Source organism: Trabulsiella odontotermitis, assembly GCF_030053895.1.
Classification (GTDB): domain Bacteria; phylum Pseudomonadota; class Gammaproteobacteria; order Enterobacterales; family Enterobacteriaceae; genus Trabulsiella; species Trabulsiella odontotermitis_C.
Genome location: NZ_CP125781.1, coordinates 1,601,899 through 1,659,569 on the forward strand (window position 1 = coordinate 1,601,899; position 57,671 = coordinate 1,659,569).

Annotated in this window: 51 protein-coding genes, 1 tRNA gene and 1 pseudogene (2 of these 53 only partly in view); 27 read left to right on the plus strand and 26 right to left on the minus strand. The window is 55.0% G+C overall.

The genetic code is table 11. The annotated features are described in order from the left end of the window. From menD to QMG90_RS07730, 7 genes are all read left to right on the plus strand, one after another. On the plus strand, nucleotides 1-361 hold the 3' portion of the coding sequence (gene menD, locus QMG90_RS07700; RefSeq protein ID WP_283283245.1) for a 2-succinyl-5-enolpyruvyl-6-hydroxy-3-cyclohexene-1-carboxylic-acid synthase. 1,310 nt of this gene lie to the left of the window's left edge; the window shows 361 of its 1,671 coding nt (coding positions 1,311-1,671); its start codon lies beyond the left edge, outside the window; it ends in the stop codon at nucleotides 359-361. Next, a complete protein-coding gene (menH, locus tag QMG90_RS07705; RefSeq protein WP_283283246.1) occupies nucleotides 358-1,119 on the plus strand; it encodes a 2-succinyl-6-hydroxy-2,4-cyclohexadiene-1-carboxylate synthase in 762 nt (253 codons plus the stop codon). The genes menD and menH overlap by 4 nt, the downstream gene beginning before the upstream one ends. Nucleotides 1,120-1,133: 14 nt before the next feature. Continuing rightward, the gene (gene menB, locus QMG90_RS07710; protein ID WP_283283247.1) at nucleotides 1,134-1,991 is read left to right on the plus strand and encodes a 1,4-dihydroxy-2-naphthoyl-CoA synthase; all 858 of its coding nucleotides are present in this window, start codon (nucleotides 1,134-1,136) and stop codon (nucleotides 1,989-1,991) included. Next, a complete protein-coding gene (gene menC / locus QMG90_RS07715; protein WP_283283248.1) occupies nucleotides 1,991-2,956 on the plus strand; it encodes an o-succinylbenzoate synthase in 966 nt (321 codons plus the stop codon). Before menB ends, menC begins: the two co-directional genes overlap by 1 nt. Beyond that, nucleotides 2,956-4,320, plus strand: coding sequence for an o-succinylbenzoate--CoA ligase (menE, locus tag QMG90_RS07720; RefSeq protein WP_430381687.1), 1,365 nt, complete (start codon nucleotides 2,956-2,958; stop codon nucleotides 4,318-4,320). The genes menC and menE overlap by 1 nt, the downstream gene beginning before the upstream one ends. A gap of 163 nt (nucleotides 4,321-4,483) precedes the next feature. Then, nucleotides 4,484-5,026 carry a YfaZ family outer membrane protein gene (locus tag QMG90_RS07725; protein ID WP_283283250.1) on the plus strand — a complete coding sequence of 181 codons (543 nt, stop codon included), beginning with the start codon at nucleotides 4,484-4,486 and terminating at the stop codon, nucleotides 5,024-5,026. Nucleotides 5,027-5,119: 93 nt separating this feature from the next. Beyond that, the gene (locus QMG90_RS07730) at nucleotides 5,120-6,316 is read left to right on the plus strand and encodes a nicotinamide mononucleotide deamidase-related protein YfaY (RefSeq protein ID WP_283283251.1); all 1,197 of its coding nucleotides are present in this window, start codon (nucleotides 5,120-5,122) and stop codon (nucleotides 6,314-6,316) included. 34 nt (nucleotides 6,317-6,350) lie between these two features. On the opposite strand, the gene glpC is transcribed toward QMG90_RS07730, so the two are convergent. Genes glpC through glpA form a run of 3 tightly spaced genes read right to left on the minus strand, consistent with a single transcriptional unit; the run spans nucleotide 6,351 to nucleotide 10,409 of the window. Beyond that, the gene (gene glpC / locus QMG90_RS07735) at nucleotides 6,351-7,541 is read right to left on the minus strand and encodes an anaerobic glycerol-3-phosphate dehydrogenase subunit GlpC (RefSeq protein WP_283283252.1); all 1,191 of its coding nucleotides are present in this window, start codon (nucleotides 7,539-7,541) and stop codon (nucleotides 6,351-6,353) included. Beyond that, the gene (gene glpB, locus QMG90_RS07740) at nucleotides 7,538-8,797 is read right to left on the minus strand and encodes a glycerol-3-phosphate dehydrogenase subunit GlpB (RefSeq protein WP_283283253.1); all 1,260 of its coding nucleotides are present in this window, start codon (nucleotides 8,795-8,797) and stop codon (nucleotides 7,538-7,540) included. Before glpB ends, glpC begins: the two co-directional genes overlap by 4 nt. Next, nucleotides 8,787-10,409: an anaerobic glycerol-3-phosphate dehydrogenase subunit A gene (glpA, locus tag QMG90_RS07745; protein ID WP_283283910.1), complete on the minus strand. Its 1,623-nt coding sequence runs from the start codon at nucleotides 10,407-10,409 to the stop codon at nucleotides 8,787-8,789. Before glpA ends, glpB begins: the two co-directional genes overlap by 11 nt. A gap of 279 nt (nucleotides 10,410-10,688) precedes the next feature. Between glpA and glpT the strand changes: the two are divergent. Both glpT and glpQ read left to right on the plus strand, forming a co-directional pair. Next, a pseudogene (gene glpT / locus QMG90_RS07750) lies at nucleotides 10,689-12,044 on the plus strand (glycerol-3-phosphate transporter). Between the two features lie 10 nt (nucleotides 12,045-12,054). After that, a complete protein-coding gene (glpQ, locus tag QMG90_RS07755; RefSeq protein WP_283283254.1) occupies nucleotides 12,055-13,125 on the plus strand; it encodes a glycerophosphodiester phosphodiesterase in 1,071 nt (356 codons plus the stop codon). Between the two features lie 75 nt (nucleotides 13,126-13,200). Here the strand turns inward: glpQ and yfaE are convergent, their stop codons facing one another. From yfaE to ubiG, 4 genes are all read right to left on the minus strand, one after another. Next, a complete protein-coding gene (yfaE, locus tag QMG90_RS07760) occupies nucleotides 13,201-13,455 on the minus strand; it encodes a class I ribonucleotide reductase maintenance protein YfaE (RefSeq protein ID WP_283283255.1) in 255 nt (84 codons plus the stop codon). Continuing rightward, a complete protein-coding gene (nrdB, locus tag QMG90_RS07765) occupies nucleotides 13,455-14,585 on the minus strand; it encodes a class Ia ribonucleoside-diphosphate reductase subunit beta (RefSeq protein WP_283283256.1) in 1,131 nt (376 codons plus the stop codon). Before nrdB ends, yfaE begins: the two co-directional genes overlap by 1 nt. A gap of 100 nt (nucleotides 14,586-14,685) precedes the next feature. Then, entirely contained in the window at nucleotides 14,686-16,971 is a 2,286-nt protein-coding gene (nrdA, locus tag QMG90_RS07770; protein ID WP_283283257.1) for a class 1a ribonucleoside-diphosphate reductase subunit alpha, read from the minus strand. A 344-nt stretch (nucleotides 16,972-17,315) separates the two neighbouring features. After that, nucleotides 17,316-18,044, minus strand: coding sequence for a bifunctional 2-polyprenyl-6-hydroxyphenol methylase/3-demethylubiquinol 3-O-methyltransferase UbiG (gene ubiG, locus QMG90_RS07775; protein WP_283283258.1), 729 nt, complete (start codon nucleotides 18,042-18,044; stop codon nucleotides 17,316-17,318). Between the two features lie 132 nt (nucleotides 18,045-18,176). Between ubiG and gyrA the strand changes: the two genes are divergently transcribed. Together gyrA and rcsC are read left to right on the plus strand one after the other, a co-directional pair. After that, a complete protein-coding gene (gyrA, locus tag QMG90_RS07780) occupies nucleotides 18,177-20,816 on the plus strand; it encodes a DNA topoisomerase (ATP-hydrolyzing) subunit A (protein ID WP_283283259.1) in 2,640 nt (879 codons plus the stop codon). A 118-nt stretch (nucleotides 20,817-20,934) separates the two neighbouring features. Further along, the gene (gene rcsC / locus QMG90_RS07785) at nucleotides 20,935-23,781 is read left to right on the plus strand and encodes a two-component system sensor histidine kinase RcsC (protein WP_283283260.1); all 2,847 of its coding nucleotides are present in this window, start codon (nucleotides 20,935-20,937) and stop codon (nucleotides 23,779-23,781) included. 46 nt (nucleotides 23,782-23,827) lie between these two features. On the opposite strand, the gene rcsB is transcribed toward rcsC, so the two are convergent. Both rcsB and rcsD read right to left on the minus strand, forming a co-directional pair. Beyond that, a complete protein-coding gene (gene rcsB / locus QMG90_RS07790; RefSeq protein ID WP_038156553.1) occupies nucleotides 23,828-24,478 on the minus strand; it encodes a response regulator transcription factor RcsB in 651 nt (216 codons plus the stop codon). A 16-nt stretch (nucleotides 24,479-24,494) separates the two neighbouring features. After that, nucleotides 24,495-27,170 carry a phosphotransferase RcsD gene (gene rcsD, locus QMG90_RS07795; protein ID WP_283283261.1) on the minus strand — a complete coding sequence of 892 codons (2,676 nt, stop codon included), beginning with the start codon at nucleotides 27,168-27,170 and terminating at the stop codon, nucleotides 24,495-24,497. Between the two features lie 794 nt (nucleotides 27,171-27,964). On the opposite strand from rcsD, the gene QMG90_RS07800 reads away from it, so the two are divergent. The 7 genes from QMG90_RS07800 (at nucleotide 27,965) to mqo (ending at nucleotide 37,077) form a co-directional block, all read left to right on the plus strand. Next, on the plus strand, nucleotides 27,965-29,065 hold the full coding sequence (locus QMG90_RS07800; protein WP_283283262.1) for a porin OmpC: 1,101 nt from the start codon (nucleotides 27,965-27,967) through the stop codon (nucleotides 29,063-29,065). Nucleotides 29,066-29,168: 103 nt separating this feature from the next. Beyond that, on the plus strand, nucleotides 29,169-30,221 hold the full coding sequence (apbE, locus tag QMG90_RS07805) for an FAD:protein FMN transferase ApbE (protein WP_283283263.1): 1,053 nt from the start codon (nucleotides 29,169-29,171) through the stop codon (nucleotides 30,219-30,221). A 74-nt stretch (nucleotides 30,222-30,295) separates the two neighbouring features. Further along, nucleotides 30,296-31,360 carry a bifunctional DNA-binding transcriptional regulator/O6-methylguanine-DNA methyltransferase Ada gene (gene ada / locus QMG90_RS07810; RefSeq protein ID WP_283283264.1) on the plus strand — a complete coding sequence of 355 codons (1,065 nt, stop codon included), beginning with the start codon at nucleotides 30,296-30,298 and terminating at the stop codon, nucleotides 31,358-31,360. Then, entirely contained in the window at nucleotides 31,360-32,010 is a 651-nt protein-coding gene (gene alkB / locus QMG90_RS07815) for a DNA oxidative demethylase AlkB (RefSeq protein ID WP_283283265.1), read from the plus strand. Before ada ends, alkB begins: the two co-directional genes overlap by 1 nt. 74 nt (nucleotides 32,011-32,084) lie before the next feature. After that, entirely contained in the window at nucleotides 32,085-33,728 is a 1,644-nt protein-coding gene (locus QMG90_RS07820) for a multidrug ABC transporter permease/ATP-binding protein (protein ID WP_283283266.1), read from the plus strand. A 20-nt stretch (nucleotides 33,729-33,748) separates the two neighbouring features. Then, a complete protein-coding gene (gene mgtE / locus QMG90_RS07825) occupies nucleotides 33,749-35,185 on the plus strand; it encodes a magnesium transporter (RefSeq protein ID WP_283283267.1) in 1,437 nt (478 codons plus the stop codon). Between the two features lie 239 nt (nucleotides 35,186-35,424). Continuing rightward, entirely contained in the window at nucleotides 35,425-37,077 is a 1,653-nt protein-coding gene (gene mqo / locus QMG90_RS07830) for a malate dehydrogenase (quinone) (RefSeq protein WP_283283268.1), read from the plus strand. 42 nt (nucleotides 37,078-37,119) lie between these two features. On the opposite strand, the gene eco is transcribed toward mqo, so the two are convergent. The 3 genes from eco to QMG90_RS07845 form a co-directional block, all read right to left on the minus strand. Then, complete coding sequence (gene eco / locus QMG90_RS07835) at nucleotides 37,120-37,611, minus strand: serine protease inhibitor ecotin (RefSeq protein WP_283283269.1); 492 nt, start codon at nucleotides 37,609-37,611, stop codon at nucleotides 37,120-37,122. A 183-nt stretch (nucleotides 37,612-37,794) separates the two neighbouring features. Next, complete coding sequence (gene ansB / locus QMG90_RS07840) at nucleotides 37,795-38,841, minus strand: L-asparaginase 2 (RefSeq protein ID WP_283283270.1); 1,047 nt, start codon at nucleotides 38,839-38,841, stop codon at nucleotides 37,795-37,797. A 170-nt stretch (nucleotides 38,842-39,011) separates the two neighbouring features. Beyond that, nucleotides 39,012-39,251, minus strand: coding sequence for a DinI family protein (locus tag QMG90_RS07845; RefSeq protein WP_283283271.1), 240 nt, complete (start codon nucleotides 39,249-39,251; stop codon nucleotides 39,012-39,014). Nucleotides 39,252-39,469: 218 nt separating this feature from the next. Between QMG90_RS07845 and QMG90_RS07850 the strand changes: the two genes are divergently transcribed. Further along, nucleotides 39,470-41,038, plus strand: a complete 1,569-nt coding sequence (locus tag QMG90_RS07850; protein ID WP_283283272.1) for a methyl-accepting chemotaxis protein — start codon at nucleotides 39,470-39,472, stop codon at nucleotides 41,036-41,038. A gap of 236 nt (nucleotides 41,039-41,274) precedes the next feature. Here QMG90_RS07850 and QMG90_RS07855 read toward each other — a convergent pair whose 3' ends face one another. From QMG90_RS07855 to QMG90_RS07915, 13 genes are all read right to left on the minus strand, one after another. Next, nucleotides 41,275-42,459: a phage integrase Arm DNA-binding domain-containing protein gene (locus tag QMG90_RS07855; protein ID WP_283283273.1), complete on the minus strand. Its 1,185-nt coding sequence runs from the start codon at nucleotides 42,457-42,459 to the stop codon at nucleotides 41,275-41,277. Nucleotide 42,460: 1 nt separating this feature from the next. Then, nucleotides 42,461-42,670, minus strand: coding sequence for a hypothetical protein (locus tag QMG90_RS07860; RefSeq protein ID WP_283283274.1), 210 nt, complete (start codon nucleotides 42,668-42,670; stop codon nucleotides 42,461-42,463). A gap of 95 nt (nucleotides 42,671-42,765) precedes the next feature. Beyond that, nucleotides 42,766-43,266: a hypothetical protein gene (locus tag QMG90_RS07865; protein WP_283283275.1), complete on the minus strand. Its 501-nt coding sequence runs from the start codon at nucleotides 43,264-43,266 to the stop codon at nucleotides 42,766-42,768. After that, nucleotides 43,263-43,625 (minus strand): hypothetical protein, encoded by a 363-nt coding sequence (locus QMG90_RS07870; RefSeq protein WP_283283276.1) that lies wholly within the window; start codon nucleotides 43,623-43,625, stop codon nucleotides 43,263-43,265. The genes QMG90_RS07865 and QMG90_RS07870 overlap by 4 nt, the downstream gene beginning before the upstream one ends. Continuing rightward, entirely contained in the window at nucleotides 43,622-43,948 is a 327-nt protein-coding gene (locus QMG90_RS07875) for a hypothetical protein (protein ID WP_283283277.1), read from the minus strand. Before QMG90_RS07875 ends, QMG90_RS07870 begins: the two co-directional genes overlap by 4 nt. A gap of 1 nt (nucleotide 43,949) precedes the next feature. Further along, nucleotides 43,950-44,687: a hypothetical protein gene (locus QMG90_RS07880; RefSeq protein WP_283283278.1), complete on the minus strand. Its 738-nt coding sequence runs from the start codon at nucleotides 44,685-44,687 to the stop codon at nucleotides 43,950-43,952. Continuing rightward, nucleotides 44,684-45,007, minus strand: a complete 324-nt coding sequence (locus QMG90_RS07885; protein ID WP_283283279.1) for a hypothetical protein — start codon at nucleotides 45,005-45,007, stop codon at nucleotides 44,684-44,686. Before QMG90_RS07885 ends, QMG90_RS07880 begins: the two co-directional genes overlap by 4 nt. Further along, nucleotides 45,004-45,207, minus strand: coding sequence for a hypothetical protein (locus QMG90_RS07890; protein ID WP_283283280.1), 204 nt, complete (start codon nucleotides 45,205-45,207; stop codon nucleotides 45,004-45,006). The genes QMG90_RS07885 and QMG90_RS07890 overlap by 4 nt, the downstream gene beginning before the upstream one ends. Nucleotides 45,208-45,319: 112 nt before the next feature. Further along, nucleotides 45,320-45,862 carry an HD family hydrolase gene (locus QMG90_RS07895; RefSeq protein WP_283283911.1) on the minus strand — a complete coding sequence of 181 codons (543 nt, stop codon included), beginning with the start codon at nucleotides 45,860-45,862 and terminating at the stop codon, nucleotides 45,320-45,322. Nucleotides 45,863-45,995: 133 nt separating this feature from the next. Then, the gene (locus QMG90_RS07900; RefSeq protein ID WP_283283281.1) at nucleotides 45,996-46,823 is read right to left on the minus strand and encodes a YfdQ family protein; all 828 of its coding nucleotides are present in this window, start codon (nucleotides 46,821-46,823) and stop codon (nucleotides 45,996-45,998) included. Nucleotides 46,824-46,878: 55 nt separating this feature from the next. Then, entirely contained in the window at nucleotides 46,879-47,250 is a 372-nt protein-coding gene (locus QMG90_RS07905; protein WP_283283282.1) for a hypothetical protein, read from the minus strand. Nucleotides 47,251-47,487: 237 nt separating this feature from the next. Continuing rightward, nucleotides 47,488-47,619 (minus strand) — tRNA-Met (locus tag QMG90_RS07910). Nucleotides 47,620-48,866: 1,247 nt separating this feature from the next. Further along, a complete protein-coding gene (locus tag QMG90_RS07915; RefSeq protein ID WP_283283283.1) occupies nucleotides 48,867-49,559 on the minus strand; it encodes an XRE family transcriptional regulator in 693 nt (230 codons plus the stop codon). A gap of 97 nt (nucleotides 49,560-49,656) precedes the next feature. On the opposite strand from QMG90_RS07915, the gene QMG90_RS07920 reads away from it, so the two are divergent. The 8 genes from QMG90_RS07920 to QMG90_RS07955 all read left to right on the plus strand — a co-directional run bounded on the left by QMG90_RS07920 (nucleotide 49,657) and on the right by QMG90_RS07955 (nucleotide 57,084). Then, entirely contained in the window at nucleotides 49,657-49,881 is a 225-nt protein-coding gene (locus QMG90_RS07920) for a helix-turn-helix domain-containing protein (protein WP_283283284.1), read from the plus strand. A 31-nt stretch (nucleotides 49,882-49,912) separates the two neighbouring features. After that, nucleotides 49,913-50,464 (plus strand): YmfL family putative regulatory protein, encoded by a 552-nt coding sequence (locus QMG90_RS07925; RefSeq protein ID WP_283283285.1) that lies wholly within the window; start codon nucleotides 49,913-49,915, stop codon nucleotides 50,462-50,464. Nucleotides 50,465-50,630: 166 nt separating this feature from the next. After that, nucleotides 50,631-51,344, plus strand: coding sequence for a phage antirepressor KilAC domain-containing protein (locus QMG90_RS07930; protein ID WP_283283286.1), 714 nt, complete (start codon nucleotides 50,631-50,633; stop codon nucleotides 51,342-51,344). A gap of 3 nt (nucleotides 51,345-51,347) precedes the next feature. After that, nucleotides 51,348-52,325: a conserved phage C-terminal domain-containing protein gene (locus tag QMG90_RS07935; protein ID WP_283283287.1), complete on the plus strand. Its 978-nt coding sequence runs from the start codon at nucleotides 51,348-51,350 to the stop codon at nucleotides 52,323-52,325. Nucleotides 52,326-52,348: 23 nt separating this feature from the next. Further along, nucleotides 52,349-53,254, plus strand: a complete 906-nt coding sequence (locus tag QMG90_RS07940) for a phage N-6-adenine-methyltransferase (RefSeq protein ID WP_283283912.1) — start codon at nucleotides 52,349-52,351, stop codon at nucleotides 53,252-53,254. Beyond that, the gene (locus QMG90_RS07945) at nucleotides 53,247-55,334 is read left to right on the plus strand and encodes a DNA cytosine methyltransferase (RefSeq protein WP_283283288.1); all 2,088 of its coding nucleotides are present in this window, start codon (nucleotides 53,247-53,249) and stop codon (nucleotides 55,332-55,334) included. The genes QMG90_RS07940 and QMG90_RS07945 overlap by 8 nt, the downstream gene beginning before the upstream one ends. Continuing rightward, nucleotides 55,331-56,371, plus strand: coding sequence for a DUF968 domain-containing protein (locus tag QMG90_RS07950; RefSeq protein ID WP_283283289.1), 1,041 nt, complete (start codon nucleotides 55,331-55,333; stop codon nucleotides 56,369-56,371). The genes QMG90_RS07945 and QMG90_RS07950 overlap by 4 nt, the downstream gene beginning before the upstream one ends. A 20-nt stretch (nucleotides 56,372-56,391) precedes the next feature. Next, complete coding sequence (locus tag QMG90_RS07955; protein WP_283283290.1) at nucleotides 56,392-57,084, plus strand: bacteriophage antitermination protein Q; 693 nt, start codon at nucleotides 56,392-56,394, stop codon at nucleotides 57,082-57,084. Between the two features lie 121 nt (nucleotides 57,085-57,205). On the opposite strand, the gene QMG90_RS07960 is transcribed toward QMG90_RS07955, so the two are convergent. Beyond that, a protein-coding gene (locus QMG90_RS07960) for a hypothetical protein (protein ID WP_283283291.1) crosses the window boundary here: on the minus strand, nucleotides 57,206-57,671 show its 3' portion. The gene runs 17 nt beyond the window's last position; only the last 466 of its 483 coding nucleotides appear in the window; the start codon falls outside the window, past its right edge — the gene reads right to left on this strand; its stop codon occupies nucleotides 57,206-57,208.

Genomic DNA, 57,671 nt, shown 5'->3' on the forward strand with positions numbered 1-57,671 from the left:
GGCCATCGTTGGTGATCTCTCCGCGCTCTACGATCTTAATGCGCTGTCGCTGCTGCGGCAGACTTCCGCGCCGCTGGTGCTGATTATCGTCAATAACAACGGCGGGCAGATTTTCTCTCTGCTGCCGACGCCGCCAGAGGCGCGCGAACGTTTCTACAGCATGCCGCAGAACGTCCGCTTTGAACATGCCGCCGCCATGTTTGGTTTGCGCTACCACTGCCCGCAAAACTGGCAGGCGCTGGAAGCCGCGCTCGACGGCGCGTGGTGTGCGCCGGTGACCACCATTATTGAACTGGTAGTCAACGAGACAGACGGCACGCAAACGCTGCAACAATTGCTGGCACAGGTCAGCACGTTATGACGCTGCATGCCGTTGCCCGGCGAGGTGATCCGGCGCGTCCGTGGCTGGTCTTCCTGCACGGCTTTTCCGGTGACTGCCGCGAATGGCAGGAAGTGGGCGAGCGGCTGAGCGACTATTCGCGCTTGTATGTCGATCTCCCCGGTCACGGCGGTTCTGCGGCGGTAACGGCACGGGATTTCGCTGACGTTCGCGAACAGCTTCATACCACATTAGTTAGTTACAACATACTAAGTTACTGGCTGGTGGGGTACTCGCTCGGTGGCCGCATTGCGATGGACTATGTCTGCCAGCCGGGTGTGACGGGGCTGGTGGGCATTATTGTTGAGGGTGGGCATCCTGGTCTTCAACAGCCTGAAGCGCGCGCGGAACGCCTGTGTTCCGACAACGCCTGGGCCGCACGTTTTTCCACTGAACCGTTGCGCCAGCTGTTTCACGACTGGTATCAGCAGCCGGTTTTCGCCACCCTGACGGCGGAACAACGCGCAGCGCTGGTGGCGCTTCGCGCACAAAATAATGGCGTTGCGCTGGCCGCCATGTTGCAGGCTACGTCGCTGGCGGTGCAGGACGATTTGCGTCCGGCATTGCGTCAGCGCGATTATCCTTTCTGGTACTTATGTGGTGAGCACGACAGCAAATTTCGGGCGATTGCCGAAGAACTGGCCGTGCCTTGCTTTCTGATCCATAACGCCGGACACAACGCGCATCGGGAAAACCCCGATGACGTGACAGAACGTCTGGCTCAGATTCTGCGTCTCTGACTAAAGGACACACTATGATCTACCCTGATGAAACAATGCTTTACGCGCCGGTTGAATGGCATGACTGTTCCGAAGGCTACACCGACATTCGTTATCAGAAGTCGGCGGACGGCATTGCCAAAATCACTATCAACCGCCCGCAGGTTCGTAACGCATTTCGTCCTCTGACCGTCAAAGAGATGATTCAGGCGCTGGCAGATGCACGTTACGACGACAATATTGGCGTCATCGTTCTGACCGGGGAGGGCGACAAAGCATTCTGCGCCGGTGGCGACCAGAAAGTGCGTGGCGACTACGGCGGCTATCAGGACGATTCCGGCGTTCATCACCTGAACGTCCTCGATTTTCAGCGCCAGATCCGCACCTGCCCGAAACCGGTGGTGGCGATGGTGGCAGGCTATTCCATCGGCGGCGGGCACGTGCTGCATATGATGTGTGACCTGACGATCGCTGCTGAGAACGCCATTTTCGGTCAGACCGGACCGAAAGTCGGTTCCTTTGATGGCGGCTGGGGCGCCTCCTACATGGCGCGCATTGTTGGTCAGAAGAAAGCGCGCGAAATCTGGTTCCTGTGCCGTCAGTACGATGCGAAACAGGCGCTGGATATGGGGCTGGTCAACACCGTGGTGCCGCTGGCGGATCTGGAGAAAGAAACCGTACGCTGGTGTCGCGAAATGCTGCAAAACAGCCCGATGGCGCTGCGTTGCCTGAAAGCGGCGCTGAATGCGGATTGCGACGGGCAGGCGGGCCTGCAGGAGCTGGCGGGTAACGCCACCATGCTGTTCTATATGACCGAAGAAGGGCAGGAAGGGCGCAACGCGTTCAACGAGAAGCGCCAGCCGGACTTCAGCAAATATAAACGGAATCCATAATGCGTTGCGTACAGCTTTATCGCTGGCAGATCCCCATGGACGCTGGCGTGGTGCTGCGGGAACGGCGACTGAAAACCCGTGATGGTCTGGTTGTTCGTTTAACCGATGACGAACGCGAAGGCTGGGGGGAAATTTCCCCGTTACCGGGGTTCAGCGTTGAAACGCTCGACGCAGCGCAGGAAGCCGCCATCGACTGGTTGCAGGCCTGGCGACAGGGTTCAACGTTGCCATTCCCGGCATTACCGTCGGTCGCGTTTGGCCTGAGCTGCGCGCTGGCCGAGCTGGCGGATGCACTGCCGCAGGCGGCGAATTACCGTGCGGCACCGCTGTGTACCGGCGATCCAGACGATCTGGTGCTCCAGCTTGCCGACATGCCGGGCGAGAAAGTCGCCAAAGTGAAAGTGGGGCTGTACGAAGCCGTGCGCGACGGAATGGTAGTAAATCTGTTGCTGGAAGCGATCCCTGATTTACATCTGCGCCTGGATGCCAATCGCGCCTGGACGCCGCTGAAAGCACAGCAGTTCGCCAGATACGTTAACCCGGACTACCGCGCGCGTATCGCGTTTCTTGAAGAGCCGTGCAAAACCCGCGACGATTCCCGTGCCTTTGCCCGTGAAACCGGCATCGCCATTGCCTGGGACGAAAGCCTGCGGGATGCGGATTTTGCGTTCGTGGCAGAGCCCGGCGTGAAGGCGGTGGTGATCAAACCAACGCTGACCGGCAGCCTGGAGAAAGTGAAAGCACAGGTCGCCGCCGCGCATCAGCTCGGGCTGACGGCGGTCATCAGTTCTTCCATAGAGTCCAGTCTGGGGCTGACGCAACTGGCGCGCATCGCCGCCTGGCTGACGCCGGACACCATCCCGGGGCTGGATACGTTAACTCTGATGCAGGCGCAGTTGCTGCGCCGCTGGCCGGGCAGTGAACTGCCTTGCCTTGACAGCACCATGCTGGAGCCGTTGCTGTGATGTTTGCCGACTGGCCATGGCGACACTGGCGCGCGGTGCAGGGCGATCGCCCTGCGCTGCGGCTGGATGACGTTACGCTGAACTGGACGGCGCTCTGCCAGCGGGTGGACAGCCTGGCGAGCGGTTTTCAGCAACAGGGCGTCGCGGAAGGCGATGGCGTGATGCTGCGGGCGCGCAACAGCGAGCAGACGCTGCTGGCCTGGCTCGCGCTGTTGCAGTGCGGCGCGCGCATCCTGCCGGTTAATCCCAAATTGCCAGTTGGGCTGCTGGAATCGCTGGCGCCCGGACTGACGCTGACATTTTTGCTGGATCTGGAAGACAGCGCGCAGACTTTCTCTCTCACCCCGTTGCGGCTCGTTGAACGTGCAGGCGATTTCGCGCTGCCATGGCAACCGCAGCGCCTTGCCTCCATGACGCTGACGTCTGGATCGACCGGTTTACCCAAAGCGGCGGTGCATACCTGCGCCGCGCATCTGGCGAGCGCGCAGGGCGTGCTGGCGCTGATCTCTTTTAAGCAACCGGATTGCTGGCTGCTTTCACTGCCGTTGTTTCATGTTTCCGGACAGGGGATTGTCTGGCGCTGGTTGCTTTCTGGCGCGCAACTGGCCGTCAGTGAGCGCCCGCTTGCGCAGGCGCTGGACGGATGCAGCCATGCGTCGCTGGTGCCGACTCAGCTCTGGCGGTTACTGAAAGACAACGTCTCCCTGACGTTGTGCGCGGTGCTGCTGGGCGGTGCCGCAATTCCGGTGGATCTCACTGAACAGGCCAGCCGTCAGGGGATCGCCACATTTTGCGGCTACGGGCTGACGGAGTTTGCCTCGACGGTCTGCGCCAAAGTGGCAGACGGCGGAGATGATGTTGGCGTACCGTTGCCCGGCAGAGCGGTCCGCCTCGTTGACGGCGAGGTCTGGCTGCAGGCGGACAGCATGGCGTCGGGCTACTGGCGCGACGGGCAACTGACGCCGCTGGTGAATGACGAAGGCTGGTTTGCGACGCGTGATCGCGGTGAATGGCGCGACGGGCGGCTGGTGATTGCCGGGCGACTGGATAATCTTTTTTTCAGCGGCGGCGAAGGCGTGCAGCCAGAAGCGGTGGAGCGGGTGATCGCCCGCCATCCGCAGGTGCGCCAGGTGTTTGTGGTGCCGCTGGACGACGCCGAATTCGGCCAGCGCCCGGTGGCGGTGGTCGAGTGTGAATCGCCAGACGTACTGCCTGCGCTGGCCGTCTGGACGAAAGATAAACTGGCGGGATTTCAACAACCCTGTCGCTGGCTGGCCTTGCCGGAAAGCATAAAAAATGGCGGGATTAAAATCTCCCGCCGGGCGTTACAGCGCTGGGTGGCAGAGCAGCGCGACGAAGAATAACGGGAGCTGCGGCTCCCGTTTCCTTTCGAAATGCAAAAAAAAGAGTAACTAATTACAATTGCGATGTTTTTCCGCTTTATTAGTCCATTGATTCTTCGCGTTTCAGTTGTACAATCCAGCGGTTTTGGGACGTTAACTTTCTTTCTTATCCGGAATACAAAAAATGAATAAAAAAGCATTAGTTGGATTAGCTGCGCTAATGAGTATTTCAGCCGCAGCCAATGCAGTCAGCATCAGCGGGCAAGCAGGCAAAGACTACACCAACATTGGCGTCGGGTTTGGTACCGACACGTCCGGGCTGGCGTTGAGCGGCAACTGGACGCACAACGATGACGACGGTGACGTTGCCGGTCTGGGTCTTGGCCTGAACGTACCGGTAGGACCGTTCCTGGCAACCGTCGGCGGCAAGGGGATTTACACCAACCCGAACGCCGGTGACGAAGGCTATGCGGCGGCAGTGGGTGGCGGTCTGCAGTGGAAAATCGGCAGCAGCTTCGGCCTGTTTGGTGAGTACTATTACTCGCCGGATTCGCTCTCCAGCGGTATCGACAGCTATCAGGAAGCTAACGCCGGTGCGCGCTGGAACATCATGCGCCCGATTACCGTTGAAGCCGGTTACCGTTACCTGAATCTGGCGGGTAAAGACGGTCACCGTGATAACGCTGTGGCCGATGGCCCGTACGTGGGCGTCAGCGCAGGGTTCTGATCCTCCGGCGCGGCGCGCTGCCGCGCCAGTTTTCTTTTTTTTCAGGCCACTGATTGCGCTATAGTACATCGTCCTCTTTTGCTGGAGAAAACGATGATCAACGTGGAGATGCTGTCCACTGGCGACGAAGTGCTGCACGGGCAAATCACAGATACCAATGCTGCCTGGCTTGCAGATGTCTTTTTTAATCAGGGATTACCGCTAACGCGCCGCAACACGGTGGGCGATAACCTTGATGATCTGGTTGCAATTTTGCGCGAGCGTAGCGAACACGCCGATGTGCTGATCGTCAACGGCGGACTTGGCCCGACCAGCGATGATTTAAGCGCGCTGGCCGCTGCACAGGCAAAAGGCGAATCGCTGGTACTGCACGAGGCCTGGCTTGCGCACATGGAAACGTTCTTTTCCGAGCGCGGACGAGTGATGGCACCGAGCAACCGCAAGCAGGCGGAAATTCCCGCCAGCGCGGAGCTGGTCGATAACCCTGTCGGTACCGCCTGTGGTTTTGCGGTGCAACTGAATCGCTGCCTGATGTTCTTCACCCCTGGCGTACCGTCCGAATTTAAAGTCATGGTGCAGCAGGAAATTCTGCCGCGCCTGCGTGCGCGTTTTGCGTTGCCGGAACCGCCGCTGTGCCTGCGCCTGACCACTTTTGGCCGTTCCGAGAGCGATCTCGCGCAGGCGCTCGACCCGCTTCCGCTGCCGCCGGGCGTCACCATGGGTTACCGCTCATCAATGCCGATCATTGAGCTGAAACTCACGGGGCCGGCGAGTGAGCGTGATGCGATGCTGGCACTGTGGCCCGAGGTCAAAAAAGTCGCTGGTGAGAGCCTGATTTTTGAAGGCACCGAAGGGCTGGCGGCACAGATTTCCCGCCGTCTGCAGGAAAAACAACTCAGCCTGACGCTCAGCGAGCAGTTTACTGGCGGGCTTATTGCTCTCCAGCTAAACCGGGAGGGTGCGCCGCTGCTGGCGAGTGAAGTGGTGCCGCCGCAGCCGGAAACGCTGGCGCAAACGGCACACTGGACGGCGGAACGTCGCGTGAATCATTTTGCCGGGGTCGCGCTGGCGGTGAGCGGGCTGGAAACGGACCATCTCAATTTTGCGTTGTCGACAGCGGAAGGCACCTGGGCGCTGCGCGTGAAATTCAGCACTAACCGCCACAACCTGCAAACCCGCCAGGAAGTGGGGGCGATGATGGCGCTGAATATGCTGCGCCGCTGGCTCAACGGTCAGGAAATTGCCAGTGAACATGGCTGGATCACCGTCGTTGAATCCCTCTCTTTTTAGTCGCACCTGCCGCCGGGACGCCCGTCCCGGCAACTCAGGCAAGCGCCTGAGCCAGCAGCGTAATCGGATGTTCACAGCGCTTGCTGGTGGACATCTCAATCTGCCATTTACAGGTTTCGCAATCGGTGATCACCAGGTCCGCGCCGCTCTGTTCAATCTGCTGAAACAACGGCGCGCCGATGGCCTGCGAGGTGGGATAGTTCTCAGATTTAAAGCCGTAGGTGCCGGCAATTCCGCAGCACTGCGAATCCAGTACCGTCAGCTCAAGGCCGGGGATCTGGCGCAGCAGTTCAAGGGTGTACAGCGACCAGCCCATTTTTTCCATATGACATGGCGTGTGATACACCACTTTCAGCGGCAATGGCTTCAGTGGCAGCGTTTGCCCGGCGTCCAGCTTGCGCCAGATCCAGCGCGTCGCCAGTTCAATGTGCTGACGCAACCCGCTGTTATCCACATCCAGCAGATGCGGGTATTCGTCGCGCAGGGTGAAGGTGCAGGTCGATGAGGTGGCAATTACCGGGATTTGCTTGTCGATAATCGCTTCACGCATTGAGGCCACATTGGTGAGCGCCTGCTTGCGCGCTTTATCGGTAAAACCGTTGGCAATCAGTGGCACACCACAGCATTTCTCTTTACTCAACAACTGCACGCCAGTCCCCATCGCGTTGAGCACGCGGATCATGTCTTTACCGAGTTGCGGATGGTTGTAATTGACGTAACAGCCGTGGAAAAACGCCACCTGATCGGCAAAGGCGGCCTGTTCGGCGGCCACGCTGCGATACCAGCGGCGGAAGGTGCCGAAGCCATATTTTGGCAGCGTCCGACGGTGATCGATTTTCAGCGCGATATCCAGCAACTGGCGCACCGGTTTGAGCCCGGTGGTGGCGTTGATGATTGGCGCAAAGGGGGTGGAGAGCGTCCCCATTAAATCGGTATGGCTGAGGATGGTGTCGCGCAGGGTCGGTTTTTGCGTACTGTACTGCGCCCGTGCACGCTGGATGATATCGCCAATTTTCACGTCAGACGGACAGGCGACTTCGCAGCGCTTACAGTTGATGCAATATTTCAGCGCGTCGTCATACAGCGCCCCGTCTTTAATGCGCAGACGCTCGCCGTCCGGGCCGGCCTGTTTTGGCCCCGGATAGCTCGGCTTGACCCGGCTTACCGGACAGGCCGTCGTGCAGACGGTACACTTAATGCAGCTTTCGAAGCGGGTATCGTTCATGACTGACCTCCTGCCAGGGCGAGGATTTGCCGGGCCGCATGCTGAGCGGTGATGGCGCTGACGCCACCGCCGCAACCGAGCTGGATGGCGTCGAAACCGCCAATCAGCGACCCCACCGCGAACAGATTGGTAAAGGAGGCGCCGTTCTGTGTCGGGTGCAGATTATCGTCCGTCGCCAGACCGAAACGTTGCCAGGGCTGAGAAGCAAAGAAATCCTGTTGATACCAGTCGCTGCGGGATGCGGCCTGTTGCACATCCAGACCCAGAATCGGTTCCCGAACGCCGGTGCGTGTGGCGACCAGACCATTACTGAAAAAGCTGCCGCTGGCCAGCACGGTGAAGCGTGCGCGTAGCGGAACATCGTCGTGATTACGCGTCCAGACGGCGCTGACGGTGCCGTCATGATGACTCACTTTCACCACTTCATCACCCGCAAGCCAGGTTCCGCCCGTCTGAATAAACTGATGCTGTAAGGCGCCATGCAGACGCATGCCCGGTACCGAAGGCGGCAGCGTCGGCAGCAGGCGAAGCGGGCAGGGAAGACGCTCGTTAAGCCATTGCCACAGGCGCGAATTCTGCAGGCCAAAACAGGCGGGCATCAGCAGCATGTCGTGCTCCTGCGCCAGTGGCGTCAGCGCCGCCAGCAGCACCGGCCAGGCAGGTTCGTCATCCAGCACGCGGGCAATGTTTGCGGCGCGAAATTCGGTGGGGCTGTCGCGCAACACGTCCAGCTCCGGCAGGTCTATCTCCAGTGTATCGGTCTGCAAACCGCGCTGATTCAATGAGGCGGCGGCGAGGTGCGGCTGAAAATCGAGAAAGCCGCTGATGCCGACGATGCCGATACGTTTGCCGGGCAACGGCATCACCGGGACTTCGGCGGGGCTGAGCCAGGCGCTGCGCAGTGTGCCGAGCGGCGTGATGCGCTGATGATGTTGCGCAGCGGTGCCCTGCATGGTCACGCCACACTGGCGCAGCAGCTGTTCAGTCGCCTGTGCGTAATCCATGACGTTTTCAATGCCGATCCGGGCGTAAGGGTGTTCTGGCATCATCGTAACCAGTTTTTCCAGCCCGCTCCGGGTGTCAGTGACCGCGTCGCCATCCGGCAGGGCAGAGAGCAGATCCAGCGAGCCGGACGAGAAGTGCAGCGCACTTTGTCCGCGGCTGACGATGGCGCAGCGTAGACCGTGCTGGTTCAGCGTCAATCCGCAGAGCAATCCGGCCAGGCCGCCGCCGATAATCACCGTATCAAACTTCATCCTGATGCTCCTTTTGCAGGCCGCACAAACCAAGGTAAACCCAGCGGGTGAATTCGCTTTCGCGCAGCGCATCGCCCCAGGCGACGGGTTGCACGCCTTTCCAGCGCTCGTTAAGGAACTGCGACAGCTGCGTCAGGGATTGTGCCGGCGTGCTGACATTGAAGCGCTGCAACAGCCCGGCGGCGCGACAGGCGCACAATTCGCCCTGGCAGGTGCCCATGCCGACGCGGGTGCGCCGACGCAGGTCGAGCAGATTTTTCACCGCCAGATTCTCCACCGCATACTGCACTTCACCGGCGGTCACTGCTTCGCATTCGCAGACCAGACTGCGGTGCTGGCGGGAGTCGCCCAGCCAGACCGGAGTGCGGTCGCCATGCCGGTAAACGGCAGAACCACGCAGCGGCGTCGGCAGAGAGACGATTTTGCGCAGCGTGGTTTCCGCAGGTTCCTGCGAGCCGGGCAGCGGGCGCTCGGCGGTGGTGCAGGTGGCGTTATTGCCGAGCTTGCGGCAAATCGCATCGGTGGCCCATTCCGCCATCAGGCGGTAAGTCATCAGCTTGCCGCCGGTAATAGTGATAAAGCCTTCCATGCCGTCGCGTTTCGCGTGATCGAGCAGCACGATGCCGCGGCTGACGTTGCGCCCAGACGGATCGTCATCGCTGGCAACCAGCGGACGAACACCGGAATAGGCGCGCAGCACGCGCGTTTGCGCCATCACCGGCGCCAGTTTTTCGCCTTCGCGCAGCAAAATGTCGACTTCCGCAGGGGTAACGCGGTTGTCGTCGATATCGTCGTAATCAATATGTACCGAGGTGGTGCCGATGAGCGAAATGGTATCGCCAGGCACCAGAATGTCGGCATCAGCCGGTTTACGGCAGCGGTTGATCACGTGCTGGTTAATGCGATGGTCGAGGATCAGCAGTGACCCTTTCGCCGGGAACATGCGGATTTTCAGGTCGGCATATTCCGCAATCCGTTGTCCCCAGATCCCCGCGGCGTTGATCACCACAGCGGCATACAGCGTCAGCGCTTCGTGGCTGTTGTGGTTCCACAGCGTCACGCCGCGCACGCGGTCGCCTTCGCGCACCAGCCCGGTGATTTCGCAACCGGTGAGAATGGTGGCGCCATGTTCGCGGGCATCCAGCATGTTCGCGGCGGTCAGACGGAAAGGGTCGACCGTGCCGTCCGGTACTCTGACGGCGCCGGTTAATGTCGGGTTGACTGACGGCTCAACCCGTCGCGCCTGTTCAGGGGTCAGCGCTTCTGCCTCAATGCCCGCCCGTAGGCAGGCGGCAATAAACGTGCTCTGAAAAGCCAGGTCGTCTTCCGGCAGAGTGATAAACAGGCCGTTGGTGGGTTCAATGCAGTGGCGCGCAATGCGCTTGAGGATCTGGTTTTCGGCGATGCATTCGCGTGCCGATTCGCTGTCAGTGACGGCATAGCGCGCACCGCTGTGCAGCAATCCATGGTTGCGTCCGGTGGCGCCAGTGGCGATATCAAAGCGTTCGACCAGCACCGCCCGCAGGCCGCGCAGGGCGCAGTCACGGGCAATGCCCGCGCCGGTAGCGCCGCCGCCGATAATGATGACATCGCTTTCACGAGTATCAGGCATCATTGTTGTTATCCCTTATCATTTTCCTGATTTTCATTTAGCCACAAAAAAAGTGCGTATTGTTTGATTTCGAGCACATTCGAGCAATAAACGAAAATGAAACGTGATTCCGTGCTCATATTGGAACTTTCTGTCATAAATCTGTAACAATATGTGCGATGTTTCACAGTAACGTTAAGTTAAATCTCATACCATCGCGGCTATAATTTTTAACCTTATGAATTTACTTGTTTTTAATAAGGTTATTATCACAAACAAAAAAGGGCCACGGAGGCTATCATGTTGAGTATTTTTAAACCCGCGCCGCATAAAGCGCGCGTGCCGGACGCGCAGGTCGATCCGCTCTATCGTCGCTTGCGCTGGCAAATTTTTCTGGGGATTTTCTTCGGTTATGCCGCGTACTATCTGGTCCGCAAGAACTTTGCTCTGGCAATGCCTTATCTCGTCGAACAGGGGTTTTCCCGCGGCGATCTCGGCTTTGCGCTGTCAGGGATCTCCATCGCCTACGGATTTTCGAAATTCATCATGGGGTCGGTTTCTGACCGTTCGAATCCGCGCATTTTCCTGCCGGCAGGTCTGATTCTGGCCGCGGCCGTGATGCTGGTGATGGGGTTTGTGCCCTGGGCCACCTCCAGCATCATGATCATGTTTGTTCTGCTGTTCCTGTGCGGATGGTTCCAGGGCATGGGCTGGCCGCCATGCGGTCGTACCATGGTGCACTAGTGGTCGCAGAAGGAGCGTGGCGGTATCGTGTCGGTGTGGAACTGCGCGCATAACGTCGGCGGCGGGATCCCACCGTTGCTGTTCCTGCTCGGGATGGCGTGGTTTAACGACTGGCATGCGGCACTGTATATGCCTGCCTTTGGCGCGATCATCGTGGCGATCTTCGCTTTCGTGATGATGCGCGATACCCCGCAATCCTGCGGTTTGCCGCCGATTGAAGAGTATAAGAACGACTATCCGGACGACTACAGCGAGAAGCACGAAGAAGAGCTGACCGCGAAGCAGATCTTCATGCAGTACATTCTGCCGAACAAACTGCTGTGGTACATCGCGTTTGCCAACGTATTCGTTTATCTGCTGCGTTACGGCATCCTCGACTGGTCGCCGACCTATCTGAAAGAGGTAAAACACTTTGCGCTGGATAAATCGTCCTGGGCTTATTTCCTCTACGAATATGCAGGGATCCCCGGGACGCTGATTTGCGGCTGGATGTCGGACAAAGTGTTTAAAGGTAACCGTGGCGCGACGGGTGTGTTCTTCATGACGCTGGTGACCATCGCGACTATCGTTTACTGGATGAACCCGGCGGGTAATCCGACCGTCGATATGGTGTGTATGATTGTCATCGGCTTCCTGATTTATGGTCCGGTTATGCTGATTGGTCTGCATGCGCTTGAACTGGCACCGAAAAAAGCCGCAGGGACGGCAGCCGGTTTCACCGGGCTGTTTGGCTACCTCGGCGGGTCGGTCGCGGCGAGTGCGATTGTCGGCTATACCGTTGATTTCTTCGGCTGGGATGCAGGCTTCTATGTCATGATCGGCGGTAGCATTCTGGCGGTACTGTTGTTAATCATCGTTATGTTTGGCGAAAAACGTCACCATCAGGAACTGTTGGCGAAACGCGGCGAATAAGGAGATTCAAATGAAATTCACTCGTAATTCACTGACTATCGGCCTGTTGTTGGCCGGTGCGGTCAGCAGCTTCACCGCAGTGGCGGCGGAGGCGATAGTCATCGCCCACCGTGGCGCCAGCGGGTATCTGCCAGAACATACGCTGCCTGCGAAAGCGATGGCTTACGCGCAGGGGGCGGATTATCTCGAGCAGGATCTGGTCATGACCAAAGATAACCGCCTGGTGGTGCTGCATGATCATTACCTCGATCGTGTGACCGATGTTGCCGAACGCTTTCCGAATCGCGCCCGTAAGGACGGGCGTTATTACGCGATCGACTTTACGCTGGACGAAATCAAATCGCTGAAGTTTACCGAAGGGTTTGATCTCGTGAACGGCAAGAAAGTGCAGGTCTTTCCGGGGCGTTTCCCGATGGGGAAATCCGATTTCCGTGTTCATACCTTTGAAGAAGAAATTGAGTTTGTTCAGGGGCTGAACCACTCGACCGGTAAAAACATCGGTATCTACCCGGAAATCAAGGCGCCGTGGTTCCATCATCAGGAAGGCAAGGACATCGCCGCGACGACGCTGGACGTCCTGAAAAAGTACGGTTACACCAGTAAAAACGACAAAGTCTATCTGCAGTCTTTTGATGCCGACGAACTGAAGCGCATCAAAAATGAGCTTGAGCCGAAGATGGGCATGAACCTGAATCTGGTGCAGCTCATCGCCTATACCGACTGGAATGAAACGCAGCAGAAACAGCCGGACGGCAAATGGATTAACTACAGCTACGACTGGATGTTCAAGCCAGGCGCGATGGCGCAGATTGCGACATATGCGGACGGCATTGGCCCGGACTACCACATGCTGGTGGCGGAAGGCTCAACGGTAGGGAATGTGAAACTGACGGAGATGGCGAAAGAGGCGCACGCCAGTAAGATGCAGGTGCATCCGTACACCGTGCGGGCTGACCAGTTGCCGGAATACACTGCCGACGTCAACCAGCTGTATGACGTACTGTACAACCAGGCGAAGGTCGATGGTGTCTTCACCGACTTCCCGGACAAAGCCGTGCAGTTTCTGAAAGATAAACACTAAACTGCCCGGCGGCGCTGCGCTTGCACGGGCCTACGAACGCTGTAGGCCGGGTAAGCGTAGCGCCACCCGGCAGAATTACATCTCGATTTCGATATCGCCTTTTGCCCGGCAACAGCAGGGCAAAATCTCCCCTTCGTTGATCAGCGCCAGCGGTTCGGTGAGCCAGTCGACCTGCCCGGCGACCAGACGACAGCGGCAGGAACCGCAGTAGCCTTCGCGGCACTGATACTCCACCTCAACCCGATGCGATTCCAGCGTCGCCAGCAGCGAAGGATGCTCGTCCTGGCACACCAGTTGGGTGCCAGACCGGCTCAGGGTGATGCGACTCATCAGAGCTGGAAGCTGCTCAGATCGTCAGTATCGACTTCAGAGTCAATCTGACCGACCAGATAAGAGCTGACTTCCACTTCCTGCGGCGCCACCTGTACGTTATCAGACACCAGCCAGGTGTTGATCCACGGAATCGGGTTTGAGCGCGTCTGGAACGGCAGATCCAGCCCTACAGCCTGCATACGAATGTTAGTGATGTACTCGACGTACTGGCAGAGAATGTCTTTGTTCAGGCCGATCATCGAGCCGTCACGGAACAGATAATCCGCCCACTCTTTTTCCTGCTGCGCCGCTTCCACAAACAGGTTATAGCTCTCCTGTTTGCACTCTTCGGCAATCTCCGCCATTTCCGGGTCATCCGCACCGGAACGCAGCAGATTGAGCATGTGCTGGGTGCCGGTCAGGTGCAGCGCTTCGTCGCGGGCGATGAGGCGGATAATCTTGGCGTTGCCTTCCATCAGTTCGCGCTCGGCAAACGCGAAAGAGCAGGCGAAGCTGACGTAGAAGCGAATCGCTTCCAGTGCGTTGACGCTCATCAGGCACAGGTAGAGCTTTTTCTTCAGTTCGCGCAGATTCACGGTCACGGTTTTGCCGTTGACGGTGTGAGTGCCTTCACCAAGCAGATGCCAGTAGCTGGTCAGTTCGATCAGGTCGTCGTAGTAGCAGGAGATGCCTTCGGCGCGTTTTTTGATCTGCTCGTTAGTGACGATATCGTCAAACACAATCGCCGGATCGTTGACGATATTGCGGATGATATGGGTGTAAGAGCGGGAGTGGATAGTTTCCGAAAACGCCCAGGTTTCCACCCAGGTTTCCAGCTCCGGTATGGAGATCAGCGGTAACAACGCCACGTTCGGACTGCGGCCCTGAATGGAGTCGAGCAGTGTCTGATATTTCAGGTTGCTGATGAAAATATGCTTTTCGTGTTCCGGCAACGCCTGATAGTCGATACGGTCACGCGAGACGTCAACCTCTTCCGGACGCCAGAAGAAGGAGAGCTGCTTTTCAATCAGCTTTTCGAAAATGTCATATTTTTGCTGATCGTAGCGAGCCACGTTAACCGGCTGACCAAAGAACATCGGCTCTTTAAGCTGATCATTTTTCGTCTGTGAAAAAGTGGTATATGCCATTGAAGTGAGTCCTGTTAAGGTTTTATTGCCCGGCGGCACTGTGTTTGCCGGGCCTAAAAAACCGTAGGCCGGGTAAGCAAAACGCCACCCGGCAAAATGCTTAAATCTTACATGCGCCGCTTTCGCAGCCATCGTCCTGAATGGATGGCGCCAGATCATCCTGCGCATCTTCCGCACCGTCGCGGGTGTTCTGATAGTACAGGGTTTTCACGCCAAATTTATAGGCGGTGAGCAGGTCTTTCAGCAACTGCTGCATTGGCACTTTACCTGACGGGAAACGCGTCGGGTCATAGTTGGTATTGGCAGAGATCGACTGGTCGATGAATTTCTGCATGATACCGACCAGTTGCAGGTAACCGTCGTTATTCGGCATTTCCCACAGCAACTCATAGTTGTTTTTCAGATGCTCATAATCCGGCACCACCTGGCGCAGAATACCGTCTTTCGACGCCTTGATACTGACGTGACCGCGCGGCGGCTCAATGCCGTTGGTGGCGTTAGAGATCTGCGACGAGGTTTCAGACGGCATCAGCGCAGAAAGCGTGGAGTTGCGCAGACCGTGTGTTTTGATGGACTCACGCAGGGCTTCCCAGTCGTAATGCAGCGGCTCGTTAGTGATCGCGTCCAGGTCTTTCTTGTAGGTGTCGATCGGCAGAATGCCCTGTGAATAAGTGGTTTCGTTGAACCACGGGCAGGCGCCTTGCTCGATCGCCAGTTCATTAGAGGCTTTCAGCAGGTAATACTGGATTGCTTCGAACGTTTTGTGCGTCAGGTTGTTGGCGCTGCCGTCGGAATAACGTTTGCCGTTTTTCGCCAGCCAGTAAGCAAAGTTGATCACGCCAATGCCCAGCGTACGGCGACCCATCGCGCCACGTTTTGCTGCCGGGATCGGGTAATCCTGATAGTCGAGCAGAGCATCCAGCGCGCGAACCGCCAGCACCGCCAGCTCTTCCAGCTCGTCCAGATTCTGAATGGCGCCGAGGTTAAAAGCGGAGAGCGTACAGAGCGCGATTTCGCCGCTTTCGTCGTTCACATCTTCCAGCGGTTTAGTCGGCAGGGCGATTTCCAGGCACAGGTTGGACTGGCGCACCGGCGCGACAACCGGATCGAACGGGCTGTGGGTGTTGCAGTGGTCAACGTTCTGAATATAGATACGGCCGGTAGAAGCGCGTTCCTGCATCATCAGTGAGAACAGATCAACCGCTTTCACACGCTGCTTGCGAATGCTGTCGTCTTTTTCATATTGGGTGTACAGACGCTCGAACTCGTCCTGATCGGCGAAGAACGCGTCGTACAGGCCCGGGACGTCAGACGGGCTGAACAGGGTGATCTCTTCCCCTTTCAGCAGACGGGTGTACATCAGCTTGTTGATCTGCACGCCGTAGTCCATGTGACGTACGCGGTTGCCTTCCACGCCACGGTTGTTTTTCAGCACCAGCAGGCTTTCGACTTCCAGATGCCACATCGGGTAGAAGAGGGTGGCCGCACCGCCGCGCACACCGCCCTGCGAGCAGGATTTCACCGCCGTCTGGAAGTGCTTATAGAACGGAATACAACCGGTGTGGAACGCTTCACCGCCACGGATCGGGCTACCCAGCGCACGGATGCGACCGGCGTTGATGCCGATACCGGCACGTTGAGAAACGTATTTCACAATCGCGCTGGAGGTGGCGTTGATGGAGTCCAGGCTGTCGCCGCACTCGATCAGCACGCAGGAGCTGAACTGACGGGTCGGGGTGCGCACGCCGGACATGATCGGCGTCGGCAGGGAAATTTTAAACGTGGAGACCGCGTCATAAAAGCGCTTCACGTAGTCCAGCCGCGTTTCGCGTGGGTAGTTGGAGAACAGGCAGGCGGCGACCAGAATATACAGGAACTGCGCGCTTTCGTAGATTTCGCCAGTGACGCGGTTCTGGACCAGGTACTTCCCTTCCAGTTGTTTAACCGCGGCGTAAGAGAAGTTCATATCGCGCCAGTGATCGATAAACTCGTCCATCTGCCGGAACTCATCGACGGTATAGTCTTCCAGCAGGTGATGATCGTATTTGCCGAGCTCAACCATCTTCACGATGTGGTCGTACAGCGCCGGCGGTTCAAACTGACCGTAGGCTTTCTTACGCAGATGGAAAATCGCCAGGCGCGCCGCCAGATACTGGTAATCCGGCGCGTCACGGGAGATCAGGTCCGCAGCAGCTTTGATGATGGTTTCATGAATGTCGGCAGTTTTAATGCCGTCATAAAACTGGATATGGGAACGCAGTTCAACCTGAGAAATCGAGACGTTATTCAGTCCCTCTGCTGCCCAATCCAGTACCCGATGGATTTTATCGAGATTGATGCGTTCAGTACTACCATCACGCTTTGTCACCAGCAGACTCTGATTCATGTGGTTCCTACCTGTCTGAAATGAATAGTATCCCCGGCTTATCCACAGAAGACCTTTGTGACTAACTCTGTGGATAAATACTACATATAGGGGTTCTTTGAATAATTAAACGCTATATGGTGAGTATTCTAGTAAGGATTCTTTTCAGTACAAGAGTTGATTTTGAGGTTAAATTGAGGTTGCGAAAGGGTAATAATCGCTAAGTCCTCGCCAGATAAGGGCTGGCGGTGATGTCAATATTTTGCAAAAAAAAATGAAAATTTGATCGAGTGCTGATTTCTTCAACGAGACGGGTGAGTTGCGCAGCCGGAACTGCGCAAGTTTGATAAGAAAATCTGATGTACTTAGTCGAATTTCGCCTTAGTATGCAACATATAATTAACATCCACGCCCGGCGCTAACTTAAAGGTGTTGGTGAACGGATTGTAATGCAGACCGGTGATGTGCTGTTCTTGCAGTGGCGTTTCATCCACCCAATGTAACAGCTCCGCGGGCTTAATAAATTTCTTCACGTCGTGCGTGCCCTTTGGCACCATGCGCATCACATATTCCGCGCCTACAACGGCCATCAGCCACGCTTTACCGTTACGGTTGATGGTTGAGAAAAAGACATGGCCGTCCGGTTTCACCAGTTGCGCGCAGGCGCGCACCACAGATTGCGGGTCAGGAACGTGTTCGAGCATTTCCATGCAGGTCACCACGTCATATTGCTGCGCGTGTTTTGCCGCATGCTCTTCGACGGTTTCCTGAACGTACTCGACATCAATACCGGTTTCCAGCGCGTGCAGGCGCGCAACCTGCAATGGTTCAAAACCCATATCCAGCCCGGTGACGGTCGCGCCTTCACGCGCCATGCTCTCCGCCAGGATCCCGCCGCCGCAGCCGACATCAAGAATTTTCTTGCCAAACAGGCCGCCGGAACGCTCTGCAATATAGCCCAGACGCAGCGGGTTGATACGGTGCAGAGGCTTAAACTCACCGTCGAGATCCCACCAGCGGGACGCCACCGCTTCGAATTTTGCAATCTCTTCGTGATCAACGTTGTGAGCCGCCTGAGGTTTTTCGGCATTCATGGGCGTTTTTACTCCGTAAATTAAAGACGATGAAGTATATCAGGTTAGTAAAGCAAATTGGTTTATAACCCTGCGGGTGTGTTATAATTTGCGACCTTTGAATCCGGGATACAGTAGAGGGAAAGCGGTTAGATGAGCGACCTTGCGAGAGAAATTACACCGGTCAACATCGAGGAAGAGCTGAAGAGCTCCTACCTGGATTATGCGATGTCGGTGATTGTTGGCCGTGCGCTGCCGGACGTCCGAGATGGCCTGAAGCCGGTACACCGTCGCGTGCTTTACGCTATGAATGTATTGGGCAATGACTGGAATAAAGCCTACAAAAAATCGGCCCGTGTCGTGGGTGACGTCATCGGTAAATACCATCCCCACGGTGATTCCGCGGTGTATGACACCATTGTTCGTATGGCGCAGCCGTTCTCGCTGCGTTACATGCTGGTGGATGGTCAGGGTAACTTCGGTTCCATCGACGGCGACTCTGCGGCGGCAATGCGTTACACGGAAATCCGTCTGGCGAAAATTGCCCACGAGCTGATGGCCGATCTGGATAAAGAAACGGTCGATTTTGTGGATAACTATGACGGCACGGAGCAAATTCCGGACGTCATGCCCACCAAAATCCCTAACCTGCTGGTAAACGGTTCTTCCGGTATCGCCGTAGGGATGGCCACCAACATTCCGCCACATAACCTGACGGAAGTGATCAGCGGCTGCCTGGCGTACATCGAAGATGAAAACATCAGCATTGAAGGGCTGATGGAACATATTCCGGGGCCGGACTTCCCGACTGCTGCCATTATCAATGGTCGTCGTGGTATTGAAGAGGCCTATCGCACCGGTCGCGGCAAAATCTACATTCGCGCCCGCGCGGAAGTCGAAACCGACGCCAAATCCGGCCGCGAAACCATCATTGTTCACGAAATTCCGTATCAGGTGAACAAAGCGCGCCTGATCGAAAAAATCGCCGAGCTGGTGAAAGACAAACGCGTGGAAGGCATCAGCGCGCTGCGCGACGAGTCTGATAAAGACGGTATGCGCATCGTCATCGAAGTCAAACGCGATGCAGTCGGCGAGGTGGTGCTGAATAATCTCTACTCCCAGACGCAGCTTCAGGTCTCCTTCGGTATCAACATGGTGGCATTGCACCATGGTCAGCCGAAGATCATGAACCTGAAAGAGATCCTCGAAGCGTTTGTCCGTCACCGTCGTGAAGTGGTGACCCGCCGTACTATTTTCGAACTGCGTAAAGCCCGCGATCGTGCACACATCCTCGAAGCACTGGCTGTGGCGCTGGCGAACATCGACCCGATCATCGAGCTTATCCGCCATGCACCGACGCCAGCGGAAGCGAAAGCTGGGCTGGTTGCGCGTCCGTGGGATCTGGGTAACGTCGCCGCCATGCTGGAACGTGCGGGCGACGACGCTGCGCGTCCGGAGTGGCTGGAGCCCGAGTTTGGCGTGCGTGACGGTCAGTACTACCTGACTGAACAGCAGGCCCAGGCGATTCTGGATCTGCGTCTGCAGAAACTGACCGGCCTTGAGCACGAAAAACTGCTCGACGAGTACAAAGAACTGCTGGAGCAGATCGCTGAACTGCTGCACATCCTCGGCAGCGCTGATCGTCTGATGGAAGTGATCCGCGAAGAGCTGGAGCTGGTCCGCGACCAGTTCGGCGATGAACGTCGCACCGAAATCACCGCCAACAGCGCCGATATCAACATCGAAGACCTGATTAACCAGGAAGACGTTGTCGTCACCCTGTCGCATCAGGGCTACGTGAAGTATCAACCGCTGACGGATTACGAAGCGCAGCGTCGTGGTGGTAAAGGGAAATCTGCTGCCCGTATTAAAGAAGAAGACTTTATCGACCGTCTGCTGGTGGCCAACACCCACGATACGATCCTCTGCTTCTCCAGCCGTGGTCGCCTCTACTGGATGAAAGTCTACCAGTTGCCGGAAGCGAGCCGTGGCGCCCGTGGCCGTCCGATCGTCAACCTGCTGCCGCTGGAAGCGAACGAGCGTATCACCGCTATCCTGCCGGTTCGCGAGTACGAAGAGGGCGTCAACGTCTTTATGGCGACCGCCAGCGGTACCGTGAAGAAAACCGCGCTGACCGAGTTCAGCCGTCCGCGTTCAGCGGGTATCATCGCCGTTAACCTTAACGAGGGCGATGAACTGATTGGCGTGGATCTGACCTCCGGTTCTGACAACGTGATGCTGTTCTCTGCGGCCGGTAAAGTGGTGCGCTTCAAAGAGAACGCGGTGCGTGCGATGGGCCGTACCGCCACCGGTGTTCGCGGCATCAAACTGGCCGGTGAAGACAAAGTTGTTTCCCTGATCGTACCGCGCGGCGAAGGCGCTATCCTGACCGTGACGCAAAACGGCTACGGTAAACGTACGGCTGAGACGGAATATCCGACCAAGTCTCGCGGGACGCAGGGCGTTATCTCCATCAAAGTGACCGAACGCAACGGCTCCGTGGTGGGCGCGGTACAGGTAGACGACTGCGACCAGATCATGATGATCACCGATGCCGGTACGCTGGTGCGTACTCGCGTGTCTGAGATCAGCATTGTCGGTCGTAACACCCAGGGCGTGATCCTCATCCGTACTGCGGACGACGAAAACGTGGTGGGTCTGCAGCGCGTGGCTGAACCGGTTGATGACGAAGAGCTGGATTCCATCGACGGCAGTGTGGCGGAAGGTGATGATGACATCGCGCCGGAAGCAGACACCGATGACGATGTGGCGGACGATGGCGATGATGAGTAATCGTCTGTAAAATGCTGCGAAAGGGCCGGTTGATACCGGCCCTTTTTGTTTCGACGTTGCGGGACACCCATTTTGCCGCTACCTTAAGCACATCTTTCTGCACGCACACGGCCAAACGTTGAAATACCTTGTCTCTTTTCGTACCACACTGAAAGTTTCCCGCTACCTTTTCCGGGCGCTGGCATTGCTGCTCTGGCTGCTTATTGCCTTTGTGTCGGTGTTCTACATTGTTAACGCGCTGCATAGCAAAGAATCCGAAATCAGACAGGAATTTAACCTCAGCTCCGATCAGGCGCAGCGCTATATCCAGCGTACCGCAGACGTGATGAAAGAGCTGAAATACATCGCCGAAAACCGCCTGACCGGCGACAATGCTGCGCTCCTGTCACGCGCCGGCGGGCAGGACGTCGATGTCCCCGAATTTGAGCCGCTGTTTTCCGATTCTGACTGCACCGCAACGGGCAACACCTGGCGCGGTTCGCTGGAATCGCTGGCGTGGTTTATGCGCTACTGGCGCGATAACTTCTCCTCTGCTTACGATCTCAACCGCGTGTTCCTCGTCGGCAGCGATAACCTCTGTATGGCGAATTTTGGTCTGCGCGATATCCCGATGGAACGTGACCGGGTGCTGAAAACGCTGCATGAGCGCATTGTGCAGTACCGCAACGCGCCGCAGGATGAGCGGGGCAACAACCTGTTCTGGGTGAGCCAGGGGCCACGTCCGGGCGTCGGTTATTTCTATGCGCTGACACCGGTCTATCTGGCCAACCGCCTGCAGGCGCTGCTCGGTACCGAGCAGAGTATTCGCATGGAAAACTTCTTCACGCCGGGCAGCCTGCCGATGGGCGTCACCGTGCTTGATGAAAACGGCGAGTCGTTGATCTCGCTCGCGGGCCCGGAAAATAAACTCAAAGTGGATCCGCACTGGATGCAGGAGCGGTCGTGGTTCGGCTATACGTCCGGTTTCCGCGAGCTGGTCTTGAAAAAGAGTCTGCCGCCGTCATCACTAAGCATTGTCTACTCTGTGCCGGTGGATCAGGTGCTGGAACGCATCCGGATGCTGATCCTCAACGCCGTTCTGCTGAATGTGCTGGTGGGGATTGGGCTGTTCACATTGGCGCGAATGTATGAACGCCGTATCTTTATTCCGGCGGAAAACGATGCCCAGCGGCTGGAAGAGCATGAGCAGTTCAACCGTAAAATCGTCGCCTCGGCGCCGGTGGGGATCTGTATCCTGCGCACTCAGGATGGCACCAATATTCTCAGTAACGAACTGGCGCATAATTACCTCAACATGCTCACCCATGAGGACCGGCAACGGCTGACGCAAATCATCTGCGGCCAGCAGGTTAACTTTGTCGATGTGCTCACCAGCAATAACACCAACCTGCAAATCAGCTTTGTGCACTCGCGCTATCGCAATGAGAACGTGGCGATCTGCGTGCTGGTGGACGTCAGTTCGCGCGTCAAAATGGAAGAGTCGTTGCAGGAGATGGCGCAGGCGGCAGAGCAGGCCAGCCAGTCGAAATCGATGTTCCTGGCGACGGTCAGCCACGAGCTGCGTACGCCGTTGTACGGCATCATCGGTAACCTTGACCTGTTGCAGACTAAAGAGCTGCCGAAAGGGGTGGGGCGGCTGGTGACGGCGATGAACAACTCCTCCAGTCTGCTGCTGAAGATCATCAGCGATATCCTCGATTTCTCGAAAATTGAATCTGAGCAGCTGAAAATCGAGCCACGGGAGTTTTCGCCACGTGAAGTGATGAACCACATCACCGCCAACTATCTGCCGCTGGTGGTACGTAAACAGCTCGGGCTGTACTGCTTTATTGAGCCGGATGTGCCGCAGCAGATGTCAGGCGACCCGATGCGCCTGCAACAGGTGATTTCCAACCTGCTGAGTAACGCCATTAAATTTACCGATGTGGGCTGCATCATTCTGCATGTGCGCTGCGTGGGTGATTACCTGAGCATCAGCGTGCGGGATACCGGCGTCGGGATCCCGGCGAAAGAAGTGGTGCGATTGTTCGATCCTTTCTTCCAGGTGGGGACCGGCGTGCAGCGCAACTTCCAGGGAACCGGGCTGGGGCTGGCTATCTGTGAGAAGCTGATCAGTATGATGGACGGCGACATCTCTGTGGATACTGAACCGGGCATGGGTAGTCAGTTTACGGTCCGCATTCCGCTGTATGGTGTGCAGAATCTGCCGGTGCTGGCACCTGACGGGCTGGAGCATAAACATTGCTGGCTGGCGGTGCGTAATGCGTCGCTGTACCAGTATCTGGCGTCACTGCTGACGCATCGTGGGTTGACGGTGAGCCGTTATGAAGGCCAGCAGCCGGACGCCGACGATACGCTGATCACCGACGACGAGCTTGAGCAGCCGTGGCCTGGCAGAGCGGCGGTGATTTTCTGCCGTCGCCATATCGGTATTCCGCTGGAACGTTCGCCTGGTGTGTGGCTGCAAAGCGTGGCGTCGCCGCACGAACTGATTGCGCTGCTTGGGCGTATTTACCGCATTGCAATGGAAAGCACGGATACAGCGACAACGCTGCCTGCCGCGGAAACCGCCACGGTCAACGATGACATGATGATCCTCGTGGTGGATGATCACCCGATTAACCGGCGTCTGCTGGCTGATCAACTGGGCTCACTCGGTTATCAATGTAAAACGGCGAACGACGGCGTTGATGCGCTGAATGTATTAAGCAAAAACCATATCGATATCGTTCTGAGCGACGTCAACATGCCGAACATGGACGGTTATCGCCTCACGCAGCGCATCCGTCAACTGGGGCTGACGCTGCCGGTAGTGGGCGTTACGGCGAACGCGCTGGCAGAAGAGAAGCAGCGTTGTATTGAATCGGGGATGGACAGTTGTCTGTCAAAACCGGTAGTTCTGGACGTACTGAAACAAACGCTGGCGGTGTACGCCGCGCGAGTCAGAAAGGCGAGAGAATCATAAGAGGCCTCCCGGCAACTGCTATCTGCCGGGGGGACCTGAGAGGTGCTTACTCTTTATCCGCAGGCGTCAGCGTGACGGAGGAAAGGTAGTTCAGCAGCGCAATATCGTTTTCCACACCCAGTTTCATCATCGCCGATTTTTTCTGGCTACTGATGGTTTTGATGCTGCGGTTTAGCTTCTTGGCAATTTCAGTCACCAGGAAACCTTCAGCAAACAGGCGCAGGACTTCGCTCTCTTTTGGAGACAGGCGCTTGTCACCGTAACCACCGGCGCTGATTTTTTCCAGCAGGCGGGAAACGCTTTCCGGGGTGAATTTTTTCCCTTTTTGCAGTGCCGCCAGTGCTTTCGGCAGATCAGTCGGCGCGCCCTGTTTCAGGACGATACCTTCGATATCCAGATCCAGCACGGCGCTAAGGATAGCCGGGTTGTTGTTCATAGTCAGAACAATAATGGACAGGCCAGGGAAGTGGCGTTTGATGTATTTGATCAACGTAATGCCATCACCGTACTTGTCTCCAGGCATGGAGAGGTCGGTGATCAGAACGTGCGCGTCCAGTTTAGGCAGGTTATTGATCAGTGCAGTGGAGTCTTCAAATTCGCCAACAACATTCACCCACTCGATCTGTTCAAGTGATTTGCGAATACCGAACAGTACAATCGGATGGTCATCGGCAATAATTACGTTCATATTGTTCATGTATTAGGCTACCTTGCTACAGCAAGCTTTTGACGTAAACGTCAATGTCGCTGATATATTTCTCTGTTCCTGGAGCATCCTTTTCACGGATAAGATGTTCCAGCGTTTCACATAACTGCTTGCCGGGTACCAGATTTAGCATGGCAAACACACCTTTAAGTCGGTGTGCGGTCTGCGCCAGCGCCGCAAAATCATGCGCTGCCGATTCAGTATACAACCTCTGCACATCATCCGGTACCGTATCAACAAACAGCGCGTAATAGCCGCTGGCGTGGAGTTCGGCGTTTTCGCTCGCGCCGCCTGGAGAGGCTTCCACGATCTCATCCTGAGCCAGTTGCTCTTCGATAAGTTGTAGTACGGCTTCCTGCATGGCATTACTCATATTGAAGTTTACACGCAACTGGCCAGGGCCGATTTTGCGAATGCCAGCCTCATCATCGCTTAAAAGCAAGCCTGAGGCAGTAAGATTAGACGGATTATCAGTTAAAAAGAGATCATAATCTTGACTTACGAGTCGCTCGTCGGGCGAAATGCAGGTCGCCCCCCAGTTTTCGAGCTGCCGTACGACAATCGTCCGGATTTCACTGGAAGTGATATCGGTCATCACCACCACGTCATCCAGCAGGCGCTCTTCTGATTCCACAACCTGAGCGCGTGGTGCCATTTTAACATGGACGGAATAACGGGTACCGAGAGTTTCTCTGGATTTTATGTTCAAATGCCCGCCCAGCTTGCGCGCCAGCTGATCGCACAACCAAAAAGTCAGGGCGTTCGCTTTTCCGTAACGGTCAGACTGCGTGTCGTTCAGGAACGGGAAGTGCAGATTATCAATTTCGCTGTTGCTGACTCCATCGCCGGTATCGAGGATACGAAAGGTCAACCGATCTTCTGCTGATTCGTCGGTGCTCACTTCAAGCGTAATCTTGCCGATCTGCGTAGTGGTCACGGCGTACTGAATTAACAACAGCAGGATCCGGCATAGTGCCTCACGATCGCCATGACGCTGCTCGTTGGCTGGCAGCGAGTTGTTGATCAACAACTGCAGACCTTTGCGTTTGATCACCGGTAAAACTTCCGGCACCACTTCATCAATCAGATCCTGAATGGCAAACAGCGTCGCGTTGCCTTTCCAGCTGTCGTTTTCCAGCATGTTGGCCAACTGGATTTCATCGACCAGGCGAACCAGCATGTCCGCGCGGTTTGCCAGCTTCAACGCCTCATCGCCGCCGATTGCCGCAGCCTGCTCTGCCAGTGATCGCGCAGGCTGTTTCAGCGCTTCGCCAATGTTCTGCATAAAGGTGGCGCGACCCTGCTGGTTTTTCTCGTACAGACGCTGCGCCTGCTTGAGCTTTTTATTCACCAGCACTTCACGGTCCTGATCACGAATAATGAAAATTTGCGTACGTGGCGCGACCTGGCTGCGGAACTGGCGGATCTCGTAGAGCTCGTTGTTAATCGTCGCCTGAATCACCCCCTGATGCTGATCGGCCATGCTGGTGATGTTCTGCAGATTCAGATGCGGTAACAGATGATCGGCGATCTTATTGCTAATGATGGTCCGGTTGGACTCCTGGTCGTGTACCAGCAGACCTAACGGCAGCAGGGAAACAATCTCTTCATTAATAGCTTTTAGTGCGCGCATTTCGCTGCTCGCCGCCACCGGTGAGGTCGCGTCACTCTGACGGCCCGGCTGGTTGCGGAAGGTGGTAAAGCCAAACAGCGCCAGCGCCAGTAAGCCAATGTTAAGCAACAGCGGCAAAAGGATGTTTTGCAGCGTGTCCAGCAGCAACGTGCCGAACGGCACCTGCCACACCAGACGCATGCCGGTGGTGTTCACCGAAGACGAGATCTCAATGCGCGAGCTGTTGAAATTAATGCTTACGCTGTCGGCGGCTTCTTTATCCTGATTACGAGCCGCGGCATTTTGCGTCAGATCCTGCTCCAGACGGAAGCTGTCCAGTGTCATGCCAGGCGGGATGAGATCGTTAATCGGCAAATCAAAGGCCACCACGGTGGCCAGATGACCCGGCTGGTTAAAGGTGGTGCGCAGCGTAAAGTAATGGCCGTTCTGCCACGCCAGACGGCGCAGCGACGAGAAGGTTTCACGTTCATCCAGCGTGTTGGCCTGCTGTAGCATCTCGGCGCGGCGGGAATCAACAATGTTGCCGATAGTGGATTCTTTAAAGCCGGACGAGAGATCTTTCAGCGGCAGCGTGGAAATGAGGATCAGGCTGTTGTCCTGACCGTTCAGATAGTACATCGACCATGGCACCGTCTCCGCGCCCCACAGCGTATCCAGATAGCTCGACATCTTTTGCGTGATGTCGAGTGTGGCGCTGTCGTGGGAGCCAAAAATCAGCGCTTCGGTTTTACGGCGCGGTTTTTCCAGATAATAGACGTCCTGCTTGAGGCGTGTTTCCTGAAGCCCGTCGCCAGACGAGGAAGGGGCGCTGGCGGCGATGTTGTCATAGATTTGCCAGGTGGCGTAGCGCCAGGTGTCGATACGCTTATGCAGCGCATGAGTGACGTCGACAATCTGATAGCTTCTGTCCTTCAGCCAGGCGTTGACCGCGCTCTGAATCATGACGCCCATCGTCACCAGCAGGACGATGATCATTAATAGAAAGAAACGCGTAATGCTGCCTGGTATCAAGGAGAATTTGTTCGGGATCATCGTGTCGGAGTGACTCATTATTGTGTGTAACCCATTATGGCAACGGCGCCATAAGCTGTCAGAGCCTGTGGCAAAAGCGTTCTCGCCGGGCAATGTCCTGCTGGCAGTATAAAGGCTGTTACGCCAATTTCCAGACTCGTACGCCAATCCAGCGCAATTTTTAACCCTCTTTCAGGTGCTTTTCTGGCGACTATGTTTAAGAAGCAATATTTGTACATTTTTACAATTTTTGTACAATAATTTGATAATGATCATTAAAAAATAGCACGAAATAACAAGCAATTAATTATCTTAGGATCCTAATGATAATTTTTCTTTGCAGATCGAATTAGTTAATAGTCGTTACTATTTCTGATCGGTAGCACAAAAAAATTAAAGTTGTGTAAAGAAGGGCAAAAAAAAACCGAATGCAGAGCATTCGGTGGAAATTGGGGTAAACAGACATTCAGAACTGAATGACGGTAATAAATAAAGTTAATGATGATAGCGAGGATATTCTAGATCCCATCTGAGAATTTGTTTTGGCATTCAGTGCTATAGAGTGTAACTCGTGTAACTTACTGATTTGTATGTTATTTTATATTTGTTTTGATTATTCGTGCTTATTTCTTTAGCTTTTCGTGTCATAAAAAGTTCCCCTAAATTTACATTTTGAAACATCTAGTGAGTGATCTGAAACACCTTAAAAGTTTTAGTATCATTTTCTTGTTGGATTATTCTGCATTTTGCAGCAAAATGAACTTGCCGACTGATTAGAGGGTTAATCAGTAAGCAGTGGCATATAAAAAGGCATATAACAGAGGGTTAATAACATGAAAGTTAAAGTACTGTCCCTCCTGGTACCGGCTCTGCTGGTAGCGGGCGCAGCAAATGCGGCTGAAATTTATAACAAAGACGGCAACAAATTAGATCTGTACGGTAAAGTTGATGGTCTGCACTATTTCTCTGATGACAAGAGTGCTGACGGCGACCAGACCTACCTTCGTTTCGGTTTCAAAGGTGAAACCCAGATCAACGATCAACTGACCGGTTACGGCCAGTGGGAATACAACGTTCAGGCGAATAACACTGAATCTTCAAGCGATCAGGCATGGACCCGTCTGGCGTTTGCTGGTCTGCGTTTTGGCGAAGCCGGTTCTTTCGACTACGGTCGTAACTACGGCGTCGTTTACGACGTAACTTCATGGACCGACGTTCTGCCGGAATTCGGCGGCGACACCTACGGTTCTGACAACTTCCTGCAGCAGCGTGCTAACGGCGTTGCAACCTACCGTAATACTGACTTCTTCGGTCTGGTTGATGGCCTGAACTTTGCGCTGCAGTACCAGGGCAAAAATAGCGGCAGCGGTGAAGGTGCAACCAACAACAGCCGTGGCTGGAACAAACAGAATGGTGACGGCTTCGGCGGATCTCTGACCTATGATCTGGGTGAAGGCTTCAGCGTTGGTACTGCTATTGCCAGCTCCAAACGTACTGACGAGCAGAATGCTCGCTTCTTCGGTGAAGGCGATAAAGCCACCACTTACAGCGGTGGTCTGAAATATGACGCGAACAACCTGTATCTGGCAACGCAGTACACCCAGACTTACAACGCGACCCGTTTCGGCAGCGACAGCTTCGGTGGCTTTGCTAACAAAGCACAGAACTTCGAAGTGGTTGCACAGTACCAGTTCGACTTCGGTCTGCGTCCGTCCGTGGCTTACCTGCAGTCTAAAGGTAAAGACCTCGAAGGCGGTTACGGCGACCAGGACCTGCTGAAATATGTTGACGTAGGTGCGACTTACTACTTCAACAAAAACATGTCCACCTATGTTGATTACAAAATCAACCTGCTGGATGAAAACGACTTCACCCGCAACGCTGGCATCAGCACTGATGACATCGTAGCGCTGGGTCTGGTTTACCAGTTCTAATCCAACTGAATACCACCATAAAGGGGCCCCGGGCCCCTTTTTTTGTGTCTGACTTTTCCAAAACTGGTGTACCCTTGCGCCTTCAGCAAGAGGATAACAACGAATGGACATGACAATTTTTCGCGCCGCATGGTTGGCGACGTTGGTACTGATAGCAGGCTGTGACACCGCAACGCCCCCCAAAGCAGCAAAACCCGCCGCGACCGTACTGGAAGGGAAGACAATGGGCACCTTCTGGCGGGTCAGCGCGATTGATATCGATGAAACCCGCGCCACCGCGCTGCGTCAGAAAGTGCAGACGCAACTGGATGCCGATGATCAACTGCTCTCCACCTGGAAGAATGATTCCGCGCTGATGCGCTTTAATCAGTCGCAAAGCACAACCCCGTGGCCGGTCAATGAAGCGATGGCGGATATCGTCACCCAATCGCTGCGCATTGGTGCAAAAACCAGTGGCGCGATGGATATCACCGTCGGGCCGCTGGTAAATTTATGGGGATTCGGACCGGACAAGCAGCCGGTAAAAACGCCAACTGAGGCGGAGATCGAGGCGGCGAAAGCGCGCAGCGGGCTGAAACATCTTTCGGTCATCAATCTGGCCGGACAACAGTTCCTGCAAAAAGATATTCCCGATCTGTTTGTTGATCTCTCCACCGTCGGAGAAGGCTACGCCGCCGATCATCTGGCGCGTCTGATGGAGCAGGAGGGGATCTCCCGCTATCTGGTGTCCGTCGGCGGCGCGCTGGTCAGCCGGGGGATGAACGCCGAAGGTCAACCGTGGCGTGTGGCGATCCAGAAACCGACTGATCGTGAAAACGCGGTACAGGCTATCGTTGATATCAACGGTCATGGTATCAGCACTTCAGGCAGCTACCGCAACTATTATGAGCTGGACGGTAAGCGTATCTCCCACGTTATCGATCCGCAAACTGGCCGACCGATCGATCATAAGCTGGTCTCGGTGACGGTGATTGCGCCCACAGCGCTGGAAGCTGATGGCTGGGATACCGGGCTGATGGTGCTCGGCCCGGAAAAGGCCAAAGAGGTGGTGCGCGAGCAGGGGCTGGCAGTGTACATGATCATCAAAGAAGGTGATGGCTTTCGTACCTGGATGTCGCCGCAGTTCAACGGATTTCTGGTGAACGGGAAAAATTAAAAAGCAAGATTGCGGGTTTTTTCTTACGGTCTGTCCGGCAAAGTAAGGCTAACCTTTACATGAAGGAGCCAACCATGAAACGTAATACGCTACGCACTGAAGCGTCCCGCTGGCAGGCGGTGCTTGATCGCGATCCGCAGGCGGACGGCGCGTTCGTTTTCGCCGTACAGACCACCGGCATTTTTTGCCGTCCTTCCTGCCGTGCGCGCCATGCGCTGCGCCAGAATGTGCAATTTTTCCCTGACGCGCAGGCGGCGCTGGCAGCGGGTTTCCGTCCGTGCAAGCGTTGCCAGCCTGACAAGCAAGAGCCTCAACAACAGCGGATAGAAAAAGTGGCGCAGGCCTGCCGGTTGCTGGAGCAGGAGATGCCGGTCACGCTGGATGAACTCGCCCGTCAGGTGGGCATCAGTCCGTTTCATCTGCATCGCCTGTTCAAAGCCACCACCGGCATGACGCCGAAAGCCTGGCAGCAGGCATGGCGTGCGCGCCGCTTGCGTGAATCGCTGGCAAGAGGCGAGACCGTGACCGAATCCGTGCTGGCGGCCGGGTTCCCTGACAGCAGCACTTACTATCGCGCAGCCGATGCGGCGCTGGGAATGACCGCCCGCCAGTATCGTCGCGGCGGCGAAGATGCATGCATTCACTTTGCCACCGGCAACAGCGAGATCGGCCGTTGCCTGGTCGCCGAAAGCGAGCGCGGCGTCTGTGCGGTGCTGCTGGGCGACAGCGAAAGCGAACTGCTCGCCGAGCTGCAGCAGGTTTTCCCGCGGGCGCAGTTACAGCCAGGAGACGCGGCATTTCAGGAGCGGGTTAATCTGGTAATTGCCAGCCTTAACAATCAGCATCAGCCGCTGATGCTGCCGCTTGATATCCGCGGCACCGCGTTCCAGCAGCAGGTCTGGCAGGCATTGCGCGCCATCCCGCCGGGTGAAACGCGCAGCTACCGCCAGGTGGCGGCAAGCATCGGTAAACCCAACGCGGTGCGTGCCGTGGCGGGGGCGTGCGCCGCCAACAAACTGGCGATTCTGATCCCCTGCCACCGGGTGGTGCGGGACGATGGTGCGCTGTCAGGCTACCGTTGGGGTGTCGCGCGAAAAGCGCTATTGTTGCGACGTGAATCGCCGCGCGAGGAGTCGTAATGCTTGATCTCTTTGCCGATGAACATCCCTGGCAAGAGCCGTTAGGGCCAGGCGCCGTGATCCTGCGGCGCTTCGCCTTCGCCCGTGCAGAAACACTACTGGCGGACATCGCCAGTGTGGCGGCTGTCTCGCCGTTTCGTCAGATGGTGACGCCCGGTGGCTACACCATGTCGGTGGCGATGACCAACTGCGGCGCGCTCGGCTGGACCACCGACCTGCACGGTTACCTCTATTCCCCGAACGATCCGCAAACCCACCAGCTCTGGCCGGCGATGCCGGACAGTTTCCGGCAGCTTGCCGACCACGCCGCACGGGAAGCGGGTTACCCCGATTTCCGGCCCGACGCCTGTCTTATCAACCGCTATGGCGTTGGCAGCAAACTCTCTTTGCATCAGGATAAAGACGAACACGAGCTGCGCGCGCCGATTGTCTCTGTTTCGCTGGGCTTACCGGCCATCTTTCAGTTTGGCGGCCTGAACCGCAACGATCCGCTGCATCGCGTGTTACTCGAACATGGTGATGTGGTGGTGTGGGGCGGGGCATCACGCCTGTTTTACCATGGTGTTCAGCCGCTTAAAGAGGGTTTCCACCCGGCGACCGGACGTTATCGCTTAAATCTGACCTTTCGCCAGGTGTGTAAGAGCGAATAAAAATAAGAATTATTATTGATGTAACCCGTAAGCAGTTTACACTGCGGGCTGCGTTTTCTTGTCCGGGTTGTCTTATGGAACTTCTCCTGCTTGTCTGGCGCCAGTACCGCTGGCCCTTTATCGCCGTAATGGTGCTGAGCCTGCTGAGTGCAGCGCTGGGCATCGGGCTGATTGCCTTTATTAATCTGCGACTCATCACCGTCGTGGATACCTCGCTGACCGTGCTGCCGGAATTTCTCGGGCTGTTGCTGCTGTTAATGGTCGTCACGCTGGGGTCACAACTGGCGCTCACCGCGCTGGGGCACCATTTCGTCTATCGTCTGCGTAGTGAATTCATCAAGCGCATTCTGGATACGCAAATCGAACGCATCGAAAAGCTGGGCAGCGCCGCGCTGCTGGCCGGGTTGACCAGCGATGTTCGCAATATCACTATCGCCTTTGTGCGTTTGCCGGAACTGGTGCAGGGGATCATTCTGACCTTTGGTTCTGCCGCTTATCTGGCGTGGCTGTCGGGCAAAATGCTGCTAATCACCTCGTTATGGATGGCATTGACCATCCTGGGCGGGTTTATCCTTGTGGCGCGGGTTTACAAACACATGGCGACGCTGCGGGAAACGGAAGACAAGCTGTATCACGACTACCAGACGGTGCTCGAAGGTCGCAAAGAGCTGACGCTCAACCGCGAGCGCGCCGAGTACATCTACCAGAACCTCTATATTCCTGATGCCCGCGAGTACCGCCACCATATCATTCGCGCCGACACGTTCCATCTCAGCGCCGTGAACTGGTCTAACATTATGATGCTGGGCGCGATTGGCCTGGTGTTCTGGATGGCGAACAGCCTGGGCTGGGCAAATACCAGCGTGGCGGCGACCTATTCATTGACCCTATTGTTTCTGCGCACGCCGCTGCTCTCTGCCGTGGGGGCGCTGCCGACGTTGCTCAGCGCGCAGGTGGCATTCAATAAACTGAATAAGTTCACGCTGGCACCGTATGCGCCTGAGTTTCCACGCCCGGAAGCGCACCCTGACTGGCAGACGCTGGAACTGCGCGATGTCGCGTTTCACTATCAGGACAACAGCTTTGCGATAGGGCCTGTCAACCTGACGCTGAAGCGCGGCGAGCTGGTGTTTCTGATTGGTGGCAACGGCAGCGGAAAATCGACACTGGCGATGCTGCTGACCGGGCTGTATCAGCCGGTATCAGGGGAGATCCTGCTGGACGGCAAACCGCTGTCCGCCGGGAAGCCGGAAGATTATCGTAAACACTTTTCGGCGGTCTTCACCGACGTCTGGCTGTTTGACCAGTTGCTGGGGCCGGAAGGCAAACAGGCCGATCCGGTACTGGTCGAAAAATGGCTCGAACAGCTGAAAATGCGCCACAAATTGCAGCTTGAGAACGGCAAAATCCTCGATCTTAAGCTGTCAAAAGGGCAGAAAAAACGCGTGGCGCTGTTGTTAGCACTGGCTGAAGAGCGAGACATCATTCTTCTGGATGAATGGGCAGCAGATCAGGATCCGCATTTCCGCCGTGAATTTTACCAGGTCCTGCTGCCGCTGATGCAGCAAATGGGCAAAACCATTTTTGCTATCAGCCACGATGACCACTATTTTACGCATGCCGATCGTCTGCTGGAGATGCGCAACGGTCAACTGACGGAGCTGACTGGCGAAGAGCGTGCCGCCGCGTCGCGGGATGCGGTCGCCCGTACGGCCTGAGGATGTAAGGAAACTAACAGATGCCCGTGTTAACCAAAAACAGCCCCAGGCTGCGCGACGAAGAGCGTGCGCGGCTGATCTGGCTGCTGACCACCGATAAAGCGGTCACCTCCACCCTGTTGGGAAAACTGACTTTCGCCGAGCAGTATGACGACGGGACGCTGGCGGACGATCTCGCCGAAGTGAGCGCGCTGGTGGCCCATCTTCCGGCGCCGGACCTGGCGGATACACTCGAAGCGTTGCCCTCGGAAGAGCGCCATGCGCTGTGGCGAATGGTGGAGGACGATAAACGCGGCAAGGTACTGCTGGAGGCCTCGGAAAACGTCTGGGACGATCTCATTGATGAGATGAGTGACAAAGCGCTGCTCGACGCGCTGACGACGCTGGACATCGACGAACAGATTTACCTGGTTCAGCATCTGCCGCGAAATTTGACCGGGCGGCTGCTGGCGTCATTGCCAGCGGATGAACGGGCGCGTGTTCACCAGGTGATGAACTACGCCCGCAACAGCGTCGGCGCCATTATGGAGTTCGGGGTGATCACCCTTCGCCCGGACGTGACGCTGGGCGCCGTGCAACGCTACTTGCGTCGACTGGGCAAAATGCCGGAGAACACCGATAAGCTGTTTGTGATCTCGCGTGATAACACCCTGCTGGGTGAGCTGGCGCTGCAAACCATTCTGCTGAACCCGGCGCAGCGGCGGGTGGAAGAGGTGATGGACGCTGAGCCCGTCGCTTTTCATCCGCAGGAAAGTGCAGAAAAAGTGGCGCGCACTTTTGAGCGTGACAACCTGTTGAGTGCGGCGGTGGTAGACGCGGAAGGCAAATTAATGGGGCGTCTGACCATCGATGAGATCGTCGATGTGGTGTACGAAGAAACCGACAACGACATCCGTCAGATGAGCGGTCTCAGCAACGAAGAAGATATTTTTGCGCCGGTGACCCGGGCGGTAAAGACGCGCTGGGCCTGGCTGGCGGTGAATCTCTGCACCGCGTTTATTGCCTCGCGCGTTATTGATGGTTTCGAGCACACCATTTCGCAACTGGTGGCACTGGCGTCGCTGATGCCGATTGTGGCAGGCATTGGCGGTAATACCGGCAACCAGACAATCACCATGATCGTCCGCGCGCTGGCGCTTCAGTACATCCAGCCGGGGAACTTTTCTTTTCTGATCCTGCGTGAAATGGGTGTGGCGCTGATCAACGGCGTGGTATGGGGCGGGATCATGGGGCTCGTCACCTGGTGGCTGTATGATGATCCGCATCTGGGTGGCGTGATGACACTGGCGATGGTGCTGAACCTGCTGGTTGCGTCGCTGATGGGCGTGCTTATCCCGATGGTCATGATTAAGTTCGGTCGCGATCCGGCTGTCGGCTCCAGCGTAATGATCACCGCAATCACCGATACCGGCGGGTTTTTTATCTTCCTGGGACTGGCGACGCTGTTCCTGCTCTAGCGGTATCTCTTCTGTGCGCTTCATCACAAAACGGAGGATATTACCGCTTCATGTCACATTTTTCCAGCCGGAACTCTCTTTTGTGTCCACATTTTTTCAACATTTCCATAACAGATCTCAAAACTAAATTTAAAGTTTAAACAATATTTAAATTTTTCATCGTCAGTGATAACGTTGATTCCCCGAATCGTTTCACCTGCGCTAATACCAAACGCGAGTTTATGTAAGGCTTTCATACAATGAAAAAAAAGATGGCCGTACTCCGCTCACAGGTGTCTGTTTCTGACGTTGCCCATGCTGACGCCCGAACCCACACTCGTACTGAGCAAGAGACGGATGTATTACTGATCGGCGGCGGGATCATGAGCGCCACGTTGGGCACTTTGCTTCAGGAACTGGAACCGGACTGGTCCATCACCATGGTCGAACAGATGGAGCGCGTGGCCGAAGAGAGTTCCAACGGCTGGAACAACGCCGGTACCGGCCATGCTGCGCTGATGGAGCTGAACTATACGCCGCAGAAAGCCGACGGTTCCATCAGCATTGAGAAAGCTATCAGTATTAACGAATCCTTCCAGATTTCGCGCCAGTTCTGGGCGCATCAGGTCACACGCGGCGTGCTGCGTCAGCCAAAAAGTTTCATCAACACCGTACCGCACATGAGCTTTGTCTGGGGCGAGGACAACGTCAATTTCCTGCGCGCGCGCTACCATGCGCTACAACAATCCGCCCTGTTTCGTGGCATGCATTATTCTGAAGACCATGCGCAAATCAGCGCCTGGGCACCGCTGGTGATGGAAGGGCGTGACCCGCAGCAAAAGGTTGCGGCGACGCGCACGGAAATTGGTACCGACGTCAACTACGGTGAAATCACCCGCCAGCTCATCCGTGCGCTGCAACGGCAGGAAAACTTTTCCCTGCAACTGAATACGACGGTGTGCCGCTTTAAACGCAATGCGGATAACAGCTGGACCGTGACGGTCTGCGAGGCGAATAACCCTCATGCCAGACGTACTATCAGGGCGAAATTCATTTTCATTGGCGCAGGTGGCGCGGCACTGAAGTTGCTGCAAAAAACCGGCATTCCGCAGGCCAACGACTACGCCGGTTTCCCGGTGGGCGGGCAATTCCTCGTCACCGAAAACCCGGAAGTGGTGAACCGCCATCTGGCGAAAGTATACGGGCAGGCGACCGTGGGGGCGCCGCCGATGTCGGTGCCACACATCGACACGCGCATCATTGATGGCAAGCGCGTCGTGTTGTTCGGGCCATTCGCCACGTTCTCTACGAAATTCCTCAAAAACGGATCGCTGTGGGATCTGCTGGCCTCGACCACCACGTCGAACTTTCTGCCGATGGTTCACGTCGGGCTGGATAATGTTGATCTGGTGAAATACCTGATTAGCCAGGTGATGCAAAAAGACAGCGATCGGCTGGCGGCGCTGCAGGCGTACTATCCACAGGCCAACAGCGCGGACTGGCGGTTGTGGCAGGCCGGGCAGCGAGTGCAGATCATCAAACGTGATCCGCTGAAGGGTGGCGTGTTGCGTCTCGGCACTGAGATAGTCAGCGATGACGAAGGCACCGTCGCTGCGCTGTTGGGGGCATCGCCGGGCGCGTCTACCGCTGCACCGATCATGCTGCAGTTGCTGGAAAAAGTGTTCAAAGATAAGGTACGTTCAGCAGCCTGGCAGGCGAAGATCAACGAAGTCGCGCCCACATGGGGCGTACGTTTGCAGGACAACCCGGCGCTGATTGAACAGGCGCTGGCATACACCAGTGACGTGCTGGAACTGCATTATGCACCGTCCGCCGGATTCGACCCGGTACCGGCAGCGCAACTGAAACCACAGACCACTGTCGCGAAAGAGATAGCGGATATCGCGCTGTAACTGTAGCTAAAAGAAACCCCGGTCAGCGCCGGGGTTTGTTGGTTAACGCACGGTGGCGTCGTTAATCGTCTCTTCCGCTTTCCAGAGGCGGTACTTCACCTCCACATTGGCGGGGGTATAGACCACGATCGGTAGCTTGCTGTTGTAGCGCAGCATGCCTTTATCACCCAGACCCGCGGTCACGAATTTCTTTTCTTTTTTGCCGTCCGGGCAGGCCATCATGGTCGAAACCGGTGAGGTCACTTTATCAAAGACATAGTAGTCATAACCCCAGCCTTCCAGCGTTTTGCTCTCCAGCTCGCCGCCCAGGCGGTGATGATTACAATCCACTTCCAGCGTCTGACCAATCAACAGTTCGACCTGGTAAGCCGCTTCATCCTTTTGTTCAGGTAACTGAATCACCTGACGCTTCATGCCTTTTTCTGCCTGTGGCCAGGGTGCGCTTTTTTCCAGAGGTTGATCGCTGGCAAAGGCGCTGGAAGAGACACTGGCCGCAGCCAGTAAAGAGGCGAGAAGTAAACGAGCGTTTTTCACAATGTATCCTTGATATCCGTTATTACCGGAGCAGCGTAACACTAATGCGAAATTTATTAAGCGTAATTTACTTATTTTTTCATAATGTGTAGTGATATGTACTGCTATTATCTTTTATGGTGGCGGCTATCACTAAAAAAACCAGCCGCACTGGGCTGGTTTTCTGTTTGCATACAGGCGGGATCAATACTCTTCAAAGAACGCCTGAATCTTCTGCGGATCTTTAGTCTGCGTCAGCGCCAGCTGGAGCAGTACGCGGGCTTTTTGCGGGTTCAGCGTCTCAGCAGCGATAAAACCGTATTTCGCATCATCGATTTCCGCATCGCGAGTCGCAGAGCCGGTCGGTACGCGGGAAGCACGTACCACGGCTACGCCCTGATGCGCTGCGGTGGCCAGCGTATCAAAAATGGTTTTGTACAGATTACCGTTACCCACACCGGCGCTCACAATGCCCTGATAGCCATCCTGAATCAGCGCTTTTGCCGGTAAATCCGAGGCGTTAGCGTAGTTGTAGATAATGCCTACTTTTGGCAGCGTCGTCAGGTTGCTGACATCGAACGGTGTTGCGGTGGTGTGTTTGCGCGCAGGCATGCGCTGATAATCAATTTTACCGTTATGGATGTAGCCCAACGGCCCGAAGTTCACAGACTGGAAGGTCTGCACGCCGGTGGTATTGGTTTTGGTCACGTCACGGCCGTCAAGCACGGTATCGTTCATCGCCACCAGTACGCCGCGCCCGGCAGACGCCGGATCGGCGGCAGTGACCACGGCATTATAGAGGTTAAACGGACCATCCGCGCTCATGGCGGTGGAAGGGCGCATTGCCCCAGTGAGCACCACCGGCTTATCGCATTTCACCGTTAAGTCGAGGAAGTATGCGGTCTCTTCCATGGTGTCTGTACCATGGGTGATGACAAATCCGTCGGTGTTTTTGCAACTGGCATTGATTTTTTTCGCCAGTGTCAGCCAGACTTCGTCGTTCATGTCCTGGGAGCCAATATTAACAACCTGTTCCCCTTTAATGACCGCAATGTCTTTCAGTTGCGGCACGGCATTCACCAGATTCTCAATACCGACCTTTCCGGCGGTATAGGCGGAGTTGGTCGCAGAATCACCGCCACCGGCGATGGTGCCGCCTGTTGCCAGAACCGTGATTTGCGGGAGTGCCATTGCCGTACTGCTGCAACCTAAAACCAGAAGGGCCAGAAGAGGGTGTTTAATACGCAACATTATCAATCTCCTTATTAAGTGTCCGCCTGGATTATCCTTATGTCACAATTGAATAAAGTGAGATATTCCATGTTTATTGGATAAATCGGAATAAAAAGTATGATTGCCGGATCTGGCGCACAAAACGGAGGGTAACCCATAGAAAAGGAAAGGGAATAATATCCGCAGGATCACTCAGCAACCAGCCACATATCCGCCTCTTCAAACATCTCTTCCAGCATGCGGTTCAGCTTTTCCCGGTCATTCTTGCTGGCATCGCTGTTCAGGCCATTGGCCTGCATCGGTTTCACTTTCACTTCGGCGTCGGGGAAGATCCGGTGCACACGGTGTGTTAGCTCATTAAGGATTATCTCTCTTGCGCCGGGTAAACCTGCCACGTTGCGTTTGTCATACACGAGTTCAACGAACATAACCGCCTCTTTTAACTGTATAAATAAACAGTATTTAAGTGGTTTTCAGGGAAAGAGTCAAGCGAGATTACCAGATAGCGGTATAACGTTATTTTTGTGAGCCTTCCGAAAAAATTCATAATAAACCAATAATTGCTCTTCACTGCCATGCCGATAACCCCTTAACACCCGGCAAGAACGGGATAACAACCACGATTCACATGTAAGGGTCAAAACCTATGGGCTTGTTGAAAAATTTTACTATTCGCAGCGTGATGCTCTGGGTGCTGGGGCTGTTTTGTCTGCTCTGGTCCGTGGTGGGGATATTTACCACGTATTCGCTGACGAAACTTAGCGATGGCAATACCGTCGATCGTGAACTGGTTGCACAACTGACCATGCTGAGTAAGGGGAACGATCAATATTTCCGCTTTGTTACCCGTCTTTCCCGCGTAATGGAGGCAAAAGCGGCGGGAGAGGCCACTGATTTCAAACCGGTACAGGAAGCGCTGGATAATATGAAAATCCAGTTAGAGCGGTTGAAAAGCGTGTCGCCTGGCCCGATGGACGCGGACGTTTCCGCCGATGTCGTAAAAAAATGGCAGAAGTTGCTGGATGACGGCGTGACGGTGCAGATGCAACTCGCACAGCAGGGCAGCGCCAGCGACTACCGCCAGCACGCCACTAAAGTCACCCCGGAACTGAGCCGCGGGTTCGGCGCCAGCAGCAACAAATTTACCGCAGTCGCCGAGAAGAAGCTGGACAGGACCCGGGTGGCGATGGATAGCCTGACGCAGATGATGAAAATCACAGTGGTGACGGCGATTGTCATCGGCCTGTTTATTCTGCTGTTTACCGATCGTTACCTGGTGAAGTTGATGGTGAAGCCGCTGGATCGCATTCGTCACCATTTTACCGTGATCGCACAAGGGGATTTAAGCCAGCCGGTTGAGTTTTTCGGCAACAACTGCGTCGGGCGGCTGTTCCCGTTGCTGGCTGAAATGCAGGGCAGCCTGCGCGAAGCGGTAAGCACCATTCGTAGCGGTACGGAAAATATTAATCGCGGGGCGGCGGAAATCTCATCCGGTAATAACGATTTGTCTTCCCGTACGGAAGAACAGGCTTCTGCGCTGGAAGAAACTGCTGCCAGTATGGAACAACTGACCGCGACGGTGAAATTCAACGCCGACAATGCGCGCCAGGCAAGCAGTCTGGCGGAAAAAGCCTCGGTCACCGCCAGCCGGGGCGGCAAGCTGGTGGAGGATGTGGTGGTCACCATGGAGGGCATTTCCGAAAGCTCGAAGAAAATTAGCGAGATAACCAGCGTGATCAACAGCATCGCGTTTCAGACGAATATTCTGGCGCTGAACGCCGCGGTGGAAGCTGCCCGTGCCGGCGAGCAGGGACGAGGTTTTGCCGTCGTGGCCGGTGAAGTTCGTAATCTTGCCAGCCGCAGCGCTGAGGCAGCGAAAGAGATTGAAACGCTGATTGCTGATTCGGTTCGCCGCGTGGATAGTGGGACGGCACTGGTCGGCGAGGCAGGCAGTACGATGAGTGAAGTGCTGAAAGCCGTGTCCGATACGACGGAAATTATGAAGCAAATTGCATCTGCCACTGACGAGCAAAGCAAAGGGATTTCGCAGGTCGGCGTGGCGGTCAGTGAGATGGACAGCGTAACCCAGCAGAACGCCGCGTTGGTGGAACAGATTTCCGCTGCGGCCATCGCGCTGGAAGGGCAAACCGAAACGCTGCAAAAAGCGGTGGCCCGGTTCCGTCTTGCTGACAATGACGTTATTGCGGCAGCGTGACAAAACGGCAGGCATAAAAAAACCAACCGTAACAGGTTGGTTTTCTTTGGGAATTTTGGTCGGCACGAGAGGATTTGAACCTCCGACCCCTGACACCCCATGATACAGATCTAACTATGTTAAAACCCGCGCCAGCACTGGCTTTGCACCCCGTACCACTGTACTTACAAACAGTGCATTTTGCGCCAAATTCGCTCCTTATACATCAATAATTTACCACACGTTTCACCTTCATATCAGGAAGCCGTTTTTATCTCGCCGTGAGGGACAAGCACCCATTCAATATGGTTTTCGATATAGATTTTCGTCGATTTCGCGTCGCTATGGGCCATCCTTCCCTGCGGATCAATCCCCTGTTTATCGAAAAGAAAGGCCGATAATGCCCTTATTTCGTGGAAAGTGGGGCGCTGCTCTTCCGGCAGCCCGGACCCGACTCCTACCGAATCGCGCAGCGCCGAAAAAGATCGGCTTAAATAGTCTGGTGCTACCTGTGTCGGGTGCCTTACTTCCTTGCTGGTGGGGTTACTGCGTTTTAATGGAAGTCGGTGGACGACATACGGGCTCGCAACGTTATCCCGGCTGCGCTCGATGATGTCTTTCAGCGCTATACCGATCGGTATAGCGACATGTGAGGCCTCTTTGTGCTGCACCTTCTGGCGGTGTATATACAGCGTGCCGTAAATGTCACCCTCCGGCACCTCGAACCAGACGCAGCCACAGACACCCTCGCCTGGTTTCTTAATTGAATACCGGATGCGGGAGACTTCGAGCCGGGCATGTGTCGTTTGCAGGGCAAGATCCATCGCTGTCTGCAACCATAGCGGGGCGGCCTGATAAATTCGACGGTAGTCATCGAGCGAAAGCCGGCGGCGCACTTTCGCACTGACGCGCCGCATCTTCTTGCGTACTGCCGGGTTATCTATCATTAGCGATTCATCGACCGCATAACTGAACAGTTTTTTAAGGAAACTCACTTTTCGGTTCTGGACGTTGGCAGATGTCCCGGCGTGGTATTTTCTGATATAGGCGTTGACGTGCTCAAGGTCGATATCGCAGGCATAGATATCGGCGAAAAACTCTTTGACCCTGACAATATCGTTTACCCATACTGAAAGGGTATCATGACCCGGATTTTCGTCGGCAATTGCTCTGTCAAGCAGCGCCTGTGCATGGTCGCTGAATGGGCGCGCCTCGCCGTTTATCCCGCCAGATTCCCTTATAAGACCCTCGATAGACGGGGTCATTTCTGGGCGCATGCGCAGGTTATATTCCCTCGCAATGGCGATCGCCGTGACGCGATCGGTGCCAAGGTGTTTTCGCTTGCCGGTAACGAGCGTGAACCGGTATTGGCCTGATGATTTTTCGAAAAGAAGGTAATCAGGTAGATTTCTGTTACTTCTTTTGCGTGGTCTGGCAGCCATATCAATTTTCCTGAATTAACCGTCTGACGGTCTCGCTGATCATCGAATCAACACCCCACTGCTCAGACGCGCAGACCCAAACAGCACCATCTACCACGCGACCGCGCAAAAGGCCGTTTTCGACCCAGCGTTTAATTGTCCTGTTATCGGGTATCGAGCCGGATTCAAACTCGCGTTTTCCCCACTGGCTCGCCTTCATCAGTTTGGCCATACGATTTCCCCATACACCGGCTGCACCCGGTTATTCTTTAAAACTGCAAGTGCCGCAACCGCCGCGGGCACCCTCTACGCATACTTCACACCTGTTTACTTTTTTACGGCTATTTCCCCCTCAAAATACACGGCTGAAAGCGTTGCTACCTCTCCACCGCTGAAGCAATCCAGTTCAATCGCAATAGCGACAGCTTCACGCGATGACTTGCCGCAGTACATAGCGGTTCGCGCAATCACGCCACCGGAACCAATAGCATAGGGTTCTGACTGAGAGAATATACGTGCGTGTGTCTCACCTCTGTCTTTACTGATGACATATGCTCGGTCTTTCCTCACGACTGCGATAGCGGCAAACTCGCTGGTGGAGTGAAATGTTGATGCATAGGTCAAGCCGTCAAGCAGCACGTCCCGCAACTCCATTTCAGTGCCGCAATCACCGGAACATCCGATCGCCTGGATTCGTTCGCCGAATATGAACCAGCCCTCCGACGGCGCGGCGTAGATTTTTTGTTCACGCACTGCACAGACAACACCATCTGCCAGTGCATGCGAATCTGCCGATAAGGATTTTCCGTCCCAGGCGATAGTGGTCATGACTGCACTCCTTCAATGAGTTTGAACTCTGACCAAACATCTGGATAAATTCCTATAACTCTCCGTTGTAATTTGCCGCCTTTTTCGAGGCGCTCACAGCGATAGATAGGGCGGTTAAAAGGGAGGTGTTCAGCTTTAAACCATCCACTCGGGACCTGCTTTAATGCCTCCATATCTGCGGTCGTCAACCTATCTCCACTGGTGCTGGTGGTGCGCCGCTCCTGCAATTCAATGATGATGGACAGCAGAGCTTGCCACCACTCTTCATCAGTAGCTGGACTACGCAAGGAAAGCATCCATTCGGCATCCTTGCGCATTTTTGTCAGTGCGGCATCGTTGATGCGTTGTTCAGTCATCATTTACTCTCCGGGATCCTTCCGTACCACCATCCATCTTCCCGCTTTTCGACGTAGACGCGGAAAGTGCCGCATGCCAGAACCAGCGCTTTAGACGCACTCATCACCCCCTGCTTTAAACACTGCGCGCCGCGTTCGCTTCCGGTTGCAGCGCGCAGCCTCACCAAATTTGCCGCGTGGTCTATTTCAATCAACACACGCTTACCGCGTAATTCGGTACGCGCGCTGACGTAGATAGTGGAACCACCAGCCCGGCTGGCAGTACAGCGAATAAATGGCCTGTGATAGCCCATGTTTTTAACGTTGTTCATGGATTCAAAAGCCATATCACTTATCCTCTTCGCCGATGGATTCAGCGGCGCGGTCAATACGTTCAATTTCAGCCAGCAGCAGAGCGTTGGCTTTCACAAGGTCGCGGCGCGGGTTTGACGGTTTCCACCAACTGTCATCCCACGGCCAGTCAAACGGAACGCGGTTATATTTTTGGATAGTATTGAGCACGTAGCAGCACGCGGCCCATAGCATTTCTGAATGCTGATACTTGTCATCATGCTCAGCCGTCCAGCCCTCGGCGGTAATCTGGCGGCGGCGCTCTGCAAGAACGTCAGTTGCCGCTAGTGATAAGGGGGCGCCCGCGCGGCGACGGCGCAACTCTATAAGCCATAGTGCCGTTTGGATATCACCTTCATCATCAAGAAAATTTGCCGCATTGCGCAGATCGAAATCATCCGGGTAATCTTCTGCTGGTTTTCCTGACATCACAAAACCATTCTTCTCAGCGACTTCCAGCTTCCTCTTCAACTCTTCGTTTTGTTCTACGAGAGAGGTTGCTGCTTCCCAGTTAACCAGCCCGTCATGTCTGGCTTCCTCGTACGCTGTGCGATAAACCTCCGCCAGTTTCTGAAGGTTAAGGAACGCTTGTACAAGGGACTCTGACTCTGGACGGTAATGCGTGGCGCACAACGTTATCTCGTGAACGTCTGAATATTCGCCACCACCATCGCTGAACTTAATAACGCAGCCGCACTTCGATACCCCATTCACAAAGACGATTTGGTTGTTCATGCTGCACCGCCTTGAGCTTTACGAAACCAGATGCAAACCGGGCCATCTTCAGAGTCGTGGATTGAACCAACAAACCAGCCTTCGCCCTCTGGTGGTTCTGGTTGCCAGGTAGAAAAGTCAGCGTCAGGCCACTCATCGCCGAGATCATCAAACGATTCATCCCGCAGGCAGTAGCCCCATTCAAGCCCATTGGCTTTAACCCAGGCATGGAATTCTGAATTGGGGATATGATCCCGCCCATCGCAGAACTTATCGTATGCCGGGTGAGTCCAGCAGCCATATTCGTTGCACTCTACTGGTAATGCTGTAATGGCGCTCATTTCGCACGCTCCTGTTTCTGTTTGGTGAAGACTGCCCAGCCAATTGCACTAAGCTTGTCTCGGCCTGCTTTGTCGACCAGATGAATACCGTCCCTGCAGGCGTGTTCTTCTTTCACCTGTTCCTCAAGTTCTGCGAGCTGCTCATACGTCAGGGTTGCCAGCTTCATGCGGTTCCAGCCAAAGTTTTTTATACGGCTCATAGACCAGCCTCCGTGAGAAGCCAGTAAGCAATTGACAGAACGGTCGCGACGCAGGCCATCAGAACAATCACCACAACCAGCTGCGCCGCCAGGGTGTATCGTTTCGGGGAATTCACGCCGCGCATTTCCGTATCTCCATGAGCTCGATAAAGCGGTTCATGAACAGTCCGAAGGCCTGACCGGGGCGCAGCGGCACGATCTGAATTAAGTCGCTGGCAATAATGCCTTCGAGGATTCCCCACGGTTCACTATCATTGAGTTCAAGGTCACGGCGTTCGGTCGCCAGCATCACCCGGTCGGCATACTTAACGACAGGAGAGGGAAGTTGGGGGATATCGAATTTGGTTCGGATCAGCCCGTCGACACGGGACTCGATGCGCCGGTAATCAGGCAGCAGCACTTTCAGCGGCGTCGGGATGTCCTGGCAGTAGGCTTCAGGAGCGTCGTGCATCAGCGCTTCGAATGCGAACTCAGCCGGTACAATTTGGCTGCAAAGCACAGAGTGCTGCGCCACGCTGTAGAACTCCGGCAGGTGGCCGCTAAACCGGCAGATGTTCGAAAGGGCGGTGCCAATATCCTCGATCTCGATATCGTCTGCGGTGGCGTTGATGTAATCGAACTTCTTACCTGAAAGGGTCTGTATGTAGTTCGTCACTTTGTTTTCTCCATTTATCCGCAACTGCACATGCGGCGTTTTTGGGATGAGCGAAGCCCTCGCCAGATGGCGATAATTCAGGGGATTGCGCTTCACTAATTACCCCGTCGCCGGGGTAATTAAGGCTGAGCAATTACGCTTTAAAGTTACCGATGAAGGTTTCCACGGTTGCGCCGTCGAACTTCGACTCGAGCAGCGTACGGAACTCGAGCGCCATGTCCTCTTGCTGTGCTTCAAGTTGAACGATGCGCAGAACGAAGACCGGAGAATCACCCTTCAGCAGGCTATTGCGCAGACTGAAGCGACGCTCATTCAGACCTTCATAAGGGTTGAACTTGAACTCGAACGCCACCGGCATGACGTCACGGCTACTGGCTTCGACTGATTGCATCAGCGACTGCTTGCCAGCGAAGTTTTCATCTTCGTGCGATGACTCCTGAATCTGCTTGATGTTGACGCGGCGGACGGCCTGAGCTGCCTGTGAGATCGGCATGACATTACCTTCGGCATCGAACGCGGTCAGAAATTCTGACCAGTCTTCTAGCCACTCGGCGATCTCCTTCTGGCCCATGCGTCTGCCGTCAACGTCCAGCACGGCAACATAAGGCGAGGTTTTCTTCAGGGTGAGTGCGGCAACGTTGTCAGCGTGCCCCGGGCTGGTCAAATCTCCTATATTGAAGACAGAACGCGCGGTCATGTTGTCAGCGTCGATAAAGCAGCGCGATGGCATGATCTCGGTGGAATAACCCACTGAATAACGCACAAAGTCATCAATATGGCTGGTGGTCATGGCGCCGCGGAAGCGAAAGCGCACAAGATTAAAGCGCTCAAGGCTTTCAACTGTGACACCTTCAGGGAGGGTGGCAGTCGGGCACGGCAATTTCTTGATCGGGTCGAGGTTGTAGCCGGAAAGAACCAGATCTTTAACTTGGCGGAAAGTTTCGCCGTCAATCTGAGACATAATTAGTCCTTAATAAATGGTGATCAGGGTGGTGGCAGTGAATTGGTTCAGCGGTTCACTGAGCCGCTTTAAGCTTTCCGTCGACTGCTCCGGTGATACCGAACAGTTGCCCCTGGTCTTCCTGCAGGATCGTCAACTTACCGCCTTTATTAACCCACATCGGGGTTTCGGTGGTGTCTTCTTCTGTCGCTTTCCCGCGTGGGGTTGGGGTGCTGTAGTTCAGCTTGTGCTTGATCTTGACGCGTTTCTCCTCGACGGAGTTGCCCATACGCTCGATGTCAAAGGTGAGGACAACTTTGCCTTTGTTCCCGTTGTTCAGAACGCCAAGCGCGGTGGTATTCAACGCCGCCGCGATTTTGTTCATGAACACACCGGCGTCCAGTTCGCCCAGGAAATCGGGCACTACGGTCATGCGGTCGTTACTCATGGTCTTACCCTCTGAAAGGCGGCTGCAACCGCCGGTTCGTTTCTCCATACACAACAGAGAAGGGCACCCGCTGGTGGACCAGCCCGGGCGGATTGGGTTATGAACCCGTCACCTGGTGATGCCCTTTTCTGTTGTGTAAAAAGGGCGGTACCATCGACTTCAAGGGAATGGACTGGTACCGCCAAGACTACACACAGCAATGTCGTACTACCTGGTATCACGGTCCTAAGGCGTGATTGGGTTGTGGCGCTGGGACTTGAACCCAGATAACGTCTGGCCAGCCGCATGAGATACCCTAGGTTATGATCCTTGGGTAGTGCTCAACTCCCCACACAAGGGGCGCTCTATCCAATTGAGCTACATCCACAACGGGGAGGGCACTCATGCTTGTGACCTTATGCGCACTTAGTTCTTCAACCATAAATGCCCTATCCGTTGTGTGCTGACCTTCCAGCCAGCGCGGTTCGGATTTACGTTCTTACACATGCAAACGTATGACGAACTGGGATGAATCTATGACGGTTGTCTGCATCCCCAGTGGCAACCGAAAACTTCCGCTCTCACATGGTGTGACGTTGTGACACCGGGTCGCTAACCCGCTTACTTCCTGCCGCTCTGTTTTGGTATTGGCCGCCAGTAACTACGGCCCAGCCGATTTACAGGTCTTTGCGTCGGCCGGCGTTGCAGCTCGCTCGAGCACATCACAACGGAAAGAGCATTCCGATCTTCAACCAACGCCCCGAGTTCTGCGTTTCGGCGCATCAAGTCGCGGCAGCTATCTCCGGGCACACGGGCTGACCCATTGATTCACCGTCATCCGCCAAGCGCTTGGGTTTCAGCAGTCATGTGGCGGGAATGCTCTTACCTGTTATGCCCTTAAAAGCTGGCGGTTGCCGCTAACGGAGTAGAACGGGCCGCCAGAAAGGGTCGCTGTCAAACAATGCAGGTGGCTTCGGGCGGGGCACCGATGACTAATCGGCCCCCTACGGTATTAACTCTCAGCGCCGCGGGCTTAAGCGGCTCCGTTATTGCTGCTGAGTTTGAGCTGCTGGTAGTCACGCCAGCACCGCCACCCCTCCCGAAGACATCTGTAATCTGCCAGCCTTGCACCAAACAGGCTGTACCTGTAACGCTGGTCAGCGGAACGTTAAAACAGACTTCTGCGCTTAATCTCATGCGGTGGATAGCCGCATTGTTTTTTCCAATCAGCAGGCTATTGCTGTAATCCAAAGGTGCGGCAGATAACAGAACGAAAGAGCCTGCAATCCTTCAGAGTCCACTCACACTGCTCAACAGAGATTGTTTTCTCTGCAGGTATTGATGGATCCCGATCCTGATTTATTGCTATGCCGCGTTTAGCAGCTTTTTCCATCCGTTCTACAGCCTCAAGAAGCTGCTGCGCTTTTACTTGCAAGGAAACCTCCAACCACTGTTAGCGAATCATCCGTTCATTCGTATGCCACCGGCGGCTACTTCGTGGGCGTCCTGCCTGTTCGCTGTTGATGGAGTTACGATAATGTAGAATTGCGAATAACGCAAGTGTAATTTGCGAATAACGCAATATGACGAGTAAAAAAAACCGCCAGTTAAGGCGGTTCTGGTTTGTGGGGGTTCTGTTAGCCGTGTCGTTTGAAAGCTTGAGATTGGCTGATCATAACCTTTCCGAAAATGCAGAATCGTTCCTCGTTATTCTGCTCGATTGCCCATTCCCTATACTTCGGATTGTCAGAAATAACGAGCAGTTTGTCCGGTATCATTTGTAGTCTTTTGACGTAAATTTTATCGTCAAAACCAAAAACATATATTCCATCACCATCAAAATTAGTGATTGAAATATCTACAAAAATCAAATCGCCAGGCTCAATGGTGTCAGCCATGCTATCACCACGGACATTGATCACTTTCACGGCATCAGATGTTCTACCGCCAAACATAGAAACTGCGCGTTCGCTGTTGTACTCAATGGACCGGATTACATCAATAACATCACTGCTCTTAATGAATCCATTACCAGCACTCGCACTGATGTCGAGCATTTCTACTCTATACACCGAGTCCCCCTTTCCATGCTCTGAATTAATACTGTTTTTATATACAGTAGTTCCGTTTTCAAGAGGTGTAAAGAGTTCTGATACATCTATGCCTAACGCTTTTGCATAAGAAGCAAGTGATTGTTCAGTAAATGACTTTTGTTTGCCGGTTTCGAGGCGTGAGACATTAGCAGCATCAATGCCAATAGCATCAGCCAGCTCGGAAATTGTCATACCTTTTACAAGGCGAAGTTGTCTGATTCGGTTTCCTATATTCATGCATCTATTACAAAGTGAATTTGCGTGTTATGCAAAGGAACTTGCGCAAATTGTATATCCCCATTATCATGCGTAATACGCAATTATTGGAGGTAATATGCAATCACCGTTACGAACATTGCGCAAAACGCAAGGATTTACTCTTTCACAAGTTGCCTCAGCAGTAGCTATCGATCCTGCCAATTTAAGCAGGATTGAAAGAGGGCAACAGATCGCCTCACTCGATGTAACTGAGAGATTAGTTACGTTTTTTGCGGGACAAATCGATGAGCTCCAAATCCTCTACCCGCATAGATACGTGAAGCATACCGACGGGAAATAACAGACTAAACCACAGAAAGGAGGAGTAGGCCGTGGGTAATGAACCAGATTGGAAAGTTGAAAGGCAACCGGCTTGGCTGGTGGTGGCGATCAAGAAGACGATATCAAGTCTCCCTGGTGGCTATGACGAGGCAGCGGAATGGCTTGGTGTCTCGAAAGATGCCGTGTTTAACCGCCTGCGTACTGGTGGCGATCAGATCTTCCCGCTCGGGTGGGCAATTGTTCTTCAGCAGGCGAGCGGCACCAAGCATATCGCTGACGCCGTATCGCGCCAGTCCAACAGCGTAAACGTCCCGCTGGTGGATCTGGAAGACATCGAGAACGGTGACATTAATCAGCGTCTGATGGAGGCAATCGAGTGGATCGGTGAGCACTCCAAATACCTGCGAATGGCGACCGCAGATGGCGTGATTAACGACACCGAGCGGGAGCAGATAGAAGCCAACAGCTACCAGGTGATGGCGAAATGGCAGGAGCATATTTCGTTGCTTTTCCGCATCTTCTGTGCGCCTGAAAAAGGTGACGCCCGCGAGTGTGCAGCTCCGGGCGTCCTGGCGAACAACTCTTCGTGTATGGAGAAATAATTCGCATGAGCAATTTAATCTCAATTTCTCATCTACCGCAACTGCGGGTGATCCCGGTGCCAGGTCTGCCGTTGCAGTATGAGCGCATGGTACTCGGTCGGTGGGTTCCATGTAACCACAGTCGCGCTACCCGAATTGTGGGGGTGTTCAACCGGAGGGTCGCCTCATGGTTCAGCAAATAAACGGGATTGATGTGCCAGCGCCGGTACCCGCTTTGGTTCGCAGTCGCGTGACAATGAGCAGCCGCGAAATTGCCGAACTGACGGAAAAACAGCATGGACATGTCTGTCGGGATATCGAAGTCATGCTGGAGCAGTTAGGTGAGCGTCCGGAGGGGTATATCCATATCTGGACACACCCCCAGAATAGTCGGCAATACCGGGAGTTTTGCCTCGACCGCGAGCACACAGAATGTCTGATTACTGGATACAGCGCAGTGCTACGCATGAAGGTTATCCGCCGACTTCACGAACTGGAAGAGCAGGGCAATGCCGTTCCTCAGACATTGCCGGAAGCGCTTCGCCTGGCAGCTGATATGGCAGAGCAGAATGTGGCTCTGGCCAATAAGGTGCAGCAGGACGCGACGAAAGTGGCGTTCGTCGAGCACTACGTGGAATCCGGCGGCGCCAAAAGCCTCCGGGAGACCGCGAAGATCCTCAACATGCCAGAAAAGGCCATGATCGAAGCGCTATTGCGCGACAAGGTTCTATTCCGTATGTCTGGCAATTTGCTGCCGCATGCACTGCGTCAGAGGGAAGGGCTGTTTTCAGTCAAAACCGGCACATCAGACTTCGGTCACGCCTATACGCAAACGCGAGTTACCCCTCGTGGTGTCCAGTGGATTGCTGATCGTTACGCCTCTGAGCTGATGGGGGGCTGACAAGTGAGCGCACTGATTCGTTTACTCGATCGACCTATCGCCTACAACCCGGCATTCGCGAAACTCAAAGCCGGAAAGGTGAAAGCAGGGCCAGTCGCTGCCGTGTTCCTGTCACAGCTAGTCTACTGGCACAACCGAATGGACGGCGGCTGGATGTATAAGACCCAGGCCGACATTACCAGCGAGACGGCCTTGACCCGCGATGAGCAGGAGACCGCTCGAAAACGCCTGATAGTGCTTGGTGTGCTGGAAGAAGATCGCCGCGGCGTTCCGGCAACAATGCACTACCGCATTAACACTGAAAGACTCGAAGCGCTGCTGGTGGAAGCGGCAGGACCGGAGAAGAAAGCGGGCAAGGATAAAACCGTAACCAGATTGCGGAGTCTCCAGAATGTGGAAACGCCGCAATCTGGATTGGTGCAATCCCGCAAACTAGATTGCGGTGATGCCGCAAACAAGAATGTGGAAACACCGCAATCAAGAACGGGGGAAACCCACGAACAAGCCTGCGGAGATCCCGCAAACTTTCATACAGGAGATTACACAGAGAATACTCAGGAGATTACACAGGATATAAAACCCCTTTGTCCGGTTACGTCAGAACCAGATCCGGAAGTGGTCATTACCGATCAGGCCATTGATGTGTTGACGCACCTGAACCGGGTGAGCGGCTCACGCTATCAGAAATCAAAAACGTCCCTCGAAAATATCCGTGCACGGATCCGGGAAGGTTACAGCGTTCATGAGCTGAAACTGGTTATCGACCTGAAGCATGAGCACTGGCATGAGAACGACGAGCAATACCAGTACATGCGCCCCGAGACGCTGTTCGGCCCGAAAAAGTTTGAGTCGTACCTCCAAAGTGCCACCCGATGGGATGCGAAGGGCAGACCGCCACGCTCCAGATGGGGTGACAGGAAGCCAGATGTCATGACGTTTGGCCCGGTTGACAAGACAATTCCGAAGGGGTTCAGGGGATGAGAGACTCAGAAGATTTTGACGAAATGGACGACGTAGCACTCGATCCGGAAGAACCGGAATCGCAGAAAAGCCCATACGTTCAGGCGCTTGATGCACTGCGAGCGCAGTCGGTTCACTACCTGAAAGAGGTCGGCGATCAGTGGTGTTCGCCAGATTCGCTGTTTTGGGGTATTAACGCGATGTTCGGTCCGTTCGTGCTGGACCTGTTCGCTGCCGACGATAACGCTAAGTGCCCGGCGTGGTACACGGCAGAGATTAACGCGCTCACGCAGGACTGGTCAGCTGATCTGGCAGCACTAGGTGGTGCAGCATTCGCTAACCCGCCTTACAGCCGGTCACAGTACGACGGAAAGCAGGCGATAACAGGCATGCGAAATATCATGAACTACACCCGGGCGATGAGAGAGAAAGGTGGTCGTTACATCTTTTTCATCAAATCGGCGACGAGTGAAACGTGGTGGCCGGAAGATGCCGATCATGTAGCTTTTATCCGCGGTCGCATCAGCTTCGATCTGCCGACGTGGTTCAATCCTGCTGATGAAAAACAAATACCGAGTGGCGCACGTTTTGCTGGTGCTATTGCTGTTTTCGATAAGACCTGGCGCGGCGCGGCATTCAGCTACGTCGACGCGGATGAACTGGAGGAGAAAGGCCGGGCGTTTATGGCGCTGGCACAATTTGCTATTGGAAAGGTTCAAAAACCAGCGCCGATCACCGCCAGCCTGCCGGAAACAGAATCGCGCATCTGGCCTCTGGAGGTTGGGCTTTTATTCACGCAGGTGAATGGCACAGCAGATCTCAACGCCCAGCAGCAGAACAAGCTGAAAGCGAACATTAACCAGTTATGGCTCGAGCGCATGCCAGGCAGCGAGATCATTACCATTGCTGGTGGTCTGGTCAGCAGCATGCAGGGGGCGACCAATGCGTGAGATTATCGTTGATAACTTCGCTGGCGGCGGCGGTGCCTCAACTGGTATTGAACTGGCGATCGGGCGTAGCGTTGATATCGCAATCAATCACGACGAAAACGCGATCGCCATGCATAAGACAAATCACCCTGACACGCTTCACTACTGCGAATCGGTGTTTGATGTTGACCCGGTAGCGGCGACTGGCGATCTCCCGGTCGGTCTGGCATGGTTCAGCCCGGACTGCCGACACTTCTCCAAAGCCAAAGGCGCGAAGCCAGTGAAAAAAGAGATTCGTGGGCTGGCATGGATAGTTGTTCGCTGGGCGCTGGCGAAGCGTCCACGCGTTATGATGCTGGAGAACGTCGAAGAGTTTAAAACGTGGGGGCCGCTGCTGGCAGGTGAAATGCGCCCTGATCCTGAACGCACTGGCGAAACCTTCCAGGCTTTTATCGGCATGCTGTCAACCGGCATACCGGGTGATCACCCGGCGCTGGCGGAAGCATGTGAGTTTCTTTCGATTGCGGCTGGGAGTGAGCAGGCACTGGCGCTGGTGAATGGCCTGGGATACAACATTGACTATCGCGAGCTGCGGGCCTGCGACTTCGGCGCGCCGACAATCCGCAAACGCTTCTTCATGGTGATGCGCTGTGACGGCAAGAAAATCCACTGGCCGGAACCAACGCACGGGGATCCGAAATCACTCGAAGTGCAGAGCGGCAGGCTGGCGCCGTGGCGAACGGCAGCTGAGTGCATTGACTGGTCTCTTCCATGTCAGAGCATTTTTGACCGTAAAAAGCCTCTGGCAGAAAATACCCTGAAGCGGATCGCGCGTGGCATTCAACGCTTCGTGCTGGATAACCCGACACCGTTCATTGTGAAGTGCAACCACACCAGCACCAAAACGGAATACGACTGTTTCCGTGGTCAGTCGCTTGAAGAGCCCCTGCAGACGATAACCAAAACCCACGGTTACGCGATCGCAGTACCTCATCTGACGAAATTCCGCACTGGTGCGACCGGGCTGGAAGTTACCGATCCGGTACCGACGATCACTGCCGGCACGTCAGAACGCCCGGGCGGGAACGGGCATGCTCTCGGCATGGTGGAAGTGGCGCTGACGCCATTCATCGCCGGTAATGGCGGCAGCGAGTATCAGGCCAGGCCACGCGCAATCTTTAAGCCTGCCCACACTATTCTCAAAGAGTCCCGCGCCTGCGTTGTTGCGCCGGTAATCGCCCGGCAATTTGGTGCCAGCGTCGGCCATCGTGCAGACGAACCAAGCGCGACGATTACCGCTGGTGGTGGTGGTAAATCGCAACTGGTGACATCAACGTTGATTCAGATGGGCTATGGGGAGCGCCCCGGGCAGGATCCCCGCGTATTGCAGATCAATAAGCCGCTGGGGACGGTTACAGCTGGTGGTAACAAATTCGCGGCAGTAAGCGCGTTTCTCGCAAAGCACTACGGTGGGAATTATACCGGGTCCGGCGCGGCACTTGAATCACCCTCACATACGGTGACCACTACCGATCATCACGCGCTGGTTACTGCACAGCTGGTTGGCTGCGGCGGGCGAGCCGGTCAGAGTCGCCCACGAGATGTGTCCGAACCGCTTCAGACACTCACAACGAAAGCTGACAGCAGTGTTGTCACATCACACTTGATCAAGCTGCGCGGAACATGCAAAGACGGCCAGCGCGTCGATAGCCCGATGCCGACCATCACTGCTGGAGGAATGCATGTCGGGGAAGTGCGTGCCTTCCTGATGAAGTATTACGGAAATGAGAAAAGCGGCGTATCGCTGGATGAACCGCTTGGCACCGTCACCACCAATGACCGTTTCGGCCTGATCATGGTTGAGGGAGTGGAATACCAGATCGTTGATATCGGCATGCGTATGCTGCAACCCCACGAGCTTTACCGGGCGCAGGGTTTCCCGGCTGGCTATGTTATCGATCAGGATTACCGCGGCAATCGTTACGCGAAAGACAAACAAGTTGCGAGATGTGGTAATGCCGTGCCGCCGCCTTTCGCCCGGGCACTGGTGGAGGCCAATCTGCCGGAAATGTGCGCCGCCGCGCAGCGGGAGGTGGCGTGAGGATCCTGCTGAAACCCGACGTCGCCCGCAGTATGGGCGTCGTCCTGCTCAAACCCGGGAGTGAGTTGTTGAGCATGTTCCGGCACGGGCGGGTGCTGATCGAACCTGAGCCAGGCAGCATGGCGCACCTGCCGTCGGGGAGGGTGCCTGATGCGCGCCAGCCGCTTTCTCAGGACAAATCCCTCGAGGCTTTTTTCACTGATGAAAGGGTAATCGCTGCCGCGGGTGGGCTGCCCGGCCTGGAATTCTGGCTCGAACACAATGTCCATGCCTGCCAGTACCAGCACTCGGAATATCACCACAAAGAGCTGGTGACCATGCGTCACCCGCCGGGCTCTATGTTGTTGTGCTGGCACTGTGAGAACCAGCTGCGTGAACAAACCACCCGGCAATTGTCGGAGCTGGCGCGCAGGAATGTTATTGACTGGGTGATCGACACCGTCCGTATCAGGCTCCGATACAGCAAAGAGCGTGAGCTGGCGCTGGCAGAATTGTGCTGGTGGGCCGTATGTGCCGGAATCGGCGATGCGATTACCGAGGAGATGGCGGCACGCTCTCTGCTGCTGCCGGTTGAACCGTTCCTGTCAGTTTATAAGGAAAGTGACATCGTTCCCTCAGTTCCGGCCACCAGCATTCTGCAGCGTGAGATGGCGCTGGTTAAGCCGATCGATATGCCACCGGCGGAGGAGCCGCCGAAGGTGCTGACACTGGCGGCAGACCCCGAATCCCCTGAATCCTTCATGCTGCGACCGAAACGCCGCCGCTGGGTGTGCAAACCCTATACCGACTGGGTGAAGACTCAGCCCTGTTCAGGGTGCCAGCGGCCAGCTGATGATCCCCACCATATCATCGGGCATGGTATGGGAGGTACAGCAACCAAAGCCCATGACCTCTTCGTGATCCCTCTGTGCAGAGAGTGCCACGACGAGTTACATGCCGACGTCTCAGTGTTCGAGCAGAAGCACGGTACGCAGCTTGAGCTGTTGTTCCGGTTTCTGGATAAGGCGCTGGGCATCGGCGTAATAGTGAAAGCGTAAGTGTATGGAGCGCTGAGCGAATGAATTCACAAGAACTCGAATATGTCCGGATCGAAGTGAGACATGCCCTTAAAAACCTGTCAGGTGGTACCAAAGGACAACTGGAGGCATTCAGTGAGCACCCTCCTGCAGATAAGAATAAACATCCACGGCGCCATCTTCATAAAGTCGTGCTGGATGGTGGAGAGGGTAGTAAGCCATCAGTAGTAAATGCACTGACAACACCAGTATACGTTCTGGAAACTCGAAGCAGGCGCAGACCATTCCCGCCGATGCACGATGTTGAATTCTACTATGCGCCGTGGCGGCGAGCCGTTAATGCGCTGGAAGAGCACCAGCAGGCGTGGGTACGCTATTGCTACGGTTTCGATCTTAACTTTCGGTACCAGACGCTAATGTGTCAGTACGTATGGGATGAATTCCAGAAATGTCTGGTTGAGAGAAAGCTGCAATCGCGAGTCGTTAAGAAACTGATTGGCCTGGTCTGGCTGGCTGCGCAGGAAGTGGCGGCAAGTCGGAATAATGGCACATATCAGGAATACGCCGGGGCGGCACTGGCGCGGATGATGAGTGTTGATCGTTCCACCTGGTTGAGAGTGTACGCGCCGCACTGGGCAAAATTTAAAGGTGCGTTCAACACACTTGATTATGCTGCTCTGCATAACATCATCCGCCACGAGCAAATAGAAGGATCAAAGGTTCTGGAAATGTGAATTAAATATCACAAACTCCTGAGATTGGGCTTGCAAAATGCAACAAAACGAGCCATATTTTATGTTAATTTGATACGTTGTTATAGTTATGAAAACCCGCCACGAAGGCGGGTTTTGTGTTTTATAGTAAACCACCAATGGCTCCGCCAGCCAGCGAGGTTACTAGAGGATGTTCAGCAAATTTACGCAATAAACCTTTTGCTTCCTCTTTTTGCTCTGCGGTTCCATTAGAGTTGCTTATTATATTAAAAATGGTTTCAAGACTATTGGTGATTTCTTGGCGGTTGTGATTTCCAATTTGTACATTACCGCCATGGATATTGATGTGTTGAGATGAAGATTCTTGTTTCAGTTTTTTGGGGCCTACTGTTAATTGAAAGTGAGGACCGAAACTTCCGATCGAGACATCATAAAACTCAGATTCATAAATTTCCTTATGCTCTTCCTTTTTGTTCGGTAGTAATCGGACGACAAAATCACCGTCGTCTATGTCTGCCATTTTGTCGTTAATGATAACGGTATCACCAGCAAATTTGGCTTTATATGGACCTTTCCGGGAACCATCTTTTTTGAGGATGAACGCTTCT

What these genes read in the sequence shown, in the direction of transcription:
- glpA (WP_283283910.1), bottom strand. Translation starts at nt 10,409, where the DNA reads ATGCCTGATACTCGTGAAAGCGATGTCATCATTATCGGCGGCGGCGCT.
- QMG90_RS07850 (WP_283283272.1), top strand. Translation starts at nt 39,470, where the DNA reads ATGGGCTTGTTGAAAAATTTTACTATTCGCAGCGTGATGCTCTGGGTG.
- QMG90_RS07845 (WP_283283271.1), bottom strand. Translation starts at nt 39,251, where the DNA reads ATGTTCGTTGAACTCGTGTATGACAAACGCAACGTGGCAGGTTTACCC.
- alkB (WP_283283265.1), top strand. Translation starts at nt 31,360, where the DNA reads ATGCTTGATCTCTTTGCCGATGAACATCCCTGGCAAGAGCCGTTAGGG.
- yfaE (WP_283283255.1), bottom strand. Translation starts at nt 13,455, where the DNA reads ATGAGTCGCATCACCCTGAGCCGGTCTGGCACCCAACTGGTGTGCCAG.
- glpQ (WP_283283254.1), top strand. Translation starts at nt 12,055, where the DNA reads ATGAAATTCACTCGTAATTCACTGACTATCGGCCTGTTGTTGGCCGGT.
- ada (WP_283283264.1), top strand. Translation starts at nt 30,296, where the DNA reads ATGAAACGTAATACGCTACGCACTGAAGCGTCCCGCTGGCAGGCGGTG.
- QMG90_RS07900 (WP_283283281.1), bottom strand. Translation starts at nt 46,823, where the DNA reads ATGTCTCAGATTGACGGCGAAACTTTCCGCCAAGTTAAAGATCTGGTT.
- QMG90_RS07870 (WP_283283276.1), bottom strand. Translation starts at nt 43,625, where the DNA reads ATGATGACTGAACAACGCATCAACGATGCCGCACTGACAAAAATGCGC.
- ubiG (WP_283283258.1), bottom strand. Translation starts at nt 18,044, where the DNA reads ATGAATGCCGAAAAACCTCAGGCGGCTCACAACGTTGATCACGAAGAG.
- QMG90_RS07930 (WP_283283286.1), top strand. Translation starts at nt 50,631, where the DNA reads ATGGTTCAGCAAATAAACGGGATTGATGTGCCAGCGCCGGTACCCGCT.
- QMG90_RS07800 (WP_283283262.1), top strand. Translation starts at nt 27,965, where the DNA reads ATGAAAGTTAAAGTACTGTCCCTCCTGGTACCGGCTCTGCTGGTAGCG.
- rcsB (WP_038156553.1), bottom strand. Translation starts at nt 24,478, where the DNA reads ATGAACAATATGAACGTAATTATTGCCGATGACCATCCGATTGTACTG.
- QMG90_RS07875 (WP_283283277.1), bottom strand. Translation starts at nt 43,948, where the DNA reads ATGGCTTTTGAATCCATGAACAACGTTAAAAACATGGGCTATCACAGG.
- rcsD (WP_283283261.1), bottom strand. Translation starts at nt 27,170, where the DNA reads ATGAGTCACTCCGACACGATGATCCCGAACAAATTCTCCTTGATACCA.
- nrdA (WP_283283257.1), bottom strand. Translation starts at nt 16,971, where the DNA reads ATGAATCAGAGTCTGCTGGTGACAAAGCGTGATGGTAGTACTGAACGC.
- glpB (WP_283283253.1), bottom strand. Translation starts at nt 8,797, where the DNA reads ATGAAGTTTGATACGGTGATTATCGGCGGCGGCCTGGCCGGATTGCTC.
- apbE (WP_283283263.1), top strand. Translation starts at nt 29,169, where the DNA reads ATGGACATGACAATTTTTCGCGCCGCATGGTTGGCGACGTTGGTACTG.
- QMG90_RS07860 (WP_283283274.1), bottom strand. Translation starts at nt 42,670, where the DNA reads ATGGCCAAACTGATGAAGGCGAGCCAGTGGGGAAAACGCGAGTTTGAA.
- QMG90_RS07905 (WP_283283282.1), bottom strand. Translation starts at nt 47,250, where the DNA reads ATGAGTAACGACCGCATGACCGTAGTGCCCGATTTCCTGGGCGAACTG.
- menB (WP_283283247.1), top strand. Translation starts at nt 1,134, where the DNA reads ATGATCTACCCTGATGAAACAATGCTTTACGCGCCGGTTGAATGGCAT.
- QMG90_RS07945 (WP_283283288.1), top strand. Translation starts at nt 53,247, where the DNA reads ATGCGTGAGATTATCGTTGATAACTTCGCTGGCGGCGGCGGTGCCTCA.
- QMG90_RS07920 (WP_283283284.1), top strand. Translation starts at nt 49,657, where the DNA reads ATGCAATCACCGTTACGAACATTGCGCAAAACGCAAGGATTTACTCTT.
- QMG90_RS07820 (WP_283283266.1), top strand. Translation starts at nt 32,085, where the DNA reads ATGGAACTTCTCCTGCTTGTCTGGCGCCAGTACCGCTGGCCCTTTATC.
- mgtE (WP_283283267.1), top strand. Translation starts at nt 33,749, where the DNA reads ATGCCCGTGTTAACCAAAAACAGCCCCAGGCTGCGCGACGAAGAGCGT.
- QMG90_RS07730 (WP_283283251.1), top strand. Translation starts at nt 5,120, where the DNA reads ATGATCAACGTGGAGATGCTGTCCACTGGCGACGAAGTGCTGCACGGG.
- menE (WP_430381687.1), top strand. Translation starts at nt 2,956, where the DNA reads ATGTTTGCCGACTGGCCATGGCGACACTGGCGCGCGGTGCAGGGCGAT.
- QMG90_RS07955 (WP_283283290.1), top strand. Translation starts at nt 56,392, where the DNA reads ATGAATTCACAAGAACTCGAATATGTCCGGATCGAAGTGAGACATGCC.
- QMG90_RS07885 (WP_283283279.1), bottom strand. Translation starts at nt 45,007, where the DNA reads ATGAGCGCCATTACAGCATTACCAGTAGAGTGCAACGAATATGGCTGC.
- nrdB (WP_283283256.1), bottom strand. Translation starts at nt 14,585, where the DNA reads ATGGCATATACCACTTTTTCACAGACGAAAAATGATCAGCTTAAAGAG.
- QMG90_RS07890 (WP_283283280.1), bottom strand. Translation starts at nt 45,207, where the DNA reads ATGAGCCGTATAAAAAACTTTGGCTGGAACCGCATGAAGCTGGCAACC.
- QMG90_RS07940 (WP_283283912.1), top strand. Translation starts at nt 52,349, where the DNA reads ATGGACGACGTAGCACTCGATCCGGAAGAACCGGAATCGCAGAAAAGC.
- menC (WP_283283248.1), top strand. Translation starts at nt 1,991, where the DNA reads ATGCGTTGCGTACAGCTTTATCGCTGGCAGATCCCCATGGACGCTGGC.
- gyrA (WP_283283259.1), top strand. Translation starts at nt 18,177, where the DNA reads ATGAGCGACCTTGCGAGAGAAATTACACCGGTCAACATCGAGGAAGAG.
- QMG90_RS07855 (WP_283283273.1), bottom strand. Translation starts at nt 42,459, where the DNA reads ATGGCTGCCAGACCACGCAAAAGAAGTAACAGAAATCTACCTGATTAC.
- mqo (WP_283283268.1), top strand. Translation starts at nt 35,425, where the DNA reads ATGAAAAAAAAGATGGCCGTACTCCGCTCACAGGTGTCTGTTTCTGAC.
- ansB (WP_283283270.1), bottom strand. Translation starts at nt 38,841, where the DNA reads ATGTTGCGTATTAAACACCCTCTTCTGGCCCTTCTGGTTTTAGGTTGC.
- QMG90_RS07725 (WP_283283250.1), top strand. Translation starts at nt 4,484, where the DNA reads ATGAATAAAAAAGCATTAGTTGGATTAGCTGCGCTAATGAGTATTTCA.
- QMG90_RS07880 (WP_283283278.1), bottom strand. Translation starts at nt 44,687, where the DNA reads ATGAACAACCAAATCGTCTTTGTGAATGGGGTATCGAAGTGCGGCTGC.
- QMG90_RS07915 (WP_283283283.1), bottom strand. Translation starts at nt 49,559, where the DNA reads ATGAATATAGGAAACCGAATCAGACAACTTCGCCTTGTAAAAGGTATG.
- menH (WP_283283246.1), top strand. Translation starts at nt 358, where the DNA reads ATGACGCTGCATGCCGTTGCCCGGCGAGGTGATCCGGCGCGTCCGTGG.
- glpC (WP_283283252.1), bottom strand. Translation starts at nt 7,541, where the DNA reads ATGAACGATACCCGCTTCGAAAGCTGCATTAAGTGTACCGTCTGCACG.
- QMG90_RS07865 (WP_283283275.1), bottom strand. Translation starts at nt 43,266, where the DNA reads ATGACCACTATCGCCTGGGACGGAAAATCCTTATCGGCAGATTCGCAT.